General features: G+C 70.4%; 46 protein-coding genes (1 of these 46 only partly in view). 22 read left to right on the top strand and 24 right to left on the bottom strand.

The genetic code is table 11. The annotated features are described in order from the left end of the window. The 6 genes from IFT51_RS11010 to IFT51_RS10985 form a co-directional block, all read left to right on the top strand. Positions 1–733: RHS repeat-associated core domain-containing protein (locus tag IFT51_RS11010; RefSeq protein WP_305798489.1), on the top strand; the 733-nt coding region annotated here is incomplete at its 5' end. Next, the gene (locus IFT51_RS11005; RefSeq protein ID WP_192061118.1) at positions 733–1,293 is read left to right on the top strand and encodes a hypothetical protein; all 561 of its coding nucleotides are present in this window, start codon (positions 733–735) and stop codon (positions 1,291–1,293) included. The genes IFT51_RS11010 and IFT51_RS11005, both read left to right, overlap by 1 nt. Further along, positions 1,290–1,739 carry a hypothetical protein gene (locus IFT51_RS11000; RefSeq protein ID WP_192061117.1) on the top strand — a complete coding sequence of 150 codons (450 nt, stop codon included), beginning with the start codon at positions 1,290–1,292 and terminating at the stop codon, positions 1,737–1,739. Before IFT51_RS11005 ends, IFT51_RS11000 begins: the two co-directional genes overlap by 4 nt. 610 nt (positions 1,740–2,349) lie before the next feature. Next, positions 2,350–2,784 carry a hypothetical protein gene (locus IFT51_RS10995; protein WP_192061116.1) on the top strand — a complete coding sequence of 145 codons (435 nt, stop codon included), beginning with the start codon at positions 2,350–2,352 and terminating at the stop codon, positions 2,782–2,784. Positions 2,785–4,432: 1,648 nt separating this feature from the next. Further along, complete coding sequence (locus IFT51_RS10990; protein WP_192061115.1) at positions 4,433–5,161, top strand: hypothetical protein; 729 nt, start codon at positions 4,433–4,435, stop codon at positions 5,159–5,161. A 179-nt stretch (positions 5,162–5,340) separates the two neighbouring features. Beyond that, entirely contained in the window at positions 5,341–6,141 is an 801-nt protein-coding gene (locus IFT51_RS10985; RefSeq protein ID WP_192061114.1) for a hypothetical protein, read from the top strand. An 18-nt stretch (positions 6,142–6,159) separates the two neighbouring features. Here IFT51_RS10985 and IFT51_RS10980 read toward each other — a convergent pair whose 3' ends face one another. Further along, complete coding sequence (locus IFT51_RS10980) at positions 6,160–6,606, bottom strand: hypothetical protein (RefSeq protein WP_192061113.1); 447 nt, start codon at positions 6,604–6,606, stop codon at positions 6,160–6,162. 221 nt (positions 6,607–6,827) lie between these two features. Here IFT51_RS10980 and IFT51_RS10975 point away from each other — a divergent pair, with 221 nt between their 5' ends. Together IFT51_RS10975 and IFT51_RS10970 are read left to right on the top strand one after the other, a co-directional pair. After that, on the top strand, positions 6,828–8,543 hold the full coding sequence (locus IFT51_RS10975; protein ID WP_192061112.1) for an ABC-F family ATP-binding cassette domain-containing protein: 1,716 nt from the start codon (positions 6,828–6,830) through the stop codon (positions 8,541–8,543). Between the two features lie 101 nt (positions 8,544–8,644). Then, a complete protein-coding gene (locus tag IFT51_RS10970) occupies positions 8,645–9,835 on the top strand; it encodes an SGNH/GDSL hydrolase family protein (protein ID WP_192061111.1) in 1,191 nt (396 codons plus the stop codon). 192 nt (positions 9,836–10,027) lie between these two features. Here the strand turns inward: IFT51_RS10970 and IFT51_RS10965 are convergent, their stop codons facing one another. The 4 genes from IFT51_RS10965 to IFT51_RS10950 form a co-directional block, all read right to left on the bottom strand. Then, entirely contained in the window at positions 10,028–10,654 is a 627-nt protein-coding gene (locus IFT51_RS10965) for a hypothetical protein (protein WP_192061110.1), read from the bottom strand. A 115-nt stretch (positions 10,655–10,769) separates the two neighbouring features. Further along, the gene (locus IFT51_RS10960; protein ID WP_192061109.1) at positions 10,770–12,275 is read right to left on the bottom strand and encodes a cryptochrome/photolyase family protein; all 1,506 of its coding nucleotides are present in this window, start codon (positions 12,273–12,275) and stop codon (positions 10,770–10,772) included. Between the two features lie 419 nt (positions 12,276–12,694). Next, a complete protein-coding gene (locus IFT51_RS10955; protein ID WP_192061108.1) occupies positions 12,695–13,135 on the bottom strand; it encodes an OsmC family peroxiredoxin in 441 nt (146 codons plus the stop codon). Between the two features lie 86 nt (positions 13,136–13,221). Beyond that, positions 13,222–13,665 carry a MarR family winged helix-turn-helix transcriptional regulator gene (locus IFT51_RS10950; RefSeq protein ID WP_192061107.1) on the bottom strand — a complete coding sequence of 148 codons (444 nt, stop codon included), beginning with the start codon at positions 13,663–13,665 and terminating at the stop codon, positions 13,222–13,224. Between the two features lie 174 nt (positions 13,666–13,839). Here IFT51_RS10950 and IFT51_RS10945 point away from each other — a divergent pair, with 174 nt between their 5' ends. The 6 genes from IFT51_RS10945 (at position 13,840) to purU (ending at position 18,348) form a co-directional block, all read left to right on the top strand. Further along, complete coding sequence (locus IFT51_RS10945; protein WP_192061139.1) at positions 13,840–14,037, top strand: hypothetical protein; 198 nt, start codon at positions 13,840–13,842, stop codon at positions 14,035–14,037. Positions 14,038–14,285: 248 nt separating this feature from the next. Further along, complete coding sequence (locus tag IFT51_RS10940) at positions 14,286–15,647, top strand: MFS transporter (protein ID WP_192061106.1); 1,362 nt, start codon at positions 14,286–14,288, stop codon at positions 15,645–15,647. Positions 15,648–15,805: 158 nt separating this feature from the next. Then, positions 15,806–16,054 carry a hypothetical protein gene (locus IFT51_RS10935; RefSeq protein WP_192061105.1) on the top strand — a complete coding sequence of 83 codons (249 nt, stop codon included), beginning with the start codon at positions 15,806–15,808 and terminating at the stop codon, positions 16,052–16,054. Positions 16,055–16,159: 105 nt separating this feature from the next. Next, positions 16,160–16,834, top strand: coding sequence for an NADPH-dependent F420 reductase (locus IFT51_RS10930; protein ID WP_192061104.1), 675 nt, complete (start codon positions 16,160–16,162; stop codon positions 16,832–16,834). Between the two features lie 90 nt (positions 16,835–16,924). Next, a complete protein-coding gene (locus IFT51_RS10925; RefSeq protein ID WP_192061103.1) occupies positions 16,925–17,338 on the top strand; it encodes a DUF1304 domain-containing protein in 414 nt (137 codons plus the stop codon). A gap of 110 nt (positions 17,339–17,448) precedes the next feature. After that, the gene (gene purU, locus IFT51_RS10920; protein ID WP_192061102.1) at positions 17,449–18,348 is read left to right on the top strand and encodes a formyltetrahydrofolate deformylase; all 900 of its coding nucleotides are present in this window, start codon (positions 17,449–17,451) and stop codon (positions 18,346–18,348) included. 18 nt (positions 18,349–18,366) lie between these two features. On the opposite strand, the gene IFT51_RS15630 is transcribed toward purU, so the two are convergent. After that, the gene (locus tag IFT51_RS15630; protein ID WP_192061101.1) at positions 18,367–19,467 is read right to left on the bottom strand and encodes a M23 family metallopeptidase; all 1,101 of its coding nucleotides are present in this window, start codon (positions 19,465–19,467) and stop codon (positions 18,367–18,369) included. Positions 19,468–19,672: 205 nt separating this feature from the next. Beyond that, the gene (locus IFT51_RS10910; RefSeq protein ID WP_192061100.1) at positions 19,673–21,607 is read right to left on the bottom strand and encodes an AMP-binding protein; all 1,935 of its coding nucleotides are present in this window, start codon (positions 21,605–21,607) and stop codon (positions 19,673–19,675) included. Between the two features lie 261 nt (positions 21,608–21,868). Here IFT51_RS10910 and IFT51_RS10905 point away from each other — a divergent pair, with 261 nt between their 5' ends. Continuing rightward, a complete protein-coding gene (locus IFT51_RS10905) occupies positions 21,869–22,849 on the top strand; it encodes an NAD-dependent epimerase/dehydratase family protein (RefSeq protein WP_192061099.1) in 981 nt (326 codons plus the stop codon). A 49-nt stretch (positions 22,850–22,898) separates the two neighbouring features. Here IFT51_RS10905 and IFT51_RS10900 read toward each other — a convergent pair whose 3' ends face one another. Beyond that, positions 22,899–23,525, bottom strand: coding sequence for an NAD(P)-dependent oxidoreductase (locus IFT51_RS10900; protein ID WP_192061098.1), 627 nt, complete (start codon positions 23,523–23,525; stop codon positions 22,899–22,901). A gap of 243 nt (positions 23,526–23,768) precedes the next feature. On the opposite strand from IFT51_RS10900, the gene IFT51_RS10895 reads away from it, so the two are divergent. The 3 genes from IFT51_RS10895 to IFT51_RS10885 all read left to right on the top strand — a co-directional run bounded on the left by IFT51_RS10895 (position 23,769) and on the right by IFT51_RS10885 (position 25,114). Then, positions 23,769–24,248 carry an N-acetyltransferase gene (locus IFT51_RS10895; protein WP_192061097.1) on the top strand — a complete coding sequence of 160 codons (480 nt, stop codon included), beginning with the start codon at positions 23,769–23,771 and terminating at the stop codon, positions 24,246–24,248. Then, entirely contained in the window at positions 24,245–24,583 is a 339-nt protein-coding gene (locus IFT51_RS10890; protein WP_192061096.1) for an MGMT family protein, read from the top strand. The genes IFT51_RS10895 and IFT51_RS10890 overlap by 4 nt, the downstream gene beginning before the upstream one ends. An 81-nt stretch (positions 24,584–24,664) precedes the next feature. Continuing rightward, entirely contained in the window at positions 24,665–25,114 is a 450-nt protein-coding gene (locus tag IFT51_RS10885; protein WP_192061095.1) for a hypothetical protein, read from the top strand. Positions 25,115–25,255: 141 nt separating this feature from the next. Here the strand turns inward: IFT51_RS10885 and IFT51_RS10880 are convergent, their stop codons facing one another. The 8 genes from IFT51_RS10880 to sucC all read right to left on the bottom strand — a co-directional run bounded on the left by IFT51_RS10880 (position 25,256) and on the right by sucC (position 36,542). After that, positions 25,256–26,044 carry a GNAT family N-acetyltransferase gene (locus tag IFT51_RS10880; RefSeq protein WP_192061094.1) on the bottom strand — a complete coding sequence of 263 codons (789 nt, stop codon included), beginning with the start codon at positions 26,042–26,044 and terminating at the stop codon, positions 25,256–25,258. A gap of 121 nt (positions 26,045–26,165) precedes the next feature. Continuing rightward, positions 26,166–28,148: an ABC transporter ATP-binding protein gene (locus tag IFT51_RS10875; RefSeq protein WP_244637191.1), complete on the bottom strand. Its 1,983-nt coding sequence runs from the start codon at positions 28,146–28,148 to the stop codon at positions 26,166–26,168. Then, positions 28,145–29,980 carry an ABC transporter ATP-binding protein gene (locus IFT51_RS10870; protein ID WP_192061093.1) on the bottom strand — a complete coding sequence of 612 codons (1,836 nt, stop codon included), beginning with the start codon at positions 29,978–29,980 and terminating at the stop codon, positions 28,145–28,147. The genes IFT51_RS10875 and IFT51_RS10870 overlap by 4 nt, the downstream gene beginning before the upstream one ends. Positions 29,981–30,300: 320 nt before the next feature. Continuing rightward, complete coding sequence (gene purH / locus IFT51_RS10865) at positions 30,301–31,944, bottom strand: bifunctional phosphoribosylaminoimidazolecarboxamide formyltransferase/IMP cyclohydrolase (RefSeq protein ID WP_192061092.1); 1,644 nt, start codon at positions 31,942–31,944, stop codon at positions 30,301–30,303. Then, positions 31,941–32,534 (bottom strand): phosphoribosylglycinamide formyltransferase, encoded by a 594-nt coding sequence (purN, locus tag IFT51_RS10860; RefSeq protein ID WP_192061091.1) that lies wholly within the window; start codon positions 32,532–32,534, stop codon positions 31,941–31,943. Before purN ends, purH begins: the two co-directional genes overlap by 4 nt. 73 nt (positions 32,535–32,607) lie before the next feature. Continuing rightward, a complete protein-coding gene (locus tag IFT51_RS10855; RefSeq protein ID WP_192061090.1) occupies positions 32,608–34,305 on the bottom strand; it encodes a DUF6350 family protein in 1,698 nt (565 codons plus the stop codon). A 170-nt stretch (positions 34,306–34,475) separates the two neighbouring features. After that, positions 34,476–35,363 carry a succinate--CoA ligase subunit alpha gene (gene sucD, locus IFT51_RS10850; RefSeq protein WP_192061089.1) on the bottom strand — a complete coding sequence of 296 codons (888 nt, stop codon included), beginning with the start codon at positions 35,361–35,363 and terminating at the stop codon, positions 34,476–34,478. A 15-nt stretch (positions 35,364–35,378) separates the two neighbouring features. Beyond that, entirely contained in the window at positions 35,379–36,542 is a 1,164-nt protein-coding gene (gene sucC, locus IFT51_RS10845; protein WP_192061088.1) for an ADP-forming succinate--CoA ligase subunit beta, read from the bottom strand. A gap of 239 nt (positions 36,543–36,781) precedes the next feature. On the opposite strand from sucC, the gene IFT51_RS10840 reads away from it, so the two are divergent. From IFT51_RS10840 to IFT51_RS10830, 3 genes are all read left to right on the top strand, one after another. Then, positions 36,782–37,192: an ester cyclase gene (locus IFT51_RS10840; RefSeq protein ID WP_192061087.1), complete on the top strand. Its 411-nt coding sequence runs from the start codon at positions 36,782–36,784 to the stop codon at positions 37,190–37,192. Positions 37,193–37,236: 44 nt separating this feature from the next. Further along, positions 37,237–37,470 (top strand): hypothetical protein, encoded by a 234-nt coding sequence (locus IFT51_RS10835; RefSeq protein WP_192061086.1) that lies wholly within the window; start codon positions 37,237–37,239, stop codon positions 37,468–37,470. A 169-nt stretch (positions 37,471–37,639) separates the two neighbouring features. Beyond that, positions 37,640–39,607: a thioester domain-containing protein gene (locus IFT51_RS10830; RefSeq protein WP_192061085.1), complete on the top strand. Its 1,968-nt coding sequence runs from the start codon at positions 37,640–37,642 to the stop codon at positions 39,605–39,607. Between the two features lie 85 nt (positions 39,608–39,692). Here IFT51_RS10830 and IFT51_RS10825 read toward each other — a convergent pair whose 3' ends face one another. The 7 genes from IFT51_RS10825 to IFT51_RS10795 form a co-directional block, all read right to left on the bottom strand. Next, entirely contained in the window at positions 39,693–44,108 is a 4,416-nt protein-coding gene (locus IFT51_RS10825; protein ID WP_192061084.1) for an FtsK/SpoIIIE domain-containing protein, read from the bottom strand. A 77-nt stretch (positions 44,109–44,185) separates the two neighbouring features. Next, the gene (locus IFT51_RS10820) at positions 44,186–44,779 is read right to left on the bottom strand and encodes a hypothetical protein (RefSeq protein ID WP_192061083.1); all 594 of its coding nucleotides are present in this window, start codon (positions 44,777–44,779) and stop codon (positions 44,186–44,188) included. A 46-nt stretch (positions 44,780–44,825) separates the two neighbouring features. After that, complete coding sequence (locus tag IFT51_RS10815) at positions 44,826–45,491, bottom strand: hypothetical protein (protein ID WP_192061082.1); 666 nt, start codon at positions 45,489–45,491, stop codon at positions 44,826–44,828. After that, positions 45,488–45,871, bottom strand: coding sequence for a hypothetical protein (locus tag IFT51_RS10810; RefSeq protein ID WP_192061081.1), 384 nt, complete (start codon positions 45,869–45,871; stop codon positions 45,488–45,490). Before IFT51_RS10810 ends, IFT51_RS10815 begins: the two co-directional genes overlap by 4 nt. A gap of 137 nt (positions 45,872–46,008) precedes the next feature. Next, entirely contained in the window at positions 46,009–47,247 is a 1,239-nt protein-coding gene (locus IFT51_RS10805; RefSeq protein WP_192061080.1) for a putative T7SS-secreted protein, read from the bottom strand. Continuing rightward, on the bottom strand, positions 47,247–47,540 hold the full coding sequence (locus tag IFT51_RS10800; protein ID WP_192061079.1) for a hypothetical protein: 294 nt from the start codon (positions 47,538–47,540) through the stop codon (positions 47,247–47,249). Before IFT51_RS10800 ends, IFT51_RS10805 begins: the two co-directional genes overlap by 1 nt. Positions 47,541–47,607: 67 nt before the next feature. After that, positions 47,608–47,901 carry a WXG100 family type VII secretion target gene (locus IFT51_RS10795; protein ID WP_192061078.1) on the bottom strand — a complete coding sequence of 98 codons (294 nt, stop codon included), beginning with the start codon at positions 47,899–47,901 and terminating at the stop codon, positions 47,608–47,610. A gap of 100 nt (positions 47,902–48,001) precedes the next feature. Here IFT51_RS10795 and IFT51_RS15625 point away from each other — a divergent pair, with 100 nt between their 5' ends. Beyond that, positions 48,002–48,841, top strand: a complete 840-nt coding sequence (locus tag IFT51_RS15625; RefSeq protein WP_192061077.1) for an FHA domain-containing protein — start codon at positions 48,002–48,004, stop codon at positions 48,839–48,841. On the opposite strand, the gene IFT51_RS10785 is transcribed toward IFT51_RS15625, so the two are convergent. Next, positions 48,828–50,896, bottom strand: the 3' portion of a protein-coding gene (locus IFT51_RS10785) for an ATP-dependent helicase (protein WP_192061076.1). The gene runs 370 nt beyond the window's last position; only the last 2,069 of its 2,439 coding nucleotides appear in the window; the start codon falls outside the window, past its right edge; its stop codon occupies positions 48,828–48,830. The two genes, IFT51_RS15625 and IFT51_RS10785, sit on opposite strands and share 14 nt — an antisense overlap.

The following is a 50,896-nucleotide window of genomic DNA, read 5'->3' as shown; positions in this document are numbered from 1 at the left end:
TCAGGCCGACGACACCGAAGCGAGGCGCACCGATCTCTGGGTCGACGCCCTCGGCGAGCTCGCCGCGATCGACGGTGCCGAGACATGGTGGGACTCCGCCAGCGGTGTCCCTGCGCTCGTGTCCATCGGTGGGGCATCAGTGTTCACCCTTCCCGGAGGCGCGACGCAGGTCGGCGAGGAATGGCTCGACCCTGCATGGCGGGGCGCACGGGCGACCGATGCGGCTGATCCGTGGGGATCGAGCCGCGCCTCGTCTGCCCTGCCTGGGCTGGAGCTGCCCGGTGGGGCGTCGCTGACGGCGACCGGCGGGCTCCAGATCGGCGGGCTCGAGTGGCTCGGCGCCAGGGTCTACGACCCCGCCGCCCGCGGCTTCCTGTCCGTGGACCCGCTGGCGCCCGTGACCGGTGCGGGGTGGGCTGGGAACCCGTACTCGTACGCCGGGAACGACCCGATGCACGCCCTCGACCCGCTGGGCTTGCGGCCCGCGACTGACGCGGACCTCGACGCTTACGCCAACGCTAATAAAGGCGCGATGGCGACGGCCGGACAGTGGATCGCGGATCGTAAGGAGGAGATCGCCGCGGGCTTCCTCATAGCGGGGGCAGTGGCCCTCATGTTCATCCCGGCCGGCCCTATCCTCTCGATGGCACTGCTTGCAGGATCTCGGGTGCGCTGCTTAATGGTGGGTTCTCGATCGCGCAGCAGAAGGCGGAGACGGGCAAAGTCGACTTGATGGAAGTTGGTAAACAGTCGTTGCTCGGGCTCGGCGCGGGCCTGGTGGGTGGCGGCGCTGCAATAGGGGTGTCGAAGCTCGTTCCTACAGTCGCAAGAGCCGCTGCTCCAGCTGTGCACCGGATCGTTTCCGGTGTGCGTTCCACCACCAGGTCCGCTGTCAGCTCAGGCACGCAAGGTGCGACGTCCAACGTCCTTGATTACTCGTTCAACAACGACGGCCCCAAGACCGTAGCTGGCTATGCTGGCTCGGCCGCGTGGGGATTCAGCACCGGTGCCGCCTTCACTGGCGCCTCGTCGAAGGTCGCATCGAGCGTCGTTTCCAACCTCGGTCCGGCCTCACCTGTGCTGGTGAACAAAGGAGCCAGTCTCGTGACGGACCACGTGAAGGGTGGCGTTCAGGGAGTCACGAATGAGTGGTTCCGTCCCGGGGGAAGCCGCAACGAGACCGATCTTCAAATTTCGGCCTGGAACGGTCTTATCTCCGGGGCGAGCGGACCCACGACTGGGACACGCGCAAGCCGGATACGCAACGATCCAAGTGAGATAGATAGTGAATGATGAAGCATAAAACGGACACAGGCCTTCCAGCAGCAAACCCTAAGCGTTCCCGGAAAAACGTTGGCGTTCTTGCCGCATGGCTCTGCGGAATATTGCTTTTTGTCGCAGTGTTTCTTATCGGACCTTCTGTCCTCCGCGCCTATGATGATGCGCATCTTATAACCAAGACCTGCCAGGTGACATCAGCGAATCCTGAAACATCCTCGACCGTCTCTCGAGCCGGAATCGGGAGATCGAATCAGCAAATTGTTATCGAGTCAGCCGACTGCGGCACCCTGCTTCTCCGCGTGGGAGTTACCAAGGAAAATAGAGCCGACGTAGCGGCCGAGCTAACCTCTGGAGACGACTGTCGGTTCATCATCGGCGAAGGTTCATGGAACATTCGAGACCTTCTCAGGATCCTTAGAGTGACACCAGAAGTTCAGTCATTCACTGTCATCAGTTGATACACAGAATCACCCAAGTCCGGGCGGATCAATACGCTCACTAAGTTAAAACACTTCTCCTGGCCTTCCTCGGCTGTATGACGCTGCTGATTGGTGCGCCGGGATATTGGCTTGCGGCAACAGCCACATGGATGCACGCAGTCCTTACGCGTGCGTTTTTTCGTGGGCTGGGTACATCCACGCAAAAATCATGCGTTAGACCTTGCTCACTTTCAGTCGACCGCGCGCGGTAGCGAACTGCTCGGGCCGACCTCCCGCCGCGCCCGTGCGACCGACGCCAGCAGGCTAGGTGGCCCGGTGCTCAAGACCGTTATGACGCGAGCCGGCGAGCCTCTTCTGGGCGCCGCCGCGGGAGGGACGACAACCTACGTTGGAGACCTCATTAAGGGCGAGGAGACAACGTGGGGAGACCTTGCATGGGGGTCCGGCGTGGGAGCGGTCATGCCAATGATCCCGGGGGGGCCAACAAACATGGCTTCGCTTCAACAAATGGCCCGGTTCAATCCGACCAGTCTTGCCACGTCGTTCAGTACTATGCAAGGAGGGCGACTCTGGCAGTCGACCATGACCGGTGCCGGCGCAGGTGTAGTTCTCGATGCAGGCAAGACCGGTGTCGAAAACGCCATGGCCGCTTTTAATTGAGCTGAACAGCGATGAAGTTATGCAAATGACTGGAAGAAACGCCAAGCGGGTCATGACTCGCAATCTACTACTCGCATTTATTTTAATAGCGGCAGCAGTCGCTTTTCCCTTTGCTTATGGACGGGGGTACGGTTCTGCCTTTTTGCCCTATGTTCTCCTATGCCTAGTGGCGGCAGTCACCCTAATGTCTTTATTATTCACCTTCGCAAGCCTCCAGGTTGCCCGGATGCTGCTATTGGTCTTTTTCTTGGGAGGCATGGCCCTGTTACTGCGTGCGCCGGGATACTGGCCTGCCGCAACCGCGACTTGGATGCTGGCGGTCCTGGCGGGTGCTTTTCTCGGCGGCTACATACGTGAGAAAAGAAAGGAAAGATCTAACTCGGAGCGACAAGCGACACGTTGACAAGTCGCGTTTGCGACGACTCAATGCTGCCTAGGTAAGTCGCGGGCCTTTCACGCGAATCGTTGCGACCGGCTGTGGGGTCGACCCCGATGCCGACGATCGCCCCGTTGGGTCCGCGTCCTACGGCCATGGTGGGGATGTCGGGAACGGCGGGGCAGCCGCAGGTGGTCGCTACCTAACTCCCACGTTGCCCGCCAGTCGCAGTGACTTGGCTCTACCTTCAGGCAACACTATGGAACACCTGGCCAAATTTTAGCTGCCGGAAGGCACCACTTGCTTATCAGGTCGCGTTGGTCCAAACTTCGGGCACCCTGGGGGCGGGAGCCAGTTCTTCGTTCCAAACCCTGCGATCCTGCAACGATTGGAGTGATGATGACCCTCGACCGACTAATTGCTTCTGTGGAATCAGAGCTGGATCTCGCGCAAGACTCCTCTACAGGGCACGTTTCTGCGCCCCTATTGGAGTCAGCCCGGCAGAGCCTGGAAAGCGCACAGGACCAACTAGCGATGGGAAATACGGAGGGGGAGCTGACCCAGCTTGCTCCACTAGCCCATCAGATCTCTGACGCGTGGCCCTATACATCGGAACTCGGCGCCACCATCCTGGGCTATATTCAAGAGCGGCGACGACGCAGCATCCGCTCGCGCAGTTGACATTGCCCATACAATCTGCTCGAACAGCTTTCGATAGCCAGTTCATCAGGGACGGGCGGCCGTCTAGCGCCTCCGACTGCAAACGAGTAAGGCGACCTAATTGCTACCTTGCCGTCTTTGGCAAATTCTCACGCCAGGAGTTAGACCACACCGGTCATGGGGTTGCAGATCTAAGCGAGCCAGGGTCGGCGCAAAGGTAGTCTGCGTTCATGGTCGAATCAGGCAGGCGAAGGCACCGTAATGGTCGCTCTCGGCGGGCCCATTCACGTCTCTATTGCCACTGTAGGGCACATGGCGAAGCAGCCGGACTGGCGTCGCGACAACTAGCGACGGACGTGTGATGACATTTGAGACGGAACGAATTGGCAATGCGGGAAGGCACCGGATGACAAGCGCACCAAAGGACGGCGGTCAGAACCCAACTGACAAAAGCCAATGGCTGCCTCGAGACCCAAAGGGTCACAGACTCATACGCGTGCTGCGCAATCTTCTTCTTATGAGCATCTTAGTGAATGTCGTTGTTGCTTCTTATACAGTCGGCCATGTACCATTTGACACCACTATTAGCTATACGCGTCGTTCAAAAGAGTATCAGGTACCCATGTTTGTTCTACTAGGGATGCCTGCAATTTTAGCTATCTGGTGGTTTCGGTCGCGTCGAGCTGCCTTCGAACCCTTACCACCGAACGAACGAGTACTTCTTTTTACGCTTGCTATTCCCGTTATGAAGTTCATGGTAATGAGTCAGTTGTTTCTAGCGAGATCCTACCTCGAGACTAGTAGCTCACTAGGATGACGACGCAGTTCGCCCTTTTTCTCACACACACGACATCGAGAGTGGATTCCATTGCGGTACTGCCAGATGATGCTATGGTCAATCGCCAGCCCGAGAGAGACTTTCATACAGTGACGGATTCAGCTTTTGGCAAGAAGTAAGCCAGCGATCTCTGGCTACAAGCCTATGCCTCGAATCCAGCGACGTTACAATGCGGTCTTGGCGGTTGTGAACATCGTGGTCGCAATCGTATTGCTGCTGGTTCTGCAAGCTGATGCGAGTTCGGCTTTCATGACACTGGGCTTGGGGATCTTGACCGCCGGCCTGTTGGCGTACTCGTCATCTTTGTGGGGAACGCTCTCCGCTGCCGTTCTTTCGATTGCCGGGCCACCCCTTCTGAACACCACACTGCCAGATGATGAGATCGTCTTAGGCCCTTGGTTCTTCTCCATGATCGCTGGATGGTTCATCGGGTCGACTATTCGCGCACCGAGAAGCGAGCAGGTCAGAGAGCGAGAAGCCACCAGTTCAGAACTCCAATGGTCGGTCGGACGTAAGACATTCGCCGAAGATGCGCCCACGACCGAACAGGCCGTCAGCAAAGTCCGCGCATTGGACGGGATGACTCGGTCCCACGTCGTTCTCAAGCACAAGGGCTCCAGGCTCGACATCTGCGGGCGGGCCGATGGGGCCTTAGCGGTATTCCATTCCCCAGACACCCTGGACGACGACGCCTGGAGCATGGCGATGACGTCCACAGCGTCCCGAGACCACGTGACGGTCATGATGGGCAGCATCGTCAACTCCGTCGAGCAACGCCACACGGTTCTCGTCAGCGAGGCCGAGGAAGCAGCCCGCCATTTTCTGGCATCTGGATCCATGAGCTCAACACTGACCTGGTGGACGAGCGCCGATGTCCTTTTGATCAAACCGCACCTCGGCGAGTAGCACAGCACGATCCGCGAGCGCTTCGGACCGGATGGGCACTCCCGAGAATCGTACCCGTCTCCCTGGTCGACAGGACAGGCGACCTGACCGTTCGGATCCCCGAGCGGCAGCACCCCGACAGACCGGTTCGTGCCAGGATGTCCAGCGAGCACGCCGATCGCCGGCACCAGGGGGACTTCATGAGCACAGACCGCACCGCCGCACCCACCGAGACGAAGCCTCGCCGCCTGTCGCCGACCAAGCCGGTGGCGATGCCGTCGTCGACGCGCAGGATCCTGGCCCCGCTCGCGTACGTGCTCGGTCTGGCCGCAGCACTCCTCGGCGGAGCGAACACCGGCCTGGCGATCACGCTCAGCCTCGTGGTGCTGGTCGCCTCGCTCCTCCTCGGACGCCTCCGTGACCGCAGTCGGGCGATCGCGGTGCCGATCACCCTGGTGAGTGTCGCGAGCGTGCCCATGATCACCTCCGGCGCCCCGAACATCTGGATCATCCTCGCCTTCGCCGGCGCCGCCTTCTTCGGCCAGACCATCGGCACGGCCTTGAGGGCCCGGCAGGAGGCGCGCGAGGCCATCATCCTGCCCACCGACCCCGCGAGCGTGCCCGGTCGCACCGTGCTGCTGTGGCGCATGGGACGCGAGCAGTTCGAGGTGCTCGACCCCTCCGAGAAGCGCCTCCGCACGGTCATCAAGGGGCCGAAGGGCAACATCGCCTACATCATTCAATTGCGCCGCGGCACCGCGGGTCTCGACATCCTCCGACCGGGCGACGTCCCCATCGCGGTGCAACACACCCTGGACGTCGGCACCGGCCCCTGGTACGAGATCGTCGACCCGGTCATCGCTCCCGGGCCTGGTCAGCCGATCCCCGCCAACCCGTCCACCGCGGTGCTCCGAGATCGCGCGATCGATGCCGCGGTCCACTTCAGCCGTACCGGCGAACCGTCGCCCTCGGCCCCCTGGGCACCGAGCACCCGCCGCTGAGAGCGATGCACCCGCCGGTCACGACGGGAGCGCCGCCACCCACGCCCTGAACGACGCCAGCTCGGCGTCGCGCAGCACCACGGTGGGCGGCGCATCGACGTCGGCGGACAGGAACGCCAGGCCGCCCGGAGCCTCACCCTCCAGCATGTCCCCCACCGCGGTGCCGGACTTCTTCGGCCACGCCTGCGTCCACACCGCGTAGATCGTCGGCCCGTGGGTCGTCTCGAGGATGGCCGTCTCGTCGTCCATGAAGCGATGCACCTCGTCGAGCCTCACCCCGGCGCGCCCCTCGGGCACCGTGAGCACGATGCCGGGCACGCTCGGCCGACGCTTCGACGGGACCTCGACCGCCGAGGCCTCGGCCGTCGCCCCGCCGCCCGCCCACGGCGCCACTGGAATCCGCGGCCACGGCTCGACCGGCGCCCCGCGCTCGTCGTCATCACGCTTGCGGAACAGTCCGAACACGTCATCCCCCTGACTCGAGGCGCCGCCACCCGGCCCTCGCGTGCCTCGACGCTACCAAGCCGAGGAGGCGCGGCTCGCTTCCCCGCGCCTCCTGCGTCCAAGAGACGCGAACGGGTGCCCTTGCGTCCGGGACTTCGCCGGTAGCGTCACTTCGACGGGCCGGCCGCGTCTCCTCTCCACAACCACCCCGGCAGCGCCCTCCGGTACGCGAGAATGGGCCGATGAGCGCTTCACTCGTAGCCAAGGGCCTGGCCGGCGGCCACGGCCACCGCACCCTGTTCGACGACCTCGACCTCACGGTCGCACCGGGCGACGTCGTGGGCGTGGTGGGCGTGAACGGGGCCGGCAAGTCGACCCTGCTGCGCCTCCTCGCGGGGGTCGACGAGCCGCAGGGCGGCACCATCACCCTCAACCCCGGCGACGCCTTCGTCGGATGGCTGCCGCAGGAGCACGAGCGCCTCCCCGGCGAGACCGTCGCCCAGTACATCGGGCGCCGCACCGGCAGCACCCAGGCCACCGCCGAGATGGACGCCGCCGCGGCAGCCCTCGGCGACCCCGACCCGGCACCCCGCCCCGACGGCCTCGACCCCGCCGACGTGTACTCGACGGCGCTCGAGCGCTGGCTCGCGAGCGGCGCCGCCGACCTCGACGACCGCCTCCCGGGCGTGCTCGCCGACCTCGGCCTCGAGACCGCGAGCGCGACGTCGTCCGCCGACCCCGGCACGGCCACCGTCGGCCCCGACACCCTGATGACCGCCCTCAGCGGAGGCCAGGCCGCCCGCGTCGGGCTCGCCGCCCTGCTGCTCAGCCGCTTCGACATCGCCCTGCTCGACGAGCCCACGAACGACCTCGACCTCGACGGCCTCGAACGACTCGAGCGCTTCGTGCAGGGCCAGCGCGGCGGGGTCGTGCTCGTCAGCCACGACCGCGAGTTCCTCGCCCGCTGCGTCACGAAGGTGCTCGAACTCGACCTCGCCCAGGCGTCGAACCGGGTCTTCGGCGGCGGCTACGACTCGTACCTCGACGAGCGCGAGACCGCCCGCCGTCACGCGCGCGAGGCCTACGACGAGTTCGCCGACAAGAAGGCCGACCTGGTGGGGCGCGCCCGTGTGCAGCGCGAGTGGTCGAGTCAGGGCGTGCGCAACGCGATGAAGAAGTCGCCCGACAACGACAAGATCCGTCGCAAGGCCGCGGCCGAGTCGAGCGAGAAGCAGGGCCAGAAGGTCCGCCAGATGGAGAGCCGCATCGCCCGCCTCGAGGAGGTCGACGAACCCCGCAAGGAGTGGCAGCTCGAGTTCACCATCGGCGAGGCGCCGCGCTCGAGCGCCGTCGTCTCGACCCTCAGCGGCGCGGTGTTCCGCCAGGGCGACCCCGCGACGGGCGAGTTCGTGCTCGGACCGGTCTCGGTGCAGGTCAACGGCGGCGACCGTATCGGCATCACCGGGCCCAACGGCGCCGGCAAGTCGACCCTGCTGCGCGGTCTGCTCGGGCGACAAGAGCCCACCGAAGGAGGCGCGAGTCGCGGAGCCAGCATCGCCGTCGGCGAGATCGACCAGGCGCGGGCACTGCTCGCGGGCACCGTCCCCCTCGCCGAGGCGTTCGAGGGGCTCGTGCCCGACTGGCCGCAGGCGGAGGTCCGCACCCTGCTCGCCAAGTTCGGCCTCAAGGCCGACCACGTCAACCGCCCCGTCGACGAGCTCTCGCCCGGCGAGCGCACCCGTGCCGGTCTGGCCCTCCTGCAGGCCCGCGGGGTCAACGTGCTCGTGCTCGACGAACCCACCAACCACCTCGACCTCGTCGCCATCGAACAGCTCGAGCAGGCGCTCGAGTCGTACGACGGCACCCTCCTGCTCGTCACCCACGACCGCCGCATGCTCGAGAGCGTGCGACTCGACCGGCAGTGGCGCGTCGAGAACGGGACGGTGACGGAGCAGTGAGCCGCGCCTCCTCGGCTCCGACGTCGTCGACTCGCCCGGTGTCGGGGGCTGCCTCGGGGGCGGCTGCGCGACCGGCGTCACGACCGGTGCGCCGACGGGGCGTGCGAGCCCTCGCGGCCGTCGCCGTCGCCGCCACGGCGGCCCTCGTCGCCGGCTGCAGCGGAGACCCGACGCCGGCGCCCACGCCCACGGCGGATCCGTGGGCCGCCTGGGACTCCGCCCTCGCCGAGACCGACACCGAGTCGGCCCGCTGGCTGGCGCTCGGCGATTCGCTGACCGAGGGGCAGGGCGCCTCCGCGATCGAGAACCGGTGGATCGACCTCACGCGCGACGCCCTGCAGCGGCAGCACCCGGTCGACGGCGTCGCCGGCGGGGTCGGCTACCGGCCGGGGGTCTTCGCGGTGTACCCGCCCGACTCGACCTGGGGCGCCTGGCAGTCCGACCAGACGGCCGTCACCCCCGACTTCACGACGCCGAGCCTCGGCTACCGCAGCGTCGACCTCGAACCCGGCTCGAGCATCACGTACCAGGTGCGCGGCACCGACCTCGACCTGTGGTGGTCGCCGGGCGGCGGGGTGTTCCGCTACGCGGTCGACGGCGTCGAGGGCGAGCCGGTCGACACGAGCGCGGCAGGAGCGAGCGATGCCGCAGGAGGCGCGGGTGCGGACTCGAGCGCGGGTGCGGTCTCCGGCGCCGGTGTCACGAGCGTGGACGGACTCGAGAGCTCGGTGCACACGGTGACCATCGGGGTCGATCCGGACGCCGCCGACGGCTTCGTCTTCGAGGGGATCACCGCGTTCGACGGCGACCGCGACCGCGGGGTGTCGCTGTTCGACTCCGCGCACTCGGGAGCGACCGTCGCGACCTTCGCGGCGGATCTCGACGGGTTCCTGTCGAAGGTGGCGGCGGTGCAGCCCGACCTCGTCACCATCACCCTCGGCGCCAACGACGCCGTGAACACGAGCCCCGACGACCTGGAGGAGGGCTATCTCGCTCTCGTCCGCGGCCTGAAGGGCCTCGACGATCCGCCGACCGTCGTCATCGTCGACGAGTTCAGCTCGGACCTCGCCAGCCTCTTCGACCAGAGCGGATCGAGCGGCGACTACGCGGCCGCCGTCGAGTCCGTCGCCGAGCAGACCGGGTCGGTGCGCGTGTCACTCGGCGACGCCCTGCCGGCGGACGCCGCGGGCGACGGCGACATCACCTCGCTGCTGTCCGACGACGGCATCCACCCGAACGACGCCGGGGCGCAGGTCATCGCGCGGTACATGGTGGGGCTGCTCGGGCGCTGAGGCGCCGGGGCGGAGCCGGGCCGGTGCGCCGGGCAGCCGGTGCGCCGGTGCGCCGGGCAGCCGGTGCGCAAGGCGGCCGGCGAGCAGCCGCGCCACCACGCGAAGAACCGCGTTCGCGAAGATGAACCTCGATATATCGTGGTTCATCTTCGCGAACCCGGTTCATGGGCGCGGCGCCTCGGGCGCCGGCAGCTACTTGAGCAGCAGCAGCGTGGAGTCGAGCGCCTCGGTCGGCGAGAGCGGGGCCTCGTCGCCGGCACCGGTCGCCGACAGGGCGAACAGTCCGTGCGGCGTGATGACGGTCGCCCCGGCGAGCGTGACGCCCTCCTGAGCGGCCTCGAGCTCGAAGGCACGACCGCCGAGGTCGCCGATGCGCGCATCCTCGACCTCGGTGACGCCCTCCTGACCGGCGATCTGGTCGCTCTGCGAGGTGATGGTGGCTTCGTCGAGCTCCTGCGTGCGCGCGACGGCGACGATCGCCTGGGCGCTCGGGTCGATCTCGCCCTCGGCGCTGGCGGCGCTGTTGGCCCACGAGCACTGCAGCTGGCCGTCGGCCTCCGTGCTCTCGTCCTGCAGGTCGAGGCCCTCGACGATCGAGCCGAGCGCCTCGCCCGCGTCGGCGCAGGTCGTGACGGCGAGCTCTCCGGTCAGGTCGCGGTCCTCCTGAGTGGCAGCGCTCTCGCTCGCCGAGCTGCTGGGGTCGCTCGAGTCGGCGTTCGAGTCGCTCGACCCGGTGCACCCGGCGAGGAGCAGCGTGAGCGCGACGGCGCCTGAGGTGACGACCGTCATCGCGGTCTTCGTGGTCTTGATGGTGCGCATGGTGGTCCCCCTACGTCGGCCGCCGACTCGCTGTGCGACGGACCCTGCCACCCTAACGGCGACGACCTGCCGGTGCCCGACCCGCGCCTCCTCGGCTCCCCCGCCCCCGCGCCTCCTACCAGCGCGTGCGCTCGCGCTCCTGCTGCACGACCGCCTCGCGGTCCGCCAACCCGGCCAGGCCCGACAGCGCCTGCCGCATCCGCGGGTTGCCCATCAGCACCGGCCCCGTCCGGTCGAGGAACGCCCAGTACCCCGCCGTCACCGGGCACGCGTCGGGCCCGAGCCGCTTCTTCGGGTCGAACCGGCACCCGCCGCAGTGGTCGGTCATGCGGTTGATGTAGGCACCGCCCGACGCGTACGGCTTCGTCGCGACGATCCCCCCGTCGGCGTGCTGCGACATGCCGACCACGTTGGCGGGCATCACCCACGGCGTCCCGTCGACGTACATGTCGATGAACCACTGGCTGAGCGCCGACGGCTCGACACCGCGCTGCAACGCCCAGTTGCCGAGGATCATCAGGCGCTGGATGTGGTGACTCCACCCGTGCCGGTGCAGCCCGTCGAGCGTCTCGGCCAGGCAGTTCGCCTCGACGACCGCCTCGCCCGCCGCGTCGGTCGGCGAACCGTTCGACAGGTCCCGCCCGAGCGTCGCGAACACCTGCGGCAGCGGCTCGTGCGCCTCGAGCTTGTTGTTCGACGTCGCGTAGTCCTCGCCGAGTCGCCAGTAGAGGTGCCACATGTAGTCGCGCCACCCCATGATCTGCCGCACGAACCCCTCGACGCTGCGGATCGGCGCGTCGCCCGCGGCGTACGCGGCGGCCACGGTGTCGATCACGTCGCGCGGGTCGATCAGTCCGAGGTTCATCGGGGCGCTGATCAGCGAGTGCGCCATGGTCCAGTCGCCGCTGAGCGTGGCGTCCTCGAAGGGGCCGAAGTCGGGGAGGCGCACCTCGACGAAGTCGGCGAGCGCGGCCTCGGCCTCGGCGGCGGTCGCGGCGAACCGGCGGGGTCCGGCGTCGCCGACCAGGGTGACCACGCCGTCGCGCTCCCAGCGGGCGATGTCGTGCCGCACCTCCTCGTCGATGTCGTCCTCCTCAGGCCAGAGGGGTGCGGGCAGTCCGAGCGACGCAGCGCCCTTCGGGGGCTTCTCGCGGTTGTCGTGGTCGTGGTTCCAGCGACCGCCGGCGGGCTCCTGCCCCTCCATCAGCACACCGGTGCGCTGCCGGACGACGCGGTAGAAGTCCTCCATCAGCAGGCGCTTCCCGGCACGCGAATCGGCCCAGGCCGCGAAGTCGCTCTCGCTCGTGACGAAGCCCCGACTCGGCAGGATCTCGGCACCGACCCGTCGCACCAGGCGTCGCGCTCGGTACGAGGTGGGGTCGATCACCTGCAGATCGTCACGCCCGTCGACGGCCTCCGAGTAGTGCTCGACCTGCCGGAAGTCGACCCGGTCGCCGAGATCGCGCGCCCGATGCCTGATGGCCGACAGCAGCAGCTGCAGCTTCGCGCGGTGCAGCGTGCGCCCCCGCCACGACGACCTCGACTCGATGAGCAGCATCGGCCCGCCGTCGTCGAAGTGCGGGCCGAGTTGGTCGAGGAAGATCCAGCGGGTGCGGTCCATAAGGGGTCGAACGGTACTCGCGGGGGCCGGGGCGCGCGCGAGCCGTGGCCGCGTTCGGCTGCCGCCCCGCGCCACCCAGGCCGAGGAGGCGCGGGTCGGGTACCGTCGACCGCCCCTGACCTCTGGAGATCACCATGGCATCCCTGCTTCGCCGCTTCGCACCCCTGATCATCACCTTCGTCGTGCGCAAGATCATGAAGAAGCGCGGCGGCGGCGGCTCGACCGGCGGCAACTACCCGCGTCGCTGAGCCGCGCCTCCTCGGTCCCGCGACCCGCGCCTCCTCGGCCCCTGGCACCGCGCCTCCTCGGTCACGCGACCCGCGCACCGCAGACGAGAACCCCCGCGTGAGCGACGAACCCCCGGATGACGGGGTTCGATGCTCACGCGGGGGTTCTGTCGTCTCCGCAGGAGGTGCGGCTCAGCTCTCGAAGGTCGCGTCGAGCGTGATCTCGACACCGGTCAGAGCCTTGGAGACCGGGCAGGTCGCCTTGGCCTCGTCGGCCGCCGTGAGGAACGCGGCCTCGTCGATGCCCGAGACCTCGCCGACGACGGTGAGGTGGATGCCGGTCAGCTGGAACCCGCCGGCCGGGTCGGCGCCGAGCGACACGTCGGCCTTGACGTCGAGGGCTTCGACGGTGCCGCCGGCCTGGCCGAGCACGGCGCTGAACTGCATGGCGTAGCAGGCCGAGTGCGCGGCGGCGAGCAGCTCTTCGGGGCTGGTCGAGCCGTTGGCGTCCTCAGCGGAGCGCTTCGGGAACGAGACGCCGTAGGTGCCGACCTTCGAGCTGGTCATCTCGACCTGGCCCTCGCCGGTCTCGAGGCTTCCGTTCCAGGCGGTGCGTGCGGTGCGAGTGGGCATGATGCTCCTTCGTAGGTGTTCGGGTGGATGTTCGGAGGTGTTGAGGGGGACTGTTGCTGGTCTGGGGGGCTGGTCTCGGGGGCGGGTCAGGCGGCGGCGCGGACCCGGTCGGCGACCCCGCCGAGCTGCTCGGTCAGCGCCGTCAGCACGTCGGGCGACAACCCGGTCGCCTCGCAGATCCGCTCGGGGATGCTCGCGGCCTCGGAGCGCAGCGCGTCGCCCGCCGGCGTCAGCGCCACCTGCACGGCCCGCTCGTCGACGGAGCCGCGACGCCGGGAGACGAGACCCTGCGCCTCGAGCCGGCGGAGCAGCGGCGACAGCGTGCCCGAGTCGAGGTGCAGACGCTGGCCGAGACCCGAGACGCCGGTCTCGCCGTCCTGCCAGAGCACGAGCAGCACGAGGTACTGCGGGTACGTGATGCCGAGCGGCTCGAGCAGGTCGCGGTAGCGGGACGTCAGGGCACGCGACGCGCTGTACAGGGCGAAGCAGATCTGCTCGTCGAGCAGCGGGGTGCGCGCGGTGTCGGACATGAGTCGACCGTAACACGTTGCGCGCAACAGGGTTGAGCGCAACCGAAATCGGCCAGAGCGGTGCCGGGCGCAGAGGCGCGGGTCCACCGAGGAGGCGCGGGTCGGCCGAGGAGGCGCGGGTCGGCCGAGGAGGCGCGCGCACCCCGTCCGCTCCCCGTCGCGTAGCGTGCACGCATGAGCTCCGACGACCCCACCGGCATGACCGACGACGAGAAGCGCCACGATCAGCTGACCCGTGCGCCGAAGTCCGACCCGGGCGACGACGCCCCGCGCATCACCACCGAGGATCGCGGCGACGGCGTCACCCGGATCGACGTCGCCGACACGGCGGCCGTGCGCCCCGGCAAGGGCGAGCCCCGCTCCGCCGACTGACCCGCGCCTCCTTCGTCCTGCGTCGAGGTGACCCGATCGGTTGCCGGGAGGCCGGAGGGGGCACCGATCGCGTCACCTCGATGGCGGCCGAGCCTCCTAGACGGCGGAGACCGGCCTCGGCTACCATCGACCCTGGTCGCACGTCACGCGCGGCCCCGGGCGCGCACGACAGCGCGCAGTCGGGATCACCATCCTCCCCGTGTCACACGGGTAGCAGGAACGGCGCCCGCCGACGACCGAGACCTCACATGACGATCACCTCCGCGCGTCCTTCGACGCCCACCGCCCCTCCCGCGAAATTCCCCCTCGCCGGCCTGCTCGCCCTGGCCGTCGCGACGTTCCTCTCCATCTCGGGCGAGATGCTGCCGACCGGGCTGCTGCCCGAGATGAGCTCCGAGCTGGGCGTCAGCGAGTCGAGCATCGGTCTGCTGGTGAGCGTGTTCGCGTTCACCGTGGTGCTGACCAGCACGACGCTGACGCATCTGACGCGGCGACTCCCCCGGCATCTGCTCATCGTCGGGCTGATCGTCGTGCTGGCGATCAGCGCGGGGCTGACCGCGATCGCGCCCACGTACGAGCTGGTCGTCGCGTCGCGGATCCTCGGCGGGCTCGCGCACGGCACGTTCTGGGCGATCGGCGGCGCGTACGCCGCTCACCTCGTGCCGCGCGAACAGGTCGGGCGCGCACTGGCCGTCGCGATGAGCGGCGGCACGCTCGCGTTCGTGCTCGGCGTGCCGCTCGGCACGGCGGCCGGTCAGGCCCTCGGCTGGCGCCCCGCGTTCGGCCTGCTGGCCGCACTGATGGCCGTGGGCGCGGTGCTCGTCTGGCGACTGCTGCCTCCGGTGCCGACACCCGCCGACGGTGCCGAGGAGGCGCGCACGGCCGACCACGACCGCACCCGACCCGCAGACGCCGACGCCGACGCCGACGTAGACGCCACCGAGGCCGCGACGACGATGGTCCCCGCGACGGGATCGGTGCCGATCGTGCCGACCCGCGCCTCCTCGGCTCCCCGTCGACGGGGTTCGCTGCCGAAGCCGTCGGTGCTCGGCGTGGTCTTCAGCTGCGTCATCACCGCGGTGTTCATGGTCGGGCACTACTCGTTCTTCACGTTCATCGCGCCGTACCTGGTGCGCTCGACGGGCATCGCGGAGTCGTCGCTCAGCGCCGCGCTGTTCGCGTTCGGCATCGCCGGGGGCGTCGGTCTGCTGATGGTCGGCTGGTTCCTCGGCAAGCGCCCCCGCATCAGCATCCCGATCGGCATCGGCGTGGTCGCCGTCTCCGTGTTCGCGATGATGGCGTTCGAGGGGCAGCCGACCCCGTCGCTGATCGCGTTCGTGGTGTGGGGTGTGACGTTCGGGGCGCTGCCGCCGCTGTTCCAGACGCGGATGCTGCAAGTCGCCCCGGCGAAGATGCGCGACCTCGCGAGCGCGTTCTACACGACCGGGTTCAACGCGGGCATCGGCGGCGGAGCCCTGATCGGCGCGATCGTGCTCGATGGCGCGGGGCTCGACGCGCTGCCGGTGCTGTACATCGTCGTCGCCGTGGTGGTGCTCGGGCTGGTGCTGGTCACCGACCGGGTGCTCGCGGTGCGGTCGGCGCGCTCGTAGGGGCCGGCTCGCGCCTCCGGCCGTCGAGGAGTCGCAACACTCCGTGCGACCGCGAGCGCCGCGGCGAGTCATGACTCATCGTCCCGACCCGAGCCCCGAAGTGGGGCGGACCACCGAACCAGCTCGTCCGCATACTCGAGAGACGGCAGGGGGCGACGATGGACACCGAGAGCACGACGACCGAGCGGTCCACGCGCTGCGCGGGCTGCGGCGAGACCGCCCGCCTCGCACCCAATCCGTACTTCGGCACGGGACTCTCGGTCCACCGCCACATCGTCACGTGCGCACGCTGCGGCACGCTCGGCTTCGCACCTCGCTCCGACCCCGAGCCGACGACCGAGACCGGGTCGACGCCGGTCGCGGTGGGGCCGTGGCGGCGACTCGCCTCCTGGTTGGGTGGGGCGTGACCCTGCGCGTCCGCGACTGCCCGCGCCGCGCCTCCTGAACGCTCCCTGACCCGCCGCTGAACCCCAGCCCAGAATGCGCACCCCCGCAGGGCGTTGGCTGGCGGCATGACAACAATCGGAATCATCGGAGCAGGCAACATCGGCAGCCAGGTCGCACGCGCGGTCATCGAGCAGGGCTACGACGTCGTGATCAGCAACTCGCGCGGGCCCGAGACGCTCGCCGATCTGGTCGCCGACCTCGGCCCGAAGGCACGTGCGGCGACGGCCGAGGAGGCGGGCGAGGCAGGCGAGATCGTCGTCGTCACCGTCCCGTTGAAGAACGTCGAGGAGGTGCCGGTCGAGCCGCTCGCCGACAAGATCGTCATCGACACCAACAACTACTACTTCGAGCGCGACGGGAACATCGCCGCCCTCGACAACGGCGTCGACACCGTCTCGCAGATGCTGCAGCGCCACCTGCCGACCAGCAAGGTCGCCAAGGGCTTCAACCACATCATGGCGAAGGACATCACGACCGACGGCAAGCCCTCCGGCACCGAGGGCCGCCGCGCCCTCGCGACATCCAGCGACTTCGAAGAGGCCGCCGAGCTCGTGCAGCGCCTCTACGACGAGCTCGGCTTCGACACCGTCAACGTCGGACCGTTGAGCGAGAGCTGGCGCGTCGAGCGCGACCAGCCCGCCTACGTCGTGTCGCAGACCCGCGCCGAGCTCATCGAGAACCTCGCGAAGGCCACCCGCGCCACCGCGACCACCGAGCCCGCCCCGCACTCCGAGGCGTAACCGTCATCGAAGTGACCCGTTCAGGGCCCCGAGGTCGACTCCGGGCATCGAACGGGTCACTTCGACGATGAGGCGCCTTAGGCTGGCGGCATGCTCATCGTCTCGCTCGTGGCCGCCACGCTCGCCGCCCTGCTGCACGTCTACATCTTCGTGATGGAGTCCGTGCTCTGGACGACGCCGCGCGTCCGCGCGACCTTCGGCATCACCGACGACCGGCAGGCCGAGTTCACGAAGCCGATGGCCTTCAACCAGGGCTTCTACAACCTCTTCCTCGCGATCGTGACGCTCGTCGGCGTCGTGCTGGTGGCGTCCAGCCGAGGAGGCGCGGGTCAGCTCGCAGACACCTCCCCCGCAGGTCTCGCCCTCCTGGTGGCGGGCACGGGCTCGATGCTCGCCGCAGCGCTCGTGCTGGCGCTCTCCGACCGCACGAAGCTGCGTGCGGCGGCGACGCAAGGGCTCTTCCCGCTCGTGGCCCTCGTGGCACTGCTGGTCGCCGCGCTCTGAGCCGACCCGCACCTCCACCCCGCGCCTCCTGCGTCGAGGAGTGACGACTCGCCGCGCGCACCGGGTCCGCGCGGCGAGTCGTGACTCCTCGCTGTCGGTAGCCTGGGCGGGTGACCGACGCGACCACCGCCTCCAGCGCTTCCACCGCCTCCTCCGCCTCCCCCTCCACGCACTGGACCCTGACGCTCGTCTGCCAGGACCAGCCCGGCATCGTCCACGCGATCAGCGGCGCCGTGGTGCAGGCCGGCGGCAACATCACCGAGTCGGCGCAGTTCTCGAGTCACGACACCGGCACGTTCTTCATGCGCCTGCAGGTCGAGGCGCCCGGTGAGCGCACCGCGCTGGAGGAGGCGCTCGCGCCCGTGCTGACCCGCTACGACATGCAGGCGAAGCTCGACGTGGTCGGTCGACCGATCCGCACGCTCGTGCTGGCGAGCAAGGCCGCGCACTGCGTCAACGACCTGCTCTTCAGGCAGCGCGCCGGGCAGCTGCCGATCGAGGTGCCGCTGGTGCTCGCGAACCACGACGACCTCTCGGGGCTCGCCGAGTTCTACGGCAAGCGCTTCGAGCACCACCCCGTCACCGACGCCGAGTCGAAGGCGGCGTTCGAGGCCCGGGTGCTGCAGGTCGTCGACCGGTACGACATCGAGCTCGTCGTGCTGGCGCGCTACATGCAGATCCTCAGCCCCGAGCTGTGTGCGGCGCTGGAGGGGCGGGCGATCAACATCCACCACTCGTTCCTGCCCGGGTTCAAGGGGGCCAACCCGTATCGGCAGGCGCACGCCCGCGGGGTCAAGCTGATCGGCGCGACGGCGCACTTCGTCACGAGCGACCTCGACGAGGGGCCGATCATCGAGCAGAACGTCGTCCGCGTCGACCACACGCGCAGCGCCCCCGAGCTGATGGCGATCGGACAGGACGAGGAGAGCCGCACCCTCACGCAGGCCGTCCGCTGGTTCGCGGAGGATCGCGTGCTGCTCGACGGAGCCCGCACGATCGTCTTCCGCTGAGGCGCGGGCTGCGACGACTTAGAGCGTGCGGCCGGCGTTCGCGTCGAGCCAGGCCTTGGGGTCGATCTGCGTCGATCCGCCCATCAGCACCTCGAAGTGCAGGTGCTCGCCCGTCGCGACACCGGTGCGACCGACCGTGCCGACGAGCTCGCCGACGCCGACCTGCTGACCGACGTACATCGGGCTCGAGCCCGACCGCATGTGCGCGTACATCGTGCTCACCAGACCGCCGTCGATCACGTGATCGATGACGACGTAGGTGCCGAACTGGGCGTGGACTCCGGCGGTGCGGACCGTACCGGCTGCGACGGCGCCGATCGGGGTGCCGCCGCCGGGGGTCATGTCGAGCCCCATGTGCATGCTCGAGCACGCCGCGCACGGTGCGCTGCGGGGGCCGAACCCCGAGCTCAGCACGACGCTGCCCGGGAACGGCCACCGGATGTCGCCGGCACCGCTGTTGACGACGGTGCCGCCACCCGAGGCGACGCCCCCCGCGGCGCCGACGACGGCGTCGGAGGACGACGAGCGGCTCGACGAGCCGGAGTCGGACACGACCGGGGCCTTCACCACGGGCGGCGGGGGCGGCGGCGGCGGCGGATCGGTCACACCGTACGAGTCGCGCTCGGCGACGGCGAGAACGACCAGCGACGCGGCCATCGTCTGACCCGTCATCGGAGCGGCCGTCGAGACCGGGATCCCCGAGCCGCCCAGGTCGGAGGCCGATGCGGGAGTCACGTTCGACGAGAAGAACAGGGTCGCCGCCAGCAGCGCGAACGCCGGGACGGCCGCCTCACGCGCACGCCGGGCCAGGAAGCTCGGACGACGGGAGGGCAGGAGGCGCGGTTCGGGACCCGAGACGATCCGCGTCGAGCGCATAGGGACGCGAGCGACGGCAGCCTGCCGTCGGGCGACGGGGTGCTGCGCGGGAGTGGCCTGCGCGGCGGGGGCCTGCGCGACCGGGGCCTGCGCGACCGGTGCTGCCTGCGCGGCGGGTGCCTCTGAAGCGGCAGCCGAGACGCCTGTGTCGACCCGCGCCTCCGGGGCTGCGGCAGCCGCGCGCTCACGGGCCAGGGCCTCGCGCCGGGTCAGGGGCGGAGCATCGTGCCGAGGGTCGCTCACGAGACGGTCGTCGTCTTGTCGGCGCAGCGGATCACGGTTCTCCTCGGGGTGGATGCATCGAGTTTAGGCAAGAAGGCGCGAGACGACCAGGGGCTCGGCCGATGTCGTCGAGAAATCTTCATGCCCGTGGACGCCGCGCCGCGCCTCCTCGGTGTCGATCAGGCGCCCGCGCCCGTGTCCCCGCCGGCGCCGGCGCCGGGCCGAACTACCCGCGCAGCCCGGGGAAGTCCGAGTCGCGGAACTCCCCCGCGATCCGCTCGCTCGAGACCGCGGCGTCCTCCTCGCGCTGCCGCAGCTCGACGCGGCGGATCTTGCCCGAGATCGTCTTCGGCAGCTCGTCGACGAACTCGACGCGGCGCACGCGCTCGTACGCCGGCAGCCCGGTGCGGGCGTGGGCGAGCACCGAGCGGGCGGTCTCCGCCGACGCCTCGACGCCCGCCGCCAGCGTCACGTACGCCTTCACCACGGCGAGTCTCACGTCGTCGGGAGCCGGCACCACGGCCGACTCGGCGACGGCGGGGTGCTCGATCAGCACGCTCTCGACCTCGAACGGCGACACCTTGTAGTCCGACGACTTGAAGACGTCGTCGGTCCGCCCGACGAAGGTGATCATGCCGTCGGCGTCACGGGAGGCGACGTCGCCGGTGTGGAACAGCCCGTCGCGCATCGACGACTCGGTGCGCGCCGCGTCGCCGAGGTAGCCCGTCATCAGGTTCACCGGTCGGGTGGTCAGGTCGAGGCAGACCTCGCCCTCGTCGCCGACCTCGCCCGTGACCGGGTCGACGAGCACGACGTCGACGCCGGGCAGGGCGCGCCCCATCGACCCGGCCTTGATGGTGCCGCCGGGGGCGTTGGCGATGATCGCGGTGGTCTCGGTCTGCCCGTAGCCGTCGCGGATGTCGAGCCCCCAGCCCTGCTGCACGCGCGAGATGACCTCGGGGTTCAGCGGCTCGCCGGCCGAGAGCGCCTCGCGCAGAGCGTGCGGTCGGGCGCCGAGCGACGACTGGATCAGCATGCGCCACACGGTCGGCGGCGCGCAGAACGACGTGACGGAGGCGCGCTCGAGCTGGTCGCGCAGCTCCGCCGGCCGGAACCGCCCGTAGTTGTAGACGAACACGGTGGCCTCGGCCGTCCACGGCGCGAAGAAGCAGCTCCAGGCGTGCTTGCCCCAGCCGGGCGACGAGATCGTCATGTGCACGTCGCCGGGGCGGACCCCGAGCCAGTACGTCGTGCTCAGGTGCCCGACCGGGTACGAGGCGTGCGAGTGCACGACCATCTTGGGGCGGCTCGTGGTGCCCGAGGTGAAGTAGACGAGGCAGGGGTCGTCGGTCGCGGTGACGACGTCGGGGCGCACCGAGGAGGCGCGGTGCGAGTCGCCGAAGGAGACCCAGCCCGCGGGTGCGGAGCCGACTTCGGGTGCGGGTGCGGCGCCGGTGCCTGCTCCGGCTCCGGCGCCGGCTCCGGCTGCGGCGCCGGCTCCGGCTGCGGCGCCGGCTCCGGCTGCGGCGCCGGCTCCGGCTGCGGCCGCGGCTCCGGCTCCGGCTCCGGCTGCGGCCGCGGCCGCGGCTCCGGCCGACGGCAGCACGGCGATGCGGGTGACCGCCTCGATGCCGGGAACGGCGTCGAAGACCGCCGCGTCGGACGCGTTCGCGACGACGTGCCGCACCAGCCCGCGCTCGATGCGGTCGGCGAGGTCGGCGGTGCCGAGCACGGTCGACGTCGGCAGGATGACCGCGCCGATCTTCATCACGGCGAGCATCGCCTCCCACAGCTCGACCTGGTTGCCGAGCATGAGCATGATGTGGTCGCCCCGGGCGACGCCGAGTCCGTGCAGCCAGACGGCGACCTGGTCGCTGCGGCGGCGCATCTCGTCGAAGGTGATGCGCTGCTCGGAGCCGTCCTCCTCGACGAGCCAGAGTGCGATGCGGTCGTTGTCCCGCGCCATGACGTCGAACCAGTCGACGGCCCAGTTGAAGCGGTCGCCGACGTCGGGCCAGCGGAACTCGGCGCCGGCCCGGTCGAGGTCGTCGCCGAGGGCGAGCAGATGGTCGCGCGCGGCGCGGAACGCCGTCGTCGCCGCCGAGTCGCCGGGTGCGCTGCTCGGAGTCGGGGAGTCGGGGCCGGAGGTCGCGTCGTGCATCACGCCATCATGCACCCGCATGCATGCCGCCCCCGGCATGCGGCCCCGACTCCCCCCTCCCCCCTCTCATCGAAGTGACGCGTTCGCACCCCTGACCCGCGCCTCCGGCCCCTTTAAGGTCACCTCGATGCGGCCGGTCCCCGCTCCGCCCCCGCACCGCTCATCGAAGTGACGCGTTCGGGGCACCGGACCGCGCCTCCGGCCCCTTTCGCGTCACCTCGATGTGGCCCGGCCCCGGCCGAACGGGTGCACAGTGGGGCGATGACGACGACGTCCCTCCTCGTGATCGGCGGCACCGGGCAGATCAGCGCGGCGGTGGTGCGGCAGGCCCTGCTCGACGGCGTGGCCGTGACCGTGCTCAACCGCGGGAGCACCTCCATCAGACCGCTGCCGGCGGGCGTCGAGCAGCTCACCGCCGACGTGCGCGACGAAGAGGCGGTGGTCGCCGCCCTGCACGGCCGCCGCTTCGACAGCGTCGCCGACTACCTCACGTTCACGCCCGAGCAGCTCGCGTCGATGCTGCGGGTCGTGGCGCCGCTGACCGATCAGTACATCTTCATCGGCTCGGCCTCGGCCTATCAGAAGCCCCCGGTCTCGTTGCCGATCACCGAGGCGACGCCGCTGTTCAACCCGTGGTGGGCCTACTCGCGAGACAAGATCGCGTGCGAGCGGCTGCTGCGCGACGAGCACCAGGCCGGCCGCGTGCAGGCCACCGTGGTGCGTCCTTCGCACACCTACGACGAGACGCACGTGCCGCTGCTCGGCGGCTGGACGACCATCGAGCGCATGCGCCGGGGCGACACGATCGTGCTGCACGGCGACGGCACGTCGATGTGGGCGCTGACGCACTCCACCGACTTCGCGCGGGCGTTCGTCGCGCTGCTCGGCCACCCCGACGCGATGGGCGAGGCGTTCAGCATCATGGCGCCCGAGCAGCTCACCTGGAACATGATCGCGCGCGATCTCGCCGACGCCGCCGGGGCGCCGCTGCACCTCGTCCACCGCACCACGCACGACATCACCGAGACCGTTCCCGAGTGGACCGCCGACCTCTGCGGCGATCGCAGCCACCCGGCCGTGTTCGACACGGCGAAGATCCGCGCGATCGCTCCGGACTGGGAGGCGCGGGTCCCGTTCGCCGAGGGAGCCCGCCAGATCGTCGCCTGGCACGACGCCGACCCGGCCCGCCGTGCGATCGACCCGGGGGTCGACGCCGCCTACGACCGGCTGGTCTCGCTGTAGCCGAGCGTGCGGGGAGCGCGGGCGTTGCGGGAGGCGCGGGAGGCGCGGGTCAGGAGTCCGCGCCGGTCACGACCGCGGTCCGCCGCGACCAGGTGCCGTCGCCGAGCTGCGCGAGCATGAAGCGGGCGACGTCGGCGCGCGAGACCTTCGTCGAGGCCCCCGCCGGCAGCCTCTCGGCGACGACGATGTCGCCGGTCGCGGGGCCGTCGACGAGACGGGTGGGGTAGACGAGGGTCCAGTCGAGGTCGCTGGCGCGGACCTCGGCGTCGGCGACCTCCTTGGCGGCGTAGACCCTGCCCAGCACGCTGTGGAAGAACATCTTCTGCAGGGGTCCGGCGTCGCGTTCGCTGTCGCCGACCCCGAACGCCGAGCAGACGATCAGGCGCTCGACGCCGGCGGCGTCCATGGCGGGCAGCAGCACGCGCCCCACCTCGAGCTCGACCGGCACCCGGAAGTTGCGCGAGCCCACGGCGTTCAGCACGACGTCGCGCCCGTCGACCGCCTCGGCCATGTGGGAGGCGGTGGTCGCGTCGCCGACGACGACGTCGACCCCGTCGCTGGTGTCGAGGGCGGTCGCGTCGCGGACGAGCACCCGCACGTCGTGCCCCGCGGCGAGGGTGGTGCGGAGGAGGTGCGAGCCGACGCCTCCGGTCGCTCCGAGCAGGAGGATCTTCACGGGGGGCTCCTTCGAGGCGCGGATGGGGCATGGCCGGAACCGGCGTGCCGAGAGGTCACCGTGTCGGTCGATGACTTGAATATGCAAGCCAACTCCCTGCCACCCGGCGGCGCCACCTCGAACCGCCAGCGGCCAGCGATCTCAGGGCCGAACCCGAGCGCGCTGTCAGGTGGCGCGGGTCGGCCGGGTCGAGGCCGGGGTCGGTGCTGGTGCCGCGAGCGCCGCCGCCAGTAGCCTGAGGGCATGTCGGATCTCCGCCTCGAAGAACTGTCCGCCGCGACCGTGGTCGCGGCCAACAACCTGACGCTCAAGCCGGGCCAAGAGCAGTACGTGGCCCCCGTGTCGCACTCGATCGCCGAGGCGTACGTCAATCCGACGACCGCCTGGCCGCGCGTCGTCGTCGATGTCGACGGCGCCGATGGCGACAGCACGGTCGTCGGCTTCATCATGGGCAACTTCGACGCCTCGGCCGACGACGAGAAGCTGCGCAGCTGCATCTGGCGCATCAACGTCGAGGCCGATGCGCAGGGCCGCGGCGTCGGGCGGTTCGCCGTGCACGCTCTGGCCGACGAGGCCCGCAGCCGGGGGTTCGACCGACTGACGGTCATGTACGAACCCGGCGACGACGGGCCCGAGGAGTTCTTCGCCCGCATCGGCTTCGAGGTCGTCGGCGAGACCCCGTACGGCGAGCACTTCGCCGCGCTGAGGCTGACCCCGGCGTGAGCCCCGGTGCCGACGCGGGCGCGGGCGACGGCCCCGGTGCCGACTTCGCCTCGCGCGTGGTCGAGGTCGTCGAGTCCATCCCGGCGGGCCGTGTCATGACGTACGGGTCGATAGCGGCCGTGCTCGGTTCGCGGGCCTCCCGCGCGGTCGGGCAGGTGATGGCGTACGCGGGGTCCGAGCTGCCGTGGTGGCGCGTCATCCGGGCGTCCGGGCATGCGCCCCGCGACCACGAGAGCCGCGCTCTCGAGATGTACCGGGTGGAGGGCACGCCGCTGCGGTGGTCTCGGGCGGGTGCGTTCCGGGTGGATCTCGAGCGCGCCTCCTGGGAGCCCTGACCGGCACGATCCTCCTGACGGATGAGACCGTCTCGACTCCGGGCTGATCCGCTCGGCGCCGGGAGGCGCTTGGCTCGGAGCATGCCCTCCGTCACCCGTCTCGTCGCCGCGACCGCCCTCGTCTCCGCACTCGCGTTCGGCCTCGCCGCCTGCTCGCTCGGCAGCCTCGGGTCCGACGAGCGGAGCTTCGAGTTCGACAGCTACGGCGAGGCGCCGAAGTCGGGCACGCGGTCGTTCGTGCTCGCCGGGTGGGTCCCCTCGGACGCCACGTCGATCCGCGCGGTCTCGCTCCGGGACGATCCCGAGGAGGCGGTTCTCACGTTCCGCACGACGACTCCCCTCGCCGACACCGCCGGCTGCACCCCTGCCGATCCGCTCGAGTCGGCCCCGCCCGTCTCCCCCGACTGGTGGCCGTCCGACCTGCCGACCGCAGGGGTCGTCTGCGGCGCATGGTCGGTCGTGGCCGGCGACGACGGCCAGGTGTTCGCGTGGCGGGAGTCATCGCCGACGGAGGCCTCGAAGGCCCGCTGACCGTGCCTCACGGTCGGTGCGTGGCGTCTGCCGACCCCGGGCGAGTCCGACGCCGCCGGTCCACCCCGACCGCCCGCCTCCGACGGACTCGCCCGCCGTCGCCCCGCGGTCGCCGGGCGGTCGCCGCGAGCGACGCAGCGGTCAGCGCGTCCAGTCGTACGGCGTCGTCGTGGACACCTTCACGAGACCCGACCGCTCGAGGATGGGCCGCGAGTCGTCGGTCGAGTCGCTGTGCACGAGCGTCTTGCCGAGGGCGACGGCCGAGCGCGCCCGGGCGGCGGTCAGCGCCCGGTAGATGCCGCGGTGCCGGTACGCCTCGAGGGTGGCACCGCCCCAGATGCCGACGAAGTCCGTGCCGGGCACCGGCTCGAGTCGACCGCCGCTGACCATCCGGCCGTCGACCTCGGCGACCCAGAGCTCCATGCCGTCGTCGCGGGCGAGTCGGGAGAGCAGCGCGTCGGCCTGTCTCGCGTCGACGGCCTCGCCGAAGGCCTCGTCGACCATCGCACTCATCGCCCGCACGTCGGCCTCGGTCGTGACCCGCCGGACGGTCACCCCGGCCGGGACGTCGCCGACCTCGCAGAGCGCCGCGAGCGGTCCGATCATGATCGACTCCGGTTCACCGGGCGTGAAGCCGTGGGCCACCAGGGCGTCGTGCAGACCGGGGGCGTGGTCGTGGCCGCGCGACTTCCACTCGACGCGGTCGATCTCGGGGTCGGCTCGGAAGTGCTCCAGCGCCTCGCCGACCAGCCCGCGGATGCTCTCGGCGTCGGAGCCGCCGAGATCGCGATAGGTGACGAAGCCGCGCCCGCCGGCGAAGGTCACGAGCCGGAGCGGGCCCAGCATCGTCACTCCGATCGCGCTCGGCGTCTCGGCGTCGGTGCGGAGTTGATCGTCGTAGGCCTGCAGGTACCTCGTCGTGTCTGGCATCGGTGACACGCTAACGGACGGCAGACCGGAACGGGCGAGTCCGTCCGCCCCGGTCGGCCACGGCCGCCCGCCTCCGACGGACTCGCCCGTCGTCGCGCCCGGCGCCGCACCTCCACCGACCTCACACGAGGGAGTCCCGCCACGCGGCGTGCAGCTGCGCGAACCGGCCGGTGCCCGAGATGAGGTCGGCGGGGCTGCCGTCTTCGACGACGCGGCCGTACTCCATCACCAGCACCCGGTCGGCGATCGCCACGGTCGAGAGCCGGTGCGCGATGATCAGCGCGGTGCGGTCGGCGAGCAGGGTCTGCAGCGCCTCCTGCACCATGCGCTCCGAGGGGATGTCGAGCGACGCCGTCGCCTCGTCGAGGATCAGCACGCTCGGGTCGGCGATGAAGGCCCGGGCGAACGAGAGCAGCTGACGTTGACCCGCGGAGACCCGCCCACCGCGCTTGTTCACGTCGGTGTCGTAGCCGTCGGGCAGCGCCATGATGAACTCGTGCGCCCCGACCGCACGGGCCGCCCGCTCGATGTCCTCGCGGCTCGCGTCGGGCTTGCCGAGCGCGATGTTGTCCGCGACCGACCCCGAGAACAGGTAGGCCTCCTGCGTGACCATGACGATCGCTCGCCGGAGGTCCTTCGGGTGCAGATCTCGGAGATCGACGCCGTCGAGGGTGATGCGCCCGCGCGTCGGGTCGTAGAACCGCGAGATCAGCTTCGCCAACGTCGACTTGCCGGCACCGGTCGAGCCGACCAGGGCGATCGTCTGCCCGGCCGGCACCGTCAGGTCGAACTCGGGCAGCACGACGGTGTCGGCGTTGTAGGCGAACTCGACGTCGTCGAACTCGACCCGGCCGGTGGCGTGCCACAGGTCGACCGGGTGCGTCGGGTCGGGCACGCTCGGCTGCTCTTCGAGCACGCCCGAGATCTTCTCGAGCGCGGCGGAGGCCGACTGGTAGCCGTTGTAGAACATCGCCATCTCTTCGGCCGGGTCGAAGAACCGCTTGGCGTACAGGGCCACCGCGAGCAGGGCGCCGATCGCCAGCGTGCCGTCGATGACACGGAACCCGCCGAACAGCACGACCGCGGCGAGGGTGGCGTTGCCGATCAGCACGAGACCCGGGTCGAAGGTGCCGAACAGGGTGAACACCTTCGAGTTGGCCTGGCGGTAATCTTCGACGAATCCGCCGTACTCCTTCTCGTTGCGGCCCTCCTTGCGGAACGCCTGGACGGCGCGCATGCCGGTCATCGTCTCGACGAAGTGCACGATCACGCGGGCGCTCGTGACACGGGTGGCTCGGAACAGCTTCTGCGAGCGCACCTGGAACCACCGGGTCAGGGCGATCAGCGGCACGAGGGCGACGGCCAGCACGAGACCGCTCTGCGGGTCGAGGGCGACCAGCGCGATCGCCGTGAACAGCATGTAGAGCAGCCCCGAGACGAGCTGGTTGATGCCCGAGTCGAGCAGTTCGCGGATCGAGTCGAGGTCGCTGGTCTGGCGCGAGATGATGCGCCCCGAGGTGTACGTCTCGTGGAACTCGAGGCTCAGTCGCTGCGTGTGCAGGAACAGCCGCTTGCGCAGGTCGATCAGGATCGCCTGGCTGATACGCGCCGACAGCACCGTGTACTGCGCCATCAGCACGGCGCCGATCACGCCGGTGACGAGGTACACGACGACCACGAGGATGGCCGGCGCCCAGTCCTGCTGGTCCATTAGGGCGGGCAGGGCGCGGTCGATGCCGAACGCGATCAGGGCAGGGCCGGCGACCTGGGCCCCGACGCTGACGACGACGATGACGCCCATGACGACGAGCCGCCATCGCAGCGGGTGGACCAGCGAGCCGAGGAGGCGCAGCGAACGCCCCCGGAGTCGCTTGCTCTCGTCGCGGGTGAAGTCGTCGCGCTCCTCGCCTCTGACCCCCTCGGTGGTCGAGCCCCGCCCGACGCGCTTCTCGGCCGGGGTGCGGCCGTCGAGGGCCTCACGCCCGGCGTCGCCGGTCTGGTCGCGGCCGGTCTGGTCGCGGTCGGTCTGGTCGCGGCCCGTCTGGTCGCGGCCCGTCTGGTCGCGGCCGGTCTCGTCGCGGTCGTCCGGTCTCTGGTCGCTCATGCGAGCACCTCGTCTCGGGTGGTGGTGTCGTCGTCGAGCGACGAGATGACGTAGCGGTAGTGCTCGTTGGTGGCGAGCAGGTCGGAGTGCGTGCCGACCGCGGTCACGACCCCGTTCTCGAGCAGGGCGACCCGGTCGGCGAGGGTGACGGTCGACGGCCGGTGGGCGACGATGAGCGACGTGGTCGAGGCCAGCACGCGTCGCAGCCCCGCCTCGACCCGGGCCTCGGTGTCGACGTCGAGCGCGGACAGGGGGTCGTCGAGCACGAGCACGGCGGGGCGGGCGGCGATCGCCCGGGCCAGGGCGAGACGCTGACGCTGACCGCCCGACAGGCTGAGCCCCTCTTCGCCGACGCGCGTGTCGACGCCGTCCGGCAGGCGGTCGACGAAGTCGGACTGCGAGATCTCGAGGGCCTCGCGCAGCACCCGGTCGGACTCGACGGGGTCGTCGGCGAGATCGGGTCGCCCGAGCAGCACGTTGTCGCGGACGGTGGCGCTGAACAGCGTGGCGTCTTCGAAGGCCATGCCGATGTGGCGACGCAGCTCTTCACGAGTGAGATCGCGCACGTCGACGCCGTCGAGCAGCACCTGACCACCGGTGACGTCGTAGAGCCGCGGCGCCAGGGCCAGCAGAGTGGTCTTGCCCGACCCGGTCAGACCGACCAGGGCCATGGTCTCGCCGGGCTCGAGCACGAGATCGACGCCGTCGACCAGGTCGGGGAACTGCGCCGGGGAGTCCTGGTACCGGAAGTGGGCGCCCTTGAACTCGAGACGGCCCCGCGGCTGGTCGATGGTCTGCGGGTTCTCGGGGTCGGTCACGGTGTTCTCGCTGTCCATCACCTCGAAGAACCGGTCGGCCGCCGTGCGGGTGTCGAAGGTCATCGACAGCAGGAACCCGATCGACTCGACCGGCCAGCGCAGCACCGTCGCGGTCGCGAAGAACGCGAAGAGCTGCCCCACGGTCAGCTGCCCGTCGGCGGCGAGCCAGACGCCGCCGAGCAGGCACAGCGCGAACGCGACGTCGGGGACGAGCAGCAGCCACAGCCACAGCTTCGAGACGGCCCGAGCCTTCTCGATCTCGGTGCCTCGCAGGTCCTCGGCTTGCTTCTCGAACTCGCGCAGCGAGTGCTTGCCCCGCCCGAAGGCCTTCAGCACGCGGATGCCGTGCACGCTCTCCTCGACGCTGGTGGCGAGGTCCCCGACCTGGTCCTGGCTGCGACGGGCGACGAGCGAGTAGCGCTTCTCGAACGCGAAGCTGACCACGAACACCGGGAGCGACGCGACCACGAACAGCAGCCCGAGGGCCCAGCTGTAGAAGAACAGCACGACGAACCCGACGACGATCGTCAGCATGTTGACGACGAGCAGCACCAGCCCGAAGGCGAGCCATCGGCGGATGAGGCTGAGATCGCTGACCGAACGGCTGAGCAGCTGCCCGCTCTGCCACCGGTCGTGGAACGCCACGGGCAGGTCTTGCAGCTTCGCGTAGAGCGCGTTGCGCATCGACGCCTCGACGTGGGTGCTCGGTGTGAGCACGAGGCGCCGCCGGGCGGCGATCATGAGCGCCTCGACGACGCCGAGGGCGAGCACGACGGCGAACGCCGGCCACACCTGCGAACGGTCGCCGCTCGACAGCGGGCCGTCGACGAGCAGCTGCAGGACGACGGGGATGAGCAGGGCGACGACGGCGGCGAGCAGTGCCGCCACCATGCCGAGCACGATGCGCGGCACGGCCGGGCGGGCGTACGGGTAGAGCCGCGCGAGCGCGCGGAAGGTCGACGGTTTGGGCTCGGGGGTGGTCGATGACGGGGTGGAGGTGGACTGTGCTGACATGGCGGTTCCAAGTGTCGTCGTCTGGCGGGGGCGTCGCGGCTCGCGGCCCTGCCGCCGGGGATGTGTCGTGATGTCGGCGGCCTGTGGAGGCCGCATCCGCCCGACCTGATCGGTCGTCCGGACCTGCTCGTGGCACGCTGCGGATCGTCACTCCACCGCGCTGGGCAGCCTTTCAGGATAGGTGCACGAACACCCCCGCCGCAAGACCGGTTGGTTCGGATCGCGACGGGGGCGTAGGGGCGGGGCCCGGGTGCGCGAGGCGCTGAGCGCGCTCGGAGCACTCGCAGGCCTCGCAGGCCTCGCAGGCCTCGGGGCACGTCTCAGTGGAAGAAGTGACGCTCTCCCGTGAAGTACATGGTGACGCCCGCGGCCGTGGCGGCCGCGACGACCTCGTCGTCGCGGATCGAACCGCCGGGCTGGACGACGGCCCGGACACCGGCGTCGAGCAGCACCTGGAGTCCGTCGGCGAAGGGGAAGAACGCGTCGGACGCGGCCACCGACCCCGTCGCGCGCTCGCCGGCGCGATCGACGGCGAGGTGGCACGAGTCGACCCGGTTGACCTGCCCCATGCCGACGCCGACCGATGCGCCGCCGGAGGCGAGCAGGATCGCGTTCGACTTGACGGCGCGCGAGGCCTTCCAGGCGAACTCGAGATCGGCGCGCGTGGCCGCGTCGGCCTCGTCGCCGGCGACCAGCGTCCAGCCCTCTGACGAGAACCCGGTGAAGCCGTCGGCGTCCTGCACGAGGAGGCCGCCCGAGATCTGCTTGACCTCGCGGTCGTCGCGCGAGTAGTCGGCGGGCAGCGTCAGCAGACGGATGTTCTTCTTCGCACTGAGGATCTCGACGGCCTCGGGGTCGAAGCCGGGGGCGATGACCACCTCGGTGAAGATGTCGCGCACGGTCTCGGCCATGGCACGCGTGACGGGCCTGTTGGCGGCGATGACGCCCCCGAACGCCGACACGGGGTCGCAGGCGTGCGCCCGCCGGTGCGCGTCGGCGATGGCGTCGACGGCGCCCGGCGAGGCAACGGCGATGCCGCACGGGTTCGCGTGCTTGATGATCGCGACGGCCGGCTCGTCGAAGTCGTAGGCGGCCCGCAGCGCCGCGTCGGCGTCGACGTAGTTGTTGTACGACATCTCCTTGCCGTGCAGCTGCTCGGCCTGCGCGATGCCCTGCGCACCCGGCGTGGCGTAGATCGCGGCGGACTGGTGCGAGTTCTCGCCGTAGCGGAGGGTGTGCTGCAGCTCCGCCGAGACGGTGACCGTGGGGGCGAAGCCGACCCGCGCCTCCTCGGCTCCGTCTGTCGCGTCTGAGCTCGCAGAGTCGGCGTCGTGGCCGACGTTCGCGGCGAAGTAGGCCGCGACGGCCGTGTCGTACGAGGCCGTGTGGGCGAACGCCTCGCCCGCGAGACGCTGCCGCTGCAGGAGGGTCGTGCCACCGGATGCGAGCGCGTCGACGATCTGCGGGTAGTTCGACGGCGAGACGACGATCGCGACGTTCGCGTGGTTCTTCGCGGCGGCCCGCACCATCGCCGGCCCGCCGATGTCGACGTTCTCGATCACCGTGGGCACGTCGGCGCCCGAGGCGACCGTCTCGACGAACGGGTAGAGGTTCACGACGACGAGCTCGAACGCCGCGATGTCGAGTTCAGCGAGCTGCGCCTCGTGCGACTCGAGCCGCAGATCGGCGAGAATGCCCGCGTGCACGGCCGGGTGCAGGGTCTTGACCCGCCCGTCGAGCGACTCGGGGAACCCGGTCACGGCGCTGACGTCGGTGACCTCGTGCCCCGCGTCGCGGATGGTGGAGGCCGTCGAGCCGGTCGACACGATCTCGACGCCCGCGCCGGCGAGCGCCCCCGCCAGGTCGAGCAGGCCGCTCTTGTCGCTGACGCTGATGAGCGCCCGCCTGACGGGCACGGTGTCGCGGTCTCGGTAGAGGCTGGGGTCGATGGCGTGGCCGCTCATGCGGTGGACTCCTGTTCGAGGTCGATCGTTCCGTTGGCGATGTCGAGCACGGTCTGCACGAGCAGTTCGCGTTCGACGAGCTTGATGCGGTCGTGCAGCGACGACTCGTCGTCGCCGGGCAGCACCGGGATGCGCTGCTGAGCCAGGATCGGGCCGCTGTCGACGCCGTCGTCGACGACGATGACGCTCGCACCGGTCTGATCGACACCGGCGGCGAGGGCGTCGCGGACTCCGTGCGCCCCGGGGAACTCGGGCAGATAGGCGGGGTGCGTGTTGATCAGGTTCGGGGCGAGGGCCTTGACGACACGGGGCGGCACGAGTCGCATGAAGCCGCTCAGCACCACCAGGTCGGGCTGCCACTGCCGCACCTGCGAGAGCAGTTCGTCACCCCAGGCCTCGCGGTCGGCGAAGCTCGAGAACGGCACCGTGAAGGTCGGCACCCCGAAGTGGTCGGCGTGCTCGAACCCGTCGGCGTCGCGATCGGCCCCGACGGCGACGACGCGCGCCGGGTACTCGGCGTCGTGTGCGGCTTCGAGCAGTGCCCGGAGGTTCGATCCGCCACCGGAGATGAGCACCACGAGCTTCAGCACGCGGCAAGCCTAGCGTGGCGCCTCGCGGCACCTCGCGGCACCCCTCGACGCCCGGGTCGAACCCGGTGAGGGGTCAGCGGGTGATGCCGTCGATCCGGCCCGTGACGTCGGGGTCGTCGCCGCGGTCGGCGTCGCGGTCGGCGCTGTCGCGGTCGCGGGCGTCGCGGTCGCGGGCGTCGCGGTCGCGGGCGTCGCGGTCGCGGGCGTCGCGGTCGTCGTCACGCTCGTCTCTGCCGAGGTCGCGGTCGCGGTCGTCGCGCGGTGCCGCGATCCTCGAGTCGTCGTCGACGCCGACGGTCTCCGCCTCGGAGGATTCGCCTGGCGCCGACTCGGGCGCGAGGGTGCTCGTGCCGGTACCGATGCCGGTCGCCGTCGCCGCGCCTCCTGCGGACTCGCCGGGCCGTGGCGTGCCGAACTCGCGAGGTGCGCGCGCCGTCTCGTCTGCAGAGCGGCCCGCGGACCCGGCGCCGCGCGAGGACGCAGCGGACGCCGTCGCCCCCGGATCGCGTGCGACCCCCGAGGAGGCGCGGGTCGGCAGACCCCCGCCCGTCACGAACCGAGGCGGCGCCACGATCATGGCCAGGACGGCGGGTACGGCGACCTCGAGCGCGGTGAAGCCGCCGACCGCCCAGGGGTTCGGGCCGACGTCGACGAGGCGACCAGGCCCCGCCGACCCGGCGGACGCCCAGGCCGCCGCCCCGAGCGCGACACCCGCCACGACGCCGGCGGTCACCCCGACGAGCACTCGACGCAGGGTGTCGTCGACACCGGCTGCCGCTAGAGCAGCCTGCAGTCTCGGGCGCAGCAGGGTCATGACGACGTACGCGGCCACGACGGGCACGAGCAGCCCGACGAACGCGAAGGGCAGGTCGGCGGTCGGCAGCGCCCCGAAGAGCGGAAGAGCGGGCAGCGGACCCACGGAGGTGCCGAGGGGCGAGATGCCCGACCCGGTGCCGAGGGCGAACCCGGGGCCGACGAGCCACGAAGCGGCCCAGACCACGATGTTCGGCAGCAGGGCGAGCTGGCCGATCGTCAGCGCGAGGCCACCGAGCAGACCCCCGTGGGCGCCTTCGTACAACGTGATGATCTGCGCGAAGTGCGTGAGCAGCAGCAGGGCGACGACGACCGCCGCGCAGGCGACCACGACGGACGCGATGGCGACGCCGGCCCGCAGCCCCCCGGCTGCGACGATGCGGGCGACGAGCGGTGCGCGGACGACGAGGCGGGTGACGGAGGAGGCGATCGCGCCGGGGTCTTCTCCTCGACGACGGCGCGTGATCTCGGCCATCGCGAGCACGGGCACGGCGTAGACGAGCGGCGGCAGAACGACGGCCTGCCACAGCGACGGCGAGGCGAGCTCGTGTTGGGCGGTGGCGGCCAGACCCGTCGACAGCAGCGCGAAGGTGCCGATCGTCGTCAGCAGGCCGACGACCCGGTGCTCGGTCTCGGCGATGGCACGACCGGCGCGGATGCCGAAGACGACCGTCAGGGCCGAGAACCCGAGGGCCGCGATGGTCAGGTGGATGGGAGCGTCGGCCCCGGCGACCCCCGTGGCCTCGGCGGCGGCCCCGCCCAGTCTCAGGGTCACGTCGACCCCGTGCCCCACGAGCCAGGTGTCGATCGAGGCGCGCCAGAAGATGACCCAGTCGAGCTGCAGTCCGTACTGGAACGCCCAGAGCAGGCTGGTGATCGCGACCGGCAGCCCCACGCCGATGCCGACGACGAGCAGGGCTTCGAGCGCGGCGAAGGCGGCGGTTGCAGGGCGGTTCATCGAGGTCGACTGTACCGGCAGCCCCCGACGCTCTCCGAGCGCCTCGCCCTGAGCGACTCGCCCTGAGCGTCCGCCCTGGCCGGACGCCGAACGGGCGTGTCCGTCGACTCCGGGTCATGACGACCACCCGGTCTCGACGGACACGCCCGTTCAGGAGGCGCGGGTCGGCCCTACAGAGCCGCGTACACCTCGCGCAGGAGTGCGGCGGTCTCGCTCGGCGTCTTGCCGACCTTGACCCCGGCGGCCTCGAGGGCCTCCTTCTTCGCCTGAGCCGTGCCAGCCGAGCCGGACACGATGGCGCCGGCGTGACCCATGGTCTTTCCCTCCGGGGCGGTGAACCCGGCCACGTAGCCGACGACCGGCTTGGTGACGTGCGCCTTGATGTACTCGGCCGCCCGCTCTTCGGCGTCGCCGCCGATCTCGCCGATCATGACGATCGCCTTCGTGTCGGGGTCGGCCTCGAACGCCTCGAGGGCGTCGATGTGCGTCGTGCCGATGACGGGGTCGCCGCCGATGCCGATGGCGGTCGAGAAGCCCAGGTCGCGCAGCTCGAACATCATCTGGTACGTCAGGGTGCCCGACTTCGAGACGAGCCCGATGGGGCCTGCGCCCGAGATGGAGGCCGGGGTGATGCCGACGAGCGACTCACCGGGCGTGATGATGCCGGGGCAGTTCGGTCCGATGATGCGGGTCGCTCCGCCCTTCGACTTCGCCAGCGCCCAGAACTCGGCGGCGTCTTGCACGGGGATGCCCTCGGTGATGACGACCACGAGCGGCACGGCGGCCTCGATGGCCTCCACGACGGCGTCCTTGGCGAAGGCCGGGGGCACGAAGACGATCGAGACGTCGGCGCCGGTCTCGGCGACGGCCTCGGCCACGGTGCCGAACACGGGCAGCTCGACGTCGCCGTGCGTCACGGTGGTGCCGGCCTTGCGGGCGTTGACCCCGCCGACCACCTGGGTGCCGGCCTTGAGCATCAGAGCGGTGTGCTTCGTGCCCTCACCGCCGGTGATGCCCTGGACGATGACCTTGCTGTCTTTGTTGAGGAAGATCGACATTGTTCTGTTCAGTCCTTACTTCGAAGCCAGCTCGGCGGCCTTGTCGGCCGCCTCGTCCATGGTCGCGACGACGGTGACCAGCGGGTGCGCCGCCTCCGCCAGGATCCGTCGACCCTCGTCGACGTTGTTGCCGTCCAGGCGGACCACGAGCGGCTTGGTGGCCGTGTCGCCGAGGATGCCGAGGGCGGCGACGATGCCGTTGGCGACCGCGTCGCAGGCCGTGATGCCGCCGAAGACGTTGACGAAGACGCTCTTGACCTGGGCGTCGCCGAGGATGACGTCGAGGCCCGCGGCCATGACCTCGGCGCTCGCTCCGCCGCCGATGTCGAGGAAGTTCGCGGGCTTGACGCCGCCGTGCGCCTCGCCGGCGTAGGCGACGACGTCGAGGGTCGACATGACGAGACCGGCGCCGTTGCCGATGATGCCGACCTCGCCGTCGAGCTTCACGTAGTTGAGGCCGGCGGCCTTGGCTTTGGCCTCGAGGGGGTCGGCGGCGTCGGCGTCTTCGAGCTCGGCATGACCGGGGTGACGGAAGTCGGCGTTCTCGTCGATCGACACCTTGCCGTCGAGGGCGACGATGTCGCCCTGCTCGGTGAGCACGAGGGGGTTCACCTCGACGAGGGTCGCGTCTTCGCCCTCGTAGACGGCATAGAGCTTGACGAGCACGGGGGCGACCTTCTCGATCAGCTCGGCGGGGAACCCGCCGGCCTTCGCGATCTCGGTGGCCTTCGCCAGGTCGATGCCCGAGCGGGGGTCGACCTCGATGCGGGCCAGCGCGTCGGGCTTCTCGACGGCGAGCTGCTCGATCTCCATGCCGCCCTCGACGCTGCAGAGCGACAGGTACGAGCGGTTGGCCCGGTCGAGCAGCACCGAGAAGTAGAACTCCTGAGCGATCTGCGCGCCGCCGGCGATCATGACCCGCTTGACGACGTGGCCCTTGATGTCGAGCCCGAGGATGTCGCGCGCGGCGGCCTCGGCCTCGTCGGGGGTCTTGGCGACCTTGACGCCGCCGGCCTTGCCACGGCCACCCACCTTGACCTGCGCCTTGACGACGGTCACGCCGCCCAGCTTCTCGGACGCGGCCCGCGCCTCCTCAGGGGTGTCGGCCGTGATGCCGGGCAGCACGGGCACGCCGTACTGCTCGAACAGGTCTCTGGCCTGGTACTCGAAAAGATCCACGCTGTTCTTCCAATCCGCATCGCTGCGCCATTGCTTCGCTCGGTCGTGCCGACGTGTCGGCGGAGGCCGGTCACCACCTGGTCGAACGGTCTCGACGTCGTGGCGACGGGCCCCGGTCAGCCTAGCGCCGAGCCCTGACGGGCACGTGAACCGTCGGGCGACCTGTGAGCACCCGCCCGTCCGTCGCTCTGGGGAGGAGTAGACGGGAGTCCAGACACAAGACAGGAATGGAGCCGACGATGGCGAAAGAGAAGAACATCAAGACCCAGGAGCTGATCGGCGAGATCCTCACCGCGCGGCAGGTCGATCGACTCGGTGAGGGATTCCACGCCGACGTCGTCGATCACGACCCCGCCCCGGGCGCACCGGCCGGCGTCGAGGGCATCAAGGCCTTCTGGGGCGAGTTCTTCACGGCCTTCCCCGACGTCGACCTCGCGGTGGAGACCCTCGTCGCCGACGACGAGCACGTCACCGCCGTCTTCACGGTCTCGGGCACTCACACCGGTCCGTTCCAGGGTCACGAGCCGACGGGCCGGAGCTTCACCGTCCGCGGCATCCAGGTCGGCCGCTTCGACGACGACGGCATGCTCGTCGAGCGCTGGGGGGCCACCGACGAGGCGGGCCTGCAGCAGCAGCTCGGCCTCGCCTGACCACCGCCCCACCCGCATCCCGCGAACTCCCGAGAGGATCCATCATGAGCGACACCAGCAACCCCGCGGCTTCCGGCGAGAAGCCCTACGACCAGGCCGACGAGTTCGCCGAGTCCGAGCAGATCGCGACCAACGACGCCGTCGCCGGCGAGACGGTCTTCCCCGGCGTCGGCGAGGGCAATGACGGCCCGACCGGCGGCGCACCCCGCGAGGGATCGCCCGACGCGGCCGAGAACGATCTCGCCGACGAGGAGATCGATCTCGACGAGACCGACTGAGCACACCTCCTCAACCATCGGACGCCCCCGCCGCCATCGCGCGACGGGGGCGTCCGTCGTTCCACAGCCTCCCCACCCGCGCCCTCCCCCGTGAGGCTCGCCCCGTCGCGGTCCACAGGCCGAGGAGGCGCGGTGACGGCACGCCCGCCCCTCCCGTCATCGTCGTCCCATGACATCCACGAACGCCCCCTCGCGGGCCCCACGAAGACGACTTCCGACCGCCCTCCTGCTGGTGCTGAGCATCCTCGGCGCCACGCTGCTCGGCGCCCTGCCCGCCTCGGCGATCACCCCGACCGGACTGGGCACCGGCCATCTGTGGAACGGCGACCGGGCCTCGTGGCTCGGCACCTACCGGCTGCCCGACGGGCGTCAGGCGTTCTGCCTGGAGGCCGGCAAGTCGTCGCCGATCGGCAACGAGTACGTCACCGAGACGGGCGCCGACGTCTTCGGGGTGTCGACCGCCGATCACGCCCGCCTCGCCTACATCGCACGCACCTGGGCCGGCACGAGCGACCCGAACACGGCGGCCGCGGGGCAGTTGGCGGTCTGGACGATCACGGGGCTCAACGGGCACGACCAGCGCTACTACGCGGGGCGGGCGAACGACCAGTGGCCCGTGGTGCTGCAGCGGGCGAACGAGATGCTCGCCGAGGCGACCGCCGCCGCCTCGCGCTCGGTCGCCGGCACGGTGGCCCTCGACCTGCGTGACGACGGCACGGGCTCCGTCCGTGGCGACCTGACCGTCGACCGGGTGGCCGGAGGGCCGACCAGGCTCGGGCCCACGCACCGCGGCACGATCACGCTCGAGGGCGCCGTCTTCGCCGACGGCCGGCCGACGGCGACCCCGCGCAACGGCGAGACGCTGGCGTTCCGCACGACCGCCACGACCCCGGTCGTCACGGTGAAGGCGAAGGCGGAGTTCACCGGGCTCCCCTACGGGCGGATCATGACGGTCGGCAGCAGCGCCGTCGGCTCGCAGATGATCCTCTTCTCGGGCGGCACCTCGGTGGCCGCCGCGGGCAGAGCGTCGACCGAGTCGAGGTCGCCGCTGCCGTTCCAGCCCCGCGTGTCCACGATGACGAGCGATGCGGTCGCGGAGACGGGCACGGTTCTGACCGACCAGCTGACGCTCGCGGTCGAACCCGGCGACGGCCTCCTCGCCGAATGGGGGCGCTACGACGCGGGCGGTCGATGGGCGCCCGTCCCCATCACCGTCCGCAGCACGCTGATGGGCCCTTTCGCCGCGCCCGTCGTCGAGAGCGCCGAGTGGCCGGACGATGCGCCACGGGTCTGCGAGGTCGAACTCGTCATCACCGACGGGCCGGGCACCTACGACACACCGGGCTGCGAGCTGCCCTCGGGCGGCTACTACACGTGGGTCGAGACCATCGATCCGGCCGACACCCCGGCCGACGCCGGGCGCGACCGGCTGCGCCCGTGGCGGTCGGTCTTCGGGGCGGCCACCGAGACGACGCTCGTCCCGTGGTCGCCGACCATCGCCACCGAGGTCGTCGGTCCGCAGCAGGTGCTCACGGGCACCTGCGTGAGCGATGCGCTCCTCGTCTCGGGGATGAACCCCGCCGTGGAGACCTTCGACGTCGAGTCGTACCTCGTGGGTCCGTTCCCCATCGAGGAGGATCTGTCCGAGGGAGACGACGTCGGCCCGTTGACGGACCTCGACCCCACTCTGATCGCGGGCCGTGTCGTCACGACGATCGACGGCGACGGTCGGCACGAGTCGCCGTGCGTGTCGGTCGACGAACCCGGGACGTACGTGTTCGTCCTCACCTCGGCGGGTTCGATGCCCGACGAGTCGGGCCTGCAGGTCATCCCGGCCTTCGAGGACTCCCTCGTGTACGAGTCGGAGATGGTCTCGGTCGTCGCACCCGAGGTGCCCGAGGTCCCCGAGGAGCCGGTCACCCCGGCCGTCGTCGAGCCCGAACCGCAGCCGACCCCCGAGACGGAGCTGGCCTTCACCGGTGGCCCCGACGGCGTGCGGATCGCCGGTCTCGCCGCGGGGGTCGTGGGCACCGGACTGCTCCTGGTGCTGATCGCCCTCGTCGCGGGCCCTCTGCGTGGCCGGGCCCGGTCGCCCCTCGACCCCGATGGACTCCCCACGGTGGACGACGGACGATGACACCCTGCTGAGGTCGAGGGGCGGGCGCCCGGCCGCCCGCCCCTCGCCCCGCCCTCACGCTCCGACTCCGGCCGCAGCTCACCCGTCATCCCCACGGGACCCGGACCTGCAGCAGCTCGCCGGCGCCCAGGTTCACGACGGCGACACCGTGGCGCAGGCGAGCCGCGAGCGAGCTCTTCGGCAGTGCCGCGCCGATCACGTCGCCGTCCACCGCCTGCTGCGGGCTGAGCACGGCTCCGCAGCGGTTCCGTCTCACGTCGACCAGCCAGCCGGAGAACCCCGACCCCAGCTCGGACGACGCCCCCGCAACCACCAGCCCCTGACCCCGATCGGAGCACGACATGACGAACGACGACAGCCAGGCAGCAGCCGGCGCGTCGCGGAGCAGTTCGGCGTCGTCCACGACGAGCACCCGCCGAGGAGGCGCGGTGTCGAACCACGACGCCAGCTCCTCCTCCCGAGGGCGGGCCCCGGTCACGACGGCGAGCACCCGGTGACCGGTCTCGAGCTCGCGGAGCGGCGACGGCCTGGGCGCCACGACCACGACCTCCGCGCCGCCGTCGACCAGAGACCGCACCACCGACAGCAGCAGGGTGCTGCGCCCGCTGCGGCTCGGACCGCCGATCATGAAGGTCCCCGCGCCCGTCGCGAGATCGGGGCCGACTGCCTCGAGATCGTCACCGCCGACCCCGACGAGCGCGAACATGCCGTCGCCGTCGGCTGCGGTCGAGCCGTGTCGACGACGACTCATGGCGTCGTCGTAACGGAGCGGCCCCTCGAGCCTGTCGAGGCGGAACGGTCGTCGGCCCGAGCCCGAGGCCGCATCGCGGCTCGTCGCCTCCGCACCGATGCGTGTCAGGTCGTCGGCCTGGGCCTGCCCCGACGGGTCTCGACCGACGAGCGCGATCTGCAGCTCGACCCCGGTGCCGGCCACGACGCCTCTCCCGTCGGGCATCCGCTCCGGCATCCGTCGCATGTCGAGACCGGCGAGCGAGTAGTCGGAGGGGTCCGAGAGTCGGAGCACGATCTTGCGGTCGACGAGGGTGGAGAACCGTCCGGCGACGAGTTGACGATCACCGGTGACGATCACATGGATCCCCGCGCTCGCCCCCTCCCGCAGCAGCTGCGTGACCTGCTCGGTGAGCCTCCCGCCGTCGAGATCCCCGAGCCCGCCGGCGAAGCCCTCCCAGCGGTCGATCATCAGCACGATGTGCGGCAGCCGGTCGGACGGCTCGACCGCCCGGCGCTGCTCGACGACGCCGGCGTGCCCGCCGTCCGCCAGGACCTCCTGTCGCCGGAGGCACTCCCCGACGAGCCGCGAGAGGAGGCGCGCGGCTCGTTCGGTCTCGGCGCGTTGCACGATCGCGCCGACGTGCGGCAGCTTCAGCATCGGGAGCAGCGCCCCACTGCCGCAGTCCAGACCGTAGAGATGCACGTCGGCGGCCGACGACCCGGAGGCGACCGAGGCGGCGAGCGCCCTCAGCACCTGCGACCGGCCGGTCCGCGGTGCCCCGACGATGTAGAGGTGGCCGTCGTGCTCGAGGTCGAACGTGGCCGGTCGGCGAGCTTGACTCGACGGGTGGTCCTCGAGACCGAACGGGAACGCGGCGAGGCGACCGCCGGCCGTCGGAGCGACGGCGTGTGCGCGGCGGATCTCGTCGAGGGTGATGGTGTCGGGCAGCGCGTCGAGCCAGGGGCGGTGCGGATCAGGGCGCCCGAGCCGTTCGACGGCCTCGGCGATGGCGGCGACCAGCTGCACGAGGTCGGTCTCGTCCGCGTCGACGACCCGCGCCTCCTGCGGGGGTGTCGGCAGCGGGCCGCCGATCGACGACTCGGCGACGACGGCGCCCCAGAGAGGTCGGTCCGAGACCGTCGCGGCTCCGGGGGCTCGTCCGCCGACGCGGCCGGCCTGGAAAGGCAGCAGGGCTCCGGCCCCGAGTCGGGCGAATGCCCGCCCGGGGGTCGACTTCGAGATGCCGGCGGAGTCCCGGGCGTCGATGACGTCGGTGCTCTCGGCGTCGTCGGTCACGCGGAGGGCGATCCGCAGGTTGGTGTTGGCGCGGATGTCGCCGGTCACGACACCCGTCGGACGCTGCGTCGCGAGGATGAGGTGCACCCCGAGCGAGCGCCCCCGCTGGGCGATGTTCACGAGCCCCGTGACGAATTCCGGCAGCTCGCGGGCGAGGCTCGCGAACTCGTCGATCACGATGACCAGGCGCGGCAGCACGACGGGTCGCGCGCGCCTGTCTCGCACCTCCAGGTAGTCTTCGATGTCCTTCGCGCCGGCTTCGGCGAGCAGGTGCTCTCGTCGCAGCAGCTCGGCCCCGAGCGACTCGAGTGCCCGTTCGACGAGGTGGGGGTCGAGATCGGTGACCAGACCGACCGTGTGCGGCAGGGCCGCGAGGTCCCGGAAGGCCGCACCGCCCTTGTAGTCGACGAGCACGAACGTCATCGAGTCGGGCGTGTTCGACGACGCGAGCGACGCGACGATGCTCTGCAGCAGCTCGGACTTGCCCGACCCGGTCGTCCCCGCCACGAGTCCGTGCGGCCCGTCGGTGCGCAGGTCGAACGAGAAGCGTCCGTCGATCCCGTGGCCGACGACGACTTCGGTCGTGGGGGCTCGGGCGCTCCACCTCGCCTGGACCTTCGCCGCCGTCGGTTCGGTCAGGTCGAGGACGTCGAGGAGGCGCGATCGGGAGGGCAGACCGGCCGCGTCGTCCTCGTCCCCCACGTCGATCAGCGGGGCGAGGCCTCGGGCCACGGCGTCGGCCCATCCGACCGGCAGACGGTCGGGGCGCACACGCTCGACGACGGGGGCGCGGTCGACGGCGACCGTGTGGCCCGTCGGAGAGCAGGTGACCACGGCGAGGCACTCCTCGGGCAGCGACCGCGCGTCGGCGTCGAGGCAGATGGAGCGGATGCCCACCGCCGGTCCGTCGCGGAGCAGGGGGACGAGCCCGGGCAGGGTGCGGAGCCGCCGTGCGCCGTCGATGATGACGACGACGTCGGGGCCGGTGGCGACGGTCTGACGACCGGGGCCCTCCCGCTCGGCTCGGCGGCGGGCGTCGACGAGCTTGCCCAGGTCGGCGAGTCGGCGTGCCACACCCGCCGACTCGACCGCGAGGCGGATGGCCCGGTCTCCTCCCGGGTCGGTTCGCGCGTGCGGCACCCACCGCAGCCAGGCCCAGGCCTCGTGCCCCTCTGGGGCCGTGAGCACGACGATCTCGACGTCGCGGGGGCTCTGCAGCACGGCGAGCTGGGCGACGAACCAGGTGGCGAGTGAGCGGGTGTCGTCGGGTCGTCCGGCGAGGCCGACGACCCCGTGCTCGCCGAGTGCGATGCTCACGGGCACGTCGAGGGCCGGTCGCGACACGATCCGCCGGTGCTCCAGCTCGGCCGGGTCCTCGACAGTGACGCCGGAGGGCATGTCGGCGGTTCCGACCCGGAGGGCGAGGTGGTCGGCGTGACCGCGTCGCCTCTCCCACAGCCGGGAGCGGCGACGGATGGCGATGTCGAGGACCGTCGCCGGGTCGGGCGCGGTGAGCCGCCGGTGGGCCTCGACCTGTCGGACGGCGGCGGAGGCGTCGTCCGCGATCGCGGCCTTCGTCGCCTCGTGCTCGGCGAGTCGACGTCGATGCGAGGTGCGGCCGTTCCGGCGGTCGTAGAGGTAGTTGCCGACGAGCACGACCGGCGACATGAGCCCGAAGGCCAGGAAACCGAGATTGCCGAAGAGGCGCACCATGACCACGGCCATGATCAGGGGCGCGATGGCGGCGACGATGGGGAGCGGGCGACGTGCCGGGGGCTGTGGTTCTGGCGGGTAGCGGAACACCGTCGGCGGGTCGTCCGGCAGCAGTCGCGGTGGCCGGGCGTAGTCGACGTATCCGCCGCCGTCGGTCGGGCTGGTGGCCGCACGGGCGCCTCCCGCTCCCGACACCGCGAGCAGGGTCGCGCCGATCGTCACGATGCTGTTCTCGTCGAGGTCGGTGGGTGCAGTGATCCGACGCCGGTCGACGTACACGGACGCGAGCCCGTCGGTCTCGGCGCCGGTCGAGTCGCCGGCGCCTGTCACCGACGGGCGGTCGGCTGCGGACCGCGTCTCGTCGTCGGCGGTCGTGCTCGAACCGTCTTCCGCCGCCAGGGCCGGCGCGATGCTGAAGCGCCCCGCCCCGTCGAGTGTCAAGGCGGCCGCGAGAGGAGGCACGAGAGGGTCGTCGAGGACGACCGTCGACCCGCTGCCCCGCCCGATCACGACGACGCCGGGGTCGACGACGAAGACCGTGCCCGCCCCCGGTCCACCCACGATGCGGACGGTGGGCAGGTCGTCCGGTACCCGCGGGACGCTCGGCGGCGCTCCGAAGCTGATGACCGCGCCGTCGACGATCGCACCCTCCTCGACGGTGCGGCGCGGGTCGATCGACTCTCCGTCGACGTGGATGTGCTGCGTTTCGGCCGCGTGGACGCCGAGGTGGCTCGCGGCATGCCCGACGATCGCGGCCAAGGTGGTGCCTGGCTCCGCCTCCCAGACGAAGTCGGCGGTCTGCTGAGACGGTTCGTGTCTGACGGTGGCGCTGATCCTCACTGGGCGGGCACCACGCTGATGCCCTGGACGAAGTCGTCGCTGAACGGGACGAGCGTGCTGGTCTGCTCGGGAGGTCCGATGTGGAGGCTGACGCGGAGGTCGTAGGGCTCGACACGGAACGAGTACACGACGGCCGCCTCGAGTGCGCCCTCATGCTCGGCGAACCGGACTCCGCGCCATCCGTCACCGAGGTCGGGAGTCGAGAAGGCTTCGAGGTCGGGCGGCTCGATCTGGTCCAGATCGGTCTCGAGCACGAGTTGCCGCAACATGGTCTCCCGTTCTCCGTCGCAGAATCCGTACTGCACCCGGAGCGGCCCGGCCAGCTCGTCGATCGTCGGGGCGAACAGATAGTGCGATTCGCCCTCGCGAGGGATCTGCGCCAGATGCTCGAGGACCCGGCGCAGGTGCTTGAGGCCGGAACGGGTCACTGAAGCGGATCTCCCTCGAATGTCGTGGAGCGTGGCGTCGACCCACGACTGGGCTGTCGCATGCTCCTGGAAGGGCCAGCCCTGTGGCAGGGCGACCCAGAGCGAGGGGTCGTACCCCATGAGCACATCGTGGGTGTCGTCGTAGGTGTCGACGTCGGTCATCCCGGTTCTCCTTGCGGGTCGTGAGTCAGGGGGTGCGGCGTGCTGGTCACGCTGTGGCCCGGTCGGTGATGGTGCTGCCGGCTTCGTCGCGCCACCGGATGCTCTCGACGACCGCCGCCAGGAGGTCGGAGAGGGCATCTGCGATGCTCCCGTCGGGGTTTTCGGCGGCCTCGTGATCGTCGCTGCCCACGGTGGCGACGACGACGAAGAGATGCGAGGCGAGGCCGTGGATGCGGCTGAGCGTCGTCCTGCGGCGCAGGACTGCGACGGGTCTGTCGACGCGCGGTGGCGCGACCACGTCGCCGCCGTCAGTCCAGAAGACGGCCGGTTCGCCGGCGACCGCTGTGATCGATCCGCCGTGTCTGGCGGCCTGCGCCATCAGCGTGTCATCGGGGTCGGTGCCGGCGGGCACGTCCGCAACCCCGCATGTGATGGTGGCCGAGATGCGGGTGCCCGGCCAGGTGCCTGCGAGGACGTAGCTGTCGAGCAGCCGCAAGCCGCTCTGCGTCGAGGGGATGCCGTCGAGGATCGGGCGAGCCTGCCTTCGGAAGTCGCGCTCGTCGTCACCGACCAGCCCGAGCTGACCGACGACCTCGGCGAGAGCCGTGTCGGCTGACCACGACCCGCCCACATGGACGAATCCCGCCGGCAGAACGAGCGAATACGACCGCGCCGCGCCACTCACCGAGCGATGCACGAACGTCCGGCTCATGCCTCGACCGCCTGTTCACGCCGCCGCTCGGCCCGTTCCCGCACGCTGCGGACCACCGCCGCCGCGAACCCGACCACGGAGCACGCCCCCATGACCGCCGCGAAGTAGACGACGTAAGTCGGCCACCCCTCCGCATAGTCGAACAACATCGAATAGTGCACCAACGCGGCGGCGCTAGCTGCCCACAGAGAAGGCATCAGGACCGGATGCGCATTGATCGGCCCGTCCTTGGGACCGATGAATAGCAGAAGAAGACTGATCACGATCAACGCCGTGGGCAGCAGATAGATCCATCCCGGGAGGATAAAGGGAGGCCAATCAGGGGATGACTCGAAGTATCGCAGACCGTCCGGCCGCCTACCATCAAGCTTCCACTTCACGGAGATGAGAAGGTAGGAAAGGTAGATCCCCTGTGTGAGAACTACGGAACTCGGGGTCGCGAAGTACAGGATGATCTGAAAAGGAACCCATCTTGAAGGAAGTTCCCGCGAATCGAATGCGAGTGAATAGCGCCTCCTCACCAGGAGCCTCCCTCGATAGAGCGAGGACGGAGACCGTGCTTCAGGAAGTCGAAAGCCCCGAAACGATCAGTGGTGACGACACCGATGTCTGCGATCTGCCAGCCGCGCATGATCTTGAGCTTCGAAGTGATCGCGGCAATGACTACGGGATCGTCGACTATTCCAGGAACTCTCGAGGGTCTGATGAACCTCGACACTTGTGCCACAACCGGGTCTCCGAATGCGCGCACGAGGCTGCTGTTCATTGAGCCGGGTTCGGCACGCGCCCACATGCGCGCGACCCAGGTACTGGCCAATGGGGCATCCACTCCGCTCGCTCGAAGTTGACTCATCCGCGACGCCTTGAGGGCATTCGCGCTCTGCGTCACACCTTTGCCCAGTACGGCACCTGCGCCGAATGCAACCACCGAGAAGAGAGCGATCGCGACCTCGCCCCAAGTACCGGTGCCCGCCACAGCCTTGGCGAGCGTGATGACGAGGACGAGAGCTGCTGCTACCGCAACCAGCACGTTGACGCCAGGAATCAGTGGCGCGATGGCCATGAGCGCGAATCCGATCACACCCACGACGTCGATTACGTCCGAGATCCAGGCGTCGTTGTCTTCCATCCAGGTCTGGAAGCCGTCGTAGGCGACGCCGACGGCGCCGCCGATGTCGTCGAAGACCGAGTCGCGCAGACCGTCGCCGCTCACGCCGTCGAAACGCGAGATCGCGACGGTCGCCGCTGCCGCGACCTCGGCATGCGCCTCGTCGACCACCCGCCCCAGATCGATCACGCGCCTCCTCGCGTCGTCGCTTCTCGACCGGTGCAGCCGCTCTTGGTCTTCCAACCACTGCTTCGACAGCTCGTCGGGCTCGAGCATCGCCTCCCCGCGGAATCTCTCCGCCTGTCGATGATTGACCTCGTGGTCGTCGACCGCGGACTCGTACTGACGGAGAGCACGATCCGCGGACTCCTGCGCCACGGACAGCACCCGCGCATAGGCCACCAGAGCATCACCCGCGGCCTTGTAGCGCCCCTCCGCACGACCCATCTGCTCGGCGAGCACGCCCGCCTTCGCCAAGAACGCATCGACCGCGTCACTCGACGACCCGCCGTCGTCCAGCGCCCGCAGCGACCGTGCCGCCGACCGGATCGACTCGGCCGTCGATCCGAACCGGTCGGCCATCATCACGACCCGGCCCGCATCGCCCGACACCGGCGCCACAGGCATCGCCCACAACTCGCCCGACATCAGCGGCGCCCCGCCAGCTGGCCGGCCAGCTGGTTCTCGACCTCGGAGAAGCCGTCGGCCAACGCCCCGGCCGCACGCCCGAGGTCGCCGAGCGACTCGGAGAGGCCGCGCCTCACATCGTTCCATTCGGTTGAGAACAACCTCACGCGTTCTGCGAGGCCCGCGTGCCCGCAGGCGTCGGCGGCCTCGTCCGCCGAACCGTCTGCCGCCTCGAGCTCTCTCTTGATCACGGTCAGCGTCGAGAACAGAGCCTCGAGCGAACTCCCGCGAACCGTCAGGGTCGATCGCCCCATACCGGTCTCCTCTCGTCAGAGTGGCCGCCCCGGTCGTGTCGGGGCGGCCACGGGGTGGTCGGTCGGGTCAGCCCAGGCTGCTGGCGAGCTGCGCGTCGGTGCTCTCGAGGGCGTTGGCGGCGCTCTCGAGGAACCCGGCCAGACCCTCGAGCGCCGCGATCGTCGTCGTCGCGCCGGTCGTGAACTCGGAGTAGGTCGAGTCGAACGCCTTGGACGACTTGTCGGTCACGTAGCCCGACGAGACGAGGTTCGCGATCTGCGACTTGAGCTGCCCGAGCTGGTCTTCGATGGCCCGCTGGCCGTTGCGGAGCTGCGTGGACTGGGTACGGAGGTCGTCGTAGGTGACGGTGACGTTTGCCATGAGTGATCTCTCTCGGTCGGAGCCGCCCCGGCTGGGCGACGGACTCCAATATGTCACATAGGGTAAGTAGACCGTTTTGTTTTCCACAGAGGAGTCTCGAGTGCGACCCGGTCGAGGGAAGAACAAGAAGAGCAGAAGATCCCCGGTAGCGCCGCCCGACCTCCTCACCCCCGAGAGCGCGGCACGACTGCGCGAGCAGGGCCTGCTCTCGCGGGTCGTCCGATTGCCCTACCTACCGCCGGAGACGACGGCGATGCCGGGCCTCGCCCAGATCCCCTACACCGCGCCGGCAGCGGCACCCGCCACCGCCACCGCGGCCGCGCCCGCGCCCGCGCCCGCGTTCGCGACGAGCACAGCCGCCCGTCACCCCGTCGACGACCTCGACACGACGCTGCTCCGCCCCCGCCACCTCGACCTCGAGCTGCCCGACGGCTCGCGGGTGCAGATCGGAGGGCGACCGATCGTGATCGGGAGGCGTCCGACGGGGGCGACCCGCACCTCCTCGGCAGGCTCGACGATCCAGTCGCAGACGCACCCCGCGGCCGCGATGGACCCGACTCCGGGCGACCCGACGACGGGCCACCCGACCCAGCCGGAGACCGACCACGCCTCTCAGCCGGCGACCGACACGGCGACCGGCGACGAACTGGTCGCGATCGACGACCCGACGCGATCGATCTCCCGTCGCCACCTCCGCGTCATGGCCCGCCCCGACGGGTCGGTCTGGGCGGAGGACCTCGACTCGGGCAACGGCACGCTCGTCGAGCGGGGCGGCGAGAGCGTGTCGGCGCTGATCCCGGCGGTGCCGGTGAAGATCGTCAGTCGCGATGTGCTCGTGCTGGGCGAGCACCGCATCCGTGTCGTCCGCCGACCGCCCGGCCCTCTGCCCCAGACCTCGACCCGAGGGTCGGCGGACTCGGCGGTGATCAGACCTTCGTGATCGGCGCGACCTTGATCAGCAGCTTCTTGCGGCCCGCCGAGTCGAACAGCACCTCGGCGATTCGGCGAGCGCCGACCCCGGTGACCGCCATGACGCGACCCTCGCCGAAGTCGATGTGCGAGATGCGGTCGCCCGTCTCGAGCTCGAGGTCACCGTTGTCGCGCACCGTGCCCGTCACCCGATTGGCCCACTCGGTCTTCGGCTTCGTCTTCGAGGCAGCCGTCGCCCGGTCGTAGCTGCCGCCGCCGTACCCGCCGGAAGCGCGGGGCGTGCCCCCGAGACCGCCCCCGCCGCCTGCACCCTCGCGTCGCGCATTGAGCGCCCGCGGCTGCGTGCCGCCGCGACCGTTCGCCATGCCGGGCGACTGCTTCCAGTCGATGAGCTCGGCGGGGATCTCTTGCAGATAACGCGACGGCATCGCCACGTTGACCTCGCCGAACTGCGCGCGGGTCATCGCCAGCGAGATGAACAGCTTCTGCCGCGCCCGCGTGATGCCCACGTAGAACAGACGCCGCTCTTCGGCCGGCCCGCCCGGCTCGCTCGCCGACATGCGGTGCGGCAGGAGGTCCTCTTCGACACCGGTGAGGAACACCGCCTCGTACTCGAGCCCCTTCGCGGTGTGCAGCGTCATCAGCGACACCGTGCCGCTCGTGTCGTCGAGGTCGTCGGCCGCCGCGACGAGGGTGACCTCGGTGAGGAAGTCGAGCAGCGTGCCGTCGGGGTTGTTCTTCTGGAACTCTTTCGTGACCGCCACGAGCTCGTCGATGTTCTCGGCCCGGGCCTCGTCTTGCGGGTCGCGGGAGGCGCGCAGCACCTCGACCAGACCGCTGCCCTCGATGAGCGCCGTGAGGATCTCGTGCACCGGGGCCGTCGCCGCGGTCTTCTGCACCTCGTCGAGCAGGGTCGCCAGCCCGCGGATCGCCCCGGTGACCTTCGGGCCGAGCCCGAGCTGGTCGGCGTTGCGCATCGCGTCGCGGAGCGGAGTCGGAGCCTCGGCCGCGTTCGTGTCGGCCCACCGCTGCAACGCGGTCTCGGTCGCCGGACCGATGCCGCGCTTGGGCACGTTCATGATGCGACGCAGCGCCATCGGATCGGCGGGGTTCGCGACCGAGATCAGGTACGCCATCGCGTCTTTGATCTCGGCGCGCTCGTAGAACTTCGTGCCGCCGAGCACCCGGTAGGGGATGGCCGATCGGATGAAGATCTCTTCGAGCGCTCGCGTCTGCGAGTTGGTGCGGTAGAACACGGCGACGTCTTTGTAGGCCGTGCCCGCCTCGTGCAGCGCCGCGATCTCGTCGGCGACGAACTGCGCCTCGTCGTGACCGGTGTACCCGGTGAAGCCGACGATCTTCTCACCCGCCCCCACCGTGGTGAACAGGCTCTTGGCCTGACGGTCGAAGTTGTTGGCGATGACGGCGTTCGCCGCGTCGAGGATGTTCTGGGTCGAGCGGTAGTTCTGCTCGAGCAGGATGACCTTCGAGTTGGGGAAGTCGCGCTCGAACTCGACGATGTTGCGGATGTCGGCGCCGCGGAACGCGTAGATCGACTGGTCGCTGTCGCCGACCACCGTCAACGACGCCCCGGGGATCCGCCCGCTGCCGTCGCGCATCGTCTGCACGAACTGCCCGCCGCGCTCGAGCTCGTCGACCAGCTCGGGATCGACCGGCCGGGTCAGCTCGCGGATCAGCGCGTACTGGGCGTGGTTCGTGTCTTGGTACTCGTCGACCAGGATGTGCCGGAACCGACGCTGATACGTCGCCGCCACGTGCGGGAACGCCCGGAACAGGAACACCGTCTGCGCGATGAGGTCGTCGAAGTCGAAGGCGTTCGCCCGCTGCAGCTCGCGGGTGTACTGGCGGAAGATCTCGAGGAACATGACGTCTTGCGGGTCGCCCGCGTTGACCTGGCGCGCGTAGGTCTCGACGTCGGTCAGCTCGTTCTTCAGCTTCGAGATCTTACCGGACGCCTGGCTGACGGTGAACCCGAGGGTGTCGGCGTCGAGCTGCTTGAGGATGCGCTTGAGCAGGGCCCGCGAGTCGGCCGAGTCGTAGATCG

The sequence above is a fragment of the Frigoribacterium sp. CFBP 13712 genome, from assembly GCF_014842255.1.
Taxonomy (GTDB): domain Bacteria; phylum Actinomycetota; class Actinomycetes; order Actinomycetales; family Microbacteriaceae; genus Frigoribacterium.
This window is presented reverse-complemented; position numbering and strand designations above follow the sequence as displayed.

What these genes read in the sequence shown, in the direction of transcription:
- IFT51_RS10965 (WP_192061110.1), bottom strand. Translation starts at nt 10,654, where the DNA reads ATGCGCACCATCAAGACCACGAAGACCGCGATGACGGTCGTCACCTCA.
- IFT51_RS10895 (WP_192061097.1), top strand. Translation starts at nt 23,769, where the DNA reads ATGTCGGATCTCCGCCTCGAAGAACTGTCCGCCGCGACCGTGGTCGCG.
- IFT51_RS10960 (WP_192061109.1), bottom strand. Translation starts at nt 12,275, where the DNA reads ATGGACCGCACCCGCTGGATCTTCCTCGACCAACTCGGCCCGCACTTC.
- IFT51_RS10815 (WP_192061082.1), bottom strand. Translation starts at nt 45,491, where the DNA reads ATGAGCCGGACGTTCGTGCATCGCTCGGTGAGTGGCGCGGCGCGGTCG.
- IFT51_RS11005 (WP_192061118.1), top strand. Translation starts at nt 733, where the DNA reads ATGGAAGTTGGTAAACAGTCGTTGCTCGGGCTCGGCGCGGGCCTGGTG.
- IFT51_RS10830 (WP_192061085.1), top strand. Translation starts at nt 37,640, where the DNA reads ATGACATCCACGAACGCCCCCTCGCGGGCCCCACGAAGACGACTTCCG.
- IFT51_RS10955 (WP_192061108.1), bottom strand. Translation starts at nt 13,135, where the DNA reads ATGCCCACTCGCACCGCACGCACCGCCTGGAACGGAAGCCTCGAGACC.
- IFT51_RS10940 (WP_192061106.1), top strand. Translation starts at nt 14,286, where the DNA reads ATGACGATCACCTCCGCGCGTCCTTCGACGCCCACCGCCCCTCCCGCG.
- purH (WP_192061092.1), bottom strand. Translation starts at nt 31,944, where the DNA reads ATGAGCGGCCACGCCATCGACCCCAGCCTCTACCGAGACCGCGACACC.
- IFT51_RS10880 (WP_192061094.1), bottom strand. Translation starts at nt 26,044, where the DNA reads ATGCCAGACACGACGAGGTACCTGCAGGCCTACGACGATCAACTCCGC.
- IFT51_RS10910 (WP_192061100.1), bottom strand. Translation starts at nt 21,607, where the DNA reads ATGCACGACGCGACCTCCGGCCCCGACTCCCCGACTCCGAGCAGCGCA.
- IFT51_RS10795 (WP_192061078.1), bottom strand. Translation starts at nt 47,901, where the DNA reads ATGGCAAACGTCACCGTCACCTACGACGACCTCCGTACCCAGTCCACG.
- IFT51_RS10930 (WP_192061104.1), top strand. Translation starts at nt 16,160, where the DNA reads ATGACAACAATCGGAATCATCGGAGCAGGCAACATCGGCAGCCAGGTC.
- IFT51_RS10975 (WP_192061112.1), top strand. Translation starts at nt 6,828, where the DNA reads ATGAGCGCTTCACTCGTAGCCAAGGGCCTGGCCGGCGGCCACGGCCAC.
- IFT51_RS11000 (WP_192061117.1), top strand. Translation starts at nt 1,290, where the DNA reads ATGATGAAGCATAAAACGGACACAGGCCTTCCAGCAGCAAACCCTAAG.
- IFT51_RS10870 (WP_192061093.1), bottom strand. Translation starts at nt 29,980, where the DNA reads ATGTCAGCACAGTCCACCTCCACCCCGTCATCGACCACCCCCGAGCCC.
- IFT51_RS10800 (WP_192061079.1), bottom strand. Translation starts at nt 47,540, where the DNA reads ATGGGGCGATCGACCCTGACGGTTCGCGGGAGTTCGCTCGAGGCTCTG.
- IFT51_RS10835 (WP_192061086.1), top strand. Translation starts at nt 37,237, where the DNA reads ATGAGCGACACCAGCAACCCCGCGGCTTCCGGCGAGAAGCCCTACGAC.
- IFT51_RS10925 (WP_192061103.1), top strand. Translation starts at nt 16,925, where the DNA reads ATGCTCATCGTCTCGCTCGTGGCCGCCACGCTCGCCGCCCTGCTGCAC.
- IFT51_RS10840 (WP_192061087.1), top strand. Translation starts at nt 36,782, where the DNA reads ATGGCGAAAGAGAAGAACATCAAGACCCAGGAGCTGATCGGCGAGATC.
- sucD (WP_192061089.1), bottom strand. Translation starts at nt 35,363, where the DNA reads ATGTCGATCTTCCTCAACAAAGACAGCAAGGTCATCGTCCAGGGCATC.
- IFT51_RS10875 (WP_244637191.1), bottom strand. Translation starts at nt 28,148, where the DNA reads ATGAGCGACCAGAGACCGGACGACCGCGACGAGACCGGCCGCGACCAG.
- IFT51_RS10985 (WP_192061114.1), top strand. Translation starts at nt 5,341, where the DNA reads ATGAGCACAGACCGCACCGCCGCACCCACCGAGACGAAGCCTCGCCGC.
- IFT51_RS10905 (WP_192061099.1), top strand. Translation starts at nt 21,869, where the DNA reads ATGACGACGACGTCCCTCCTCGTGATCGGCGGCACCGGGCAGATCAGC.
- IFT51_RS10945 (WP_192061139.1), top strand. Translation starts at nt 13,840, where the DNA reads ATGAGCTCCGACGACCCCACCGGCATGACCGACGACGAGAAGCGCCAC.
- IFT51_RS10855 (WP_192061090.1), bottom strand. Translation starts at nt 34,305, where the DNA reads ATGAACCGCCCTGCAACCGCCGCCTTCGCCGCGCTCGAAGCCCTGCTC.
- IFT51_RS10805 (WP_192061080.1), bottom strand. Translation starts at nt 47,247, where the DNA reads ATGTCGGGCGAGTTGTGGGCGATGCCTGTGGCGCCGGTGTCGGGCGAT.
- IFT51_RS10820 (WP_192061083.1), bottom strand. Translation starts at nt 44,779, where the DNA reads ATGACCGACGTCGACACCTACGACGACACCCACGATGTGCTCATGGGG.
- IFT51_RS10950 (WP_192061107.1), bottom strand. Translation starts at nt 13,665, where the DNA reads ATGTCCGACACCGCGCGCACCCCGCTGCTCGACGAGCAGATCTGCTTC.
- IFT51_RS10885 (WP_192061095.1), top strand. Translation starts at nt 24,665, where the DNA reads ATGCCCTCCGTCACCCGTCTCGTCGCCGCGACCGCCCTCGTCTCCGCA.
- IFT51_RS10935 (WP_192061105.1), top strand. Translation starts at nt 15,806, where the DNA reads ATGGACACCGAGAGCACGACGACCGAGCGGTCCACGCGCTGCGCGGGC.